The following is a 57671-nucleotide window of genomic DNA, read 5'->3' on the forward strand; positions in this document are numbered from 1 at the left end:
GTATGGGTGCGGTACTGAACACAGCTAAAGTTGAAAAAGGCGACACAGTTGCTGTATTCGGCCTAGGCGGTATCGGTCTTTCTGCAATCATCGGTGCTCGTATGGCTGGTGCAAGCAAAATCATCGGTGTTGATATCAACGAGAGCAAATTCGAGCTAGCAAAACAACTTGGCGCGACTGACTGCATCAACCCAATGAAATTCGACAAGCCAATCCAAGACGTTATCGTTGAGATGACAGACGGTGGTGTTGATTACTCATTCGAGTGTATCGGTAACGTAAACGTGATGCGTCAAGCTCTTGAATGTTGTCACAAAGGTTGGGGCGAATCTGTAATCATCGGTGTTGCAGGCGCAGGTCAAGAGATCTCAACTCGTCCATTCCAACTAGTAACAGGTCGTGTATGGCGTGGTTCTGCTTTCGGTGGTGTTAAAGGCCGCTCTGAGCTACCAGAAATCGTAAACCGTTACATGGCGGGTGAGTTTGGTCTTCAAGAGTTCATTACTCACACAATGAGCCTTGACGAAGTAAACGACGCATTCGACCTAATGCACAAAGGTGAATCTATCCGTACTGTTTTACACATGGACAGATAATTCTCCTTGGTCTCGGCACCTAGGTGTCGAGACCACAGTTCTGATTTAAACATCAGAGCGAAACTGTCTTCACCACCTCCTGCCCGGTGGGTGGTGAAACCTTTGGCTTAAGCTATAGAAAACAAATACATAAATTCCGAAACCATCAACCTACGGAGCACAATAAATGACAATCGAAAACATTAGCCAAGCAAAGGTTGCTGGTGGTTGGCACAAACAATACACCCACTTTTCTGCAACGCTTGACTGCGATATGCGTTTCGCGATTTTCTTGCCACCCAATGCAAGCAAAGAAAACCCAGTTCCTGTTTTATATTGGTTATCAGGCCTAACCTGTACCGATGAAAACTTCATGCAAAAAGCCGGCGCATTTAAAGCTGCGGCTGAGCAAGGCATCGCTATTGTTGCACCAGATACAAGCCCACGTGGTGAGAACGTTGCCGACAATGAAAGCTACGACTTGGGCCAAGGTGCAGGCTTCTACGTGAATGCTACTCAAGCGCCATGGGACAGCCATTACCACATGTACGATTACGTGGTAACAGAGCTTCCAGCACTGATTGAGTCTTTCTTCCCTGTAACATCAGTGAAATCAATTTCTGGTCACAGCATGGGTGGACACGGTGCCCTTACGATTGGTATCAAGAACGAAGATAGCTACCGTTCTATCTCTGCATTTAGCCCAATCAGTAACCCAATGCAATGTCCTTGGGGCCAAAAAGCATTTAACCAATATCTAGGTTTAGATATTGAAGAGTGGAAACAGTACGACGCCTCTGAGCTTCTAAAAACGAAAGGCACTAAGCTGCCAATGTTGGTTGACCAAGGCGAAGCGGACAACTTCCTAATTGAACAGCTGAAACCTGAACAGTTAATTGAAGCAGCGAAAGTAAACAATGCTGATTTAGAGCTACGTATGCAGCCTGGTTACGACCACAGCTACTACTTCATCTCTAGCTTTATTGATGAGCACATTGAGTTCCACGCAGCTTACCTAAACAAGTAGTCACACCTATTTAGCCCGCACCTTGCAAAAGCGTGAGGTGCGGGCTTTTTTGTGCCTGCAATATGAGCTAATCCGCGATTAGCACCAATTACCACTTTCAAACACTCTTGCTATACCAACACAAACAATACAAAGATAAAGGTACGAATATGAGCTGGTTTTTCTTGATGATGGGCGTAATGGCTGAAGCACTTTCTCACGTTGCACTTAAAGCCACTGACGGGTTTAGTTTGTCTAAGCCAGTGCCCGCATTGCTGGTGATCTCTGGGCACTTGGCAGCGTTTCTATTTTTGAGCCAAGCGATGAAGGGGATGCCTGTTGGTGTGGTGCACTCTCTATGGGCTGGATTAGCCATTTTGACAGTGAGCTTAATCTCGACCTTCGTTTACAGCCAACACCTGGACACAAAAGTTTGGATTGGCATGGGGCTTGTTGCCGCAGGCGTCATGTTGATCAACCTATCACAAGGCCACGCTCATTAATTGGACTATTAGTTGTCGTAAGGGGCTTACCCGTTCAGATTTACAAGCCACAAATTATGAACAGTGAGTCAATTTGTTCAAATTTCCTAACAGAGTGGTGCCGCCTTCACTTATTCATACTCTTACAATCGACAAATCAAACCTGTTACCATAGCGCCTTCAACATCACCTATTTTGAAGGTTGCTATGAAAGCAATTAAGACTCTTTTCTTCCTAATGGTTTTATTGAGCGGTCTATTTACCGCTTGGCTATTTATTCCGATTCCAGCGACCATGGACAAGCAAACGCTCGACGTTCCATTAACGGAACCATTCAAGCTTGTGGCATATCGCAGCAATCCGAATGATGCGAGCAAGCCATTTACTTATCACTACTATGTGATATCCGATGCCGTTGGTGTCGATGACATGGACCCGTTTTTGATTACGACCGATCAGTTTGTGAAGCTTGGCGACTTCGACGAGAACACATTCAAGTTAACGGTAAACGGCAAGATAGAGAGTTACACCAACGATTTGTGGATTGAAAAATCTGACGGTAAGCTTCAACACTGGTATGTCAGCGTTGATGCAAACTACGTTCGTTAGATACGAACTCAAATAACTCCAACTTTAAAACTGCGCTCTGGTTTCCAAGCGCAGTTTTTGTTTCTTACCTACCGCTTTCCCCAGCAATCTGCATGTCACCGGCTTTTCGGGTGTCATAACCTCTACATCTGTTATAAGCTCCCTCTATAAAGGCTCTCAATAAATCAAACAACAAAGGACCACCCGTGGAATTTACGCTCGACAAATTTAACGGCATCATCATCGACCCGCTGACAGCACCACACGATGCCGACTCATTCCACGCTGAGCTCAGCGAAATCACCGAGTTTTCAAAGCAAAATAACAAAGGCATTATCTGGATCAGTTTACCTATTTCACTGTCGCATCTAATCCCAGTAGCAACCGAACTTGGCTTTGTGTTTCACAACTGTTTGGAAGACGAAATTACGCTGATTCATAAATCCGAGATTGTGGAGTTTGTGCCTTTCATCCCAACCCACACCTTGGGCGCAGGCGCATTGATCACTAACGAACACAACCAAGTGCTGATGATTAAAGAACACGGCATGACGGGCTACAAATTACCGGGCGGTCATATTGAGTTGGGTGAAGGCATTGAAGAATCGGTGGTTAGAGAAACCTTAGAAGAGACAGGCATCGAAGCCACGTTCGTTTCAGTGGTTGGCATGGCAACGCGCCACCCATATCAATTTGGCAAATCGAACCTCTACTTTGTTTGTCACCTTATCGCTCAAACTCAAGAGATTGAGATTCAAGACACGGATGAAATTGCGGAAGCCAAATGGATTGATGTTGAAGAGTATATTAACAACCCCGACAGCTACCCGTTCAACCGCCAGTTAGTCGGCTCTTTGATAGGCAAACAAGGATTAGAGCTGACTCAACTAGAAGGCAACTATGGCCCGAACCATAAGCCAGAAGTCTTCTTTTCGAAAAGCTAGAATACTTCAAACATAAAAACGCCCAACTCTAATGAATTGGGCGTTTTGGTTTTACTTTCACTTTTTATTTTTCTTGATCAAGCCGACTGCGTTGTTAGTTATTCTTTGTATCCATGATTCATTCTCATACTTTTAGAACGAACCTGTATTAGAAGAAGCCTAACGGATTAGTATCGTAGCTGATCAGCAGGTTCTTCGTGTTTTGGTAGTGATCGAGCATCATCTTATGTGTCTCACGGCCGATGCCCGACTTCTTGTAACCACCAAACGCCGCGTGTGCTGGGTAAGCGTGGTAGCAGTTCACCCAAATACGCCCCGCTTCAATGTTGCGTCCCATGCGGTACGCGAGGTTTGCATCACGAGTCCAAACGCCAGCGCCCAAGCCATATTCGGTATCGTTGGCAATTTCCAACGCTTCGGCTTCGTCTTTAAAGGTGGTTACTGCGATAACAGGGCCGAAGATCTCCTCTTGGAAGACACGCATCTTGTTGTTGCCTTCGAGCATAGTTGGTTGGATATAGTAACCATTACCCAGATCATCCGGTTGCTGCGCGATTTCCCCACCAGTTAGCACTTTCGCGCCTTCTTGGCGGCCAATCTCTAGGTAGCTTAGAATCTTATCGAACTGCTCTTGAGAGGCTTGTGCGCCAACCTGAGTGTCAGTATCTAATGGGTTACCTTGCTTGATGGTTTGAGCGCGCTCGACAACTTTGGTGATGAACTTGTCGTAGACCGATTCGTGGATCAACACACGCGATGGACAGGTACACACCTCACCTTGGTTAAAGAACGCCAGCAGCATGCCTTCTACACACTTATCTAGGTACTCATCTTCATAATCAAAAATGTCTGGGAAGTAGATGTTTGGAGACTTACCGCCAAGCTCAACGGTTGATGGAATCAAGCTTTCAGCCGCACATTTCAAAATATGGTGGCCGACTTCTGTTGAGCCAGTAAACGCCAATTTAGCCAAGCGGTCACTAGTTGCTAACGCTTGACCTGCTTCGCTACCAAAACCATTCACGATGTTGACCACACCTGCAGGCAGGAGATCCGCTATCTTCTCCATCATCACCAAAATCGATGTTGGTGTTTGCTCAGCTGGCTTCATCACCACACAACAGCCTGCTGCCAGTGCGGGGGCCAATTTCCAAGCCGCCATTAAAATCGGGAAATTCCAAGGAATGATCTGCCCTACTACGCCAATTGGCTCTGGGAAGTGGTAGCTTGCAGTGTTTGAATCGAGCTCGGCTGCGCTGCCTTCTTGCGCTCGAATACAACCCGCAAAGTAACGGAAGTGATCGACAACCAACGGAATGTCTGCCGCCAGAGTTTCACGAACTGGTTTGCCGTTTTCCCACGTTTCAGCGACTGCGATCTCTTCTAGGTTCGCTTCAATGCGGTCAGCAATTTTAAGTAGGATGTTCGAACGCTCTGTCACACTGGTCGCAGCCCAACTCGCACGAGCTGCATGCGCCGCATCGAGTGCTAAGCTAATGTCCGCCTCGGTTGAGCGCGCCACTTGGCAATACACCTGACCATTCACGGGAGACGTATTATCAAAATACTCGCCGCTGACAGGCTTCACCCACTCGCCACCAATAAAATTATCGTATTGGGCTTTAAAGTTCACTACTGCGTTGTCACTACCCGGCTGTGCGTAAATCATAATTAGATCCTTCTTAGATGTGTTGTTCGTTATTGAGCGAGAGCTGTCTTATTTTTGTGGCTACTTCTCTTGAGAAAAGAACTCATGACAAGACGCCTATGTTTATGCTTTCTGTTTAAAACACTGATAATTCGTGTTTTCTTCACAACAAGAACAACGCAAATCACACGCCACAACCTTAAAACTTGTTGTTAATAAATTGTAAAACTATGATTACCAAACATTTACAATCCAAAGTGAGTTGGCATTGAACGGCCGTATGGAAACCAATCCAGTGTTCAACTGTTCCAATTTGGTACACTCTCACTGTTACGACATGGAACAGTCATGCACCTTCAACAAGCAAACACCTCAGATTGGCTTTCGTCCTCTTGGCACCGCAGCACCGAAGCGGGGCTGAAACAGAGACGTCTTCCCGAAGATATTCGCCTGCCACAATCAATTCTCAAGCAGCGACGTCATCAATCATCGAGCTTGATTCAAATCGTCGAGCGCAATGCACTGCCTCTGTTTAACCAGATGTTTGCACGTACCGACAGTCGTTTGATCTTGACCGACATTGAAGGGGTGATTCTGGCTAGTTGGGGACAAGAGAGATTCAAGGAAAAGCTGACTTCGATTGCACTCAGCTCTGGAGCGTGTTGGCAGGAACAACTCAAAGGGACCAACGCCATTGGCACGGCGATCGTGGAAGCTAAACCTGTAACCATCATTGGTGAGCAGCACTTCATCCACCAGCATCGATTTATCAGTTGTTCAGCAAGCCCAGTGTTTGATCATCAAGGGCAAATGGTTGGCGTATTGGACATTACCAGTGAGCAGCAGCAACACGATAGTTCGGTGCAACTGCTCGTTCAAAACATGGTTCAGCTTGTTGAGAATCAGTTATTGAGCCATATACCACAAGGCACGACTCGCATTGATCTCGCATGTGAGAAATCGCTACTTCATAGTGGTTGGCAAGGGATTGTGATAGCCAATGAAGCAGGTGAGGTAGTCGCGCATAATCAGGTCGCTTCACAACTTTTAGATCAAACCTCGATCGTCGGTGAGAGTATCGACACCCTCTTCAACCGAACTTCAATAGATGCGCCCTTTGTGTTTGAAAAACAGCACCTAAAACGCCCAACAGCCAAGCGCACACGCTCTATTTCAGCGTCGTGTGATTTACACCATGGTGAACAACAGATAGAGCACGCTTGGCAACAGGCCAATAAGGTTCTCGATAAAGGCATTAGCCTATTAATCCTTGGTGAAACAGGTGTCGGAAAGGGCGAGTTTGTTAAGGCGTTACACAAGCAAAGCCAGCGTAAATCGTCGCCCTTAGTCGCAGTGAATTGTGGTGCATTACCGAAAGATCTTATCGAATCTGAACTGTTTGGCTACGCACCGGGGGCTTTTACTGGCGCGAGCCACAAAGGATTCCAAGGCAAGATCCGCCAAGCAGATAAGGGAATTCTGTTTCTAGATGAGATCGCCGACATGCCATTAGAGGCTCAATGTCGATTGCTGCATGTTCTGCAAGACAAATCCGTGGTGCCTGTAGGTTCCAATCAGAGCTATCAAGTCGATTGTCAGATCATCGCCGCAACACATAAAAACCTTGAGCAGCTAGTCGCAACTGGAGAGTTTCGACAAGATTTGTACTATCGCCTAAATGGCTTGGCGTTTACCTTACCAAGCCTGCAACAGAGACAAGATAAACACGCTTTAATCGAAAACATTCACCGTAAATACGCTGAAGATGAGCAAACAATCTGCCCGCATTTGATGGGGTTGCTATGCGCCTATTCATGGCCGGGTAATATCCGCGAGTTAGACAACCTACTTAAAGTCGCCACTTTACTGGCAAACGACGAACCACAACTCACACTCGAGCATGTGCCCAGCCATCTAGCTCAACACCTCACGTCGTTAGCGCATGATAATCACCACCAATCGACAACCTCTAATGCCATAAAAGGTACAGCGAGTAACGATTTAAGAAGCACCGTTGAAGAAACCTTGTTGCAAACTTATCAAGCCAACCAAGGCAACATCAGTAAGACGTCACGCATACTTGGTATCAGCCGTAATACGATTTATCGAAAACTAAAAAGCTTAGGCATTCTCTAATAATGAAAACAGGAGATCATAACCTGCCCTTTCATTATCGAAAATAAAACTCACTTCCAGTGAGACGTTTTGCCCTCTGATTCGTAATGCTTGAAAACGAAAGAGGGCTCAGATGCAAACAATCAACATAGTGTGGCTAAAGCGTGATTTAAGACTCACCGACCACGCACCTTTACAACACGCTTTATCAGGTCAACACCCAACGATATTGCTCTACATTTTCGAACCAATGCTGCTAAACAATGCCCACTATTCTGAGCGACATTGGCGGTTTGTTTGGCAGTCGCTGCAATGCATGAACCAGTCGCTGAAAGAGTATGGACATCAGGTCTCAATACTTCATGGCAGTGCGGTGGACTGCTTCGAAGTGATCCAATCTCGTTACCACATTAAAAACGTCTTCTCTCATCAAGAGATAGGATTAAATTGCACTTTTGAGCGTGACAGAGAACTCTCTGCTTGGTTTACAGATCACAACATCCCATGGCAAGAGTTCGCACAAGGCGCTGTCGTAAGAGGGTCGAAAGACAGAATCGGTTGGGACAAGCACTGGAACAATGTCATGCGTGCTCCCATAGAAGAAAATCAGTTAACGACAGAATCACTGCATACCCTTGATCCTGAAGAGCTTGAACTCGCTATGGAACCTCCACAAGCATGGTTAACCAAAATTAACGGCATACAAACGGGCGGAAGTGCACTGGCATGGGCAACGTTACACGACTTCTTTGAGCGCCGTGGTCGCGATTACTATCGCAGCATCTCAAGCCCAGAAGCTTCACGACATGCCTGTACACGTCTATCCCCATATTTGGCTTGGGGCAATATATCGCTGCGTGAGGTTTATCAACACCTGTTGGGGCACTGGCAAGTCGCAGGGTTTCGTCGCAGCTTGATTGCGCTCTCATCAAGGCTTCACTGGCACTGTCATTTCATGCAGAAGTTTGAATCGGAATGCGCGATGGAATATCGCTGTATCAATCACGCCTACGAAGCACTCTTGCAAAAAGAGACGGTAAAAGATCCGACACATCTTCAGGCATGGAAGATGGGGATGACAGGTGTGCCATTGGTCGATGCCTGTATGCGCTGCCTGCATCATACGGGGTACATTAATTTCCGCATGCGCTCAATGCTGGTGAGCTTTCTCACTCACCATATGAACATGGACTGGCGTGATGGTGTCACACACTTAGCGCAGCTGTTCCTCGATTTTGAACCCGGCATTCATTACCCACAGTTTCAAATGCAAGCTGGGGTAACGGGCATCAACACCATCCGAATTTACAACCCAACAAAGCAAGCCCTAGAACACGATTCCGATGGGGACTTCATCCGAAAATGGGTACCCGAACTTTCAGACATACCCACTCCACTTCTGTTTGAGCCTTGGAAGATGACACCTATGGAAGTCATGATGCACGAGCTTGAACCAGACTCCCCTTACCTTAATCCAGTCGTCGACCTCGAAGTGAGCGCCAAGGAAGCACGAGTGCGTTTATGGTCATGGAGAAAGCTGACGGAAGTGAAACAAGAACGCAGTCGTATTTTGTCACGCCACGTTAGGCCACCGAAGAAACAAAGCAAAACAACACGGGCAAGCTAATACAACGTGTTCCCTCTTTAAATCACTTATAAAAAGAGTGGTAATTCATTGGGTTAAATAAATTTAATTGTGATCGTCGTCATATAATGAGTAATAGACTCGCGGTCACAAACTATAGAGGAAAAATTGCACCCTTACTAAAACATTAAACTCACCTAATCATCATTAAAACTAATAAATACATAAAGTTAGCGATTACTAAATGATGATTTTCATATTCATCTAAGCGTTGCGAGCAAAGCCAAAACTGCACATTATGCAATCTTGTTTATATTTTTGATCTCCCTATTCTTTTTGTGTTCATTTTTTTGCATTTTCCGTTCACTTATCTTGTTTAAAATCTCTGCAAAACTACCACTATTTAGCTAGAGAGATCATATGTTTAACAGTATACGAACGCGAATTGCGGTGAGTGCAGGCGGGGCGATGGCTTTCACCCTGTTGATCGCAATGGGCATGACCACTAGCGCTTTTACTGATGTGAACAAACAAGTCACAGAGAAAGTAAAACTACAGTTAACCGATGCTACGACAACCGATTTACAAAATACGGCACTTCAGCAAGGGTTAAACATTTCTAACCAACTTAACCCGGTACTAGCTAACTTAACACAAGCACGTTCAATCATTGAGTTGAGTTCAGAAACGGACGCTAGCGCAGACCTTATCGTTAAACAGTTTACTGCCGCGCTAGAAGCACAAAACAAAGCCGTATTTGCCGGCTACATGGTGTGGGAAAACAAGACTTGGCCACAACAAACCGATCTCAATGGAGAGATCAACTTGGACAGCGAATTAGGCTTTAATAGTCAGGGCTACCTTGCCCCTTTCTTCTCTCCCAATGACCAAAACAGCTTTGACGCGGTCGCAATGGAGAGCTTCAGCAATACCGAGCTAAACAGCAATGGTGAACGCAAAGACGACTGGCACTTAATGCCTTACCAAACCGGTAAAACATTCGTAATGGAGCCGTACTTCTATCCGGTTCGTGGGAAGCAAGAACTCATTACTACCATCAGCCAGCCGATCAAACAAAACGGTAAGATCATTGGCTCACTTGGCTTCGATTTGTCACTTCATGAACTGCAAAGCCAGAGTGAAGGTCTTGCTCGTTACCTGTTCGACGGACAAGGTAGAATCCTCATCACTTCATGGAAAGGCATTACTCTAGCCAACAGCAGTGCTCGAAACATGGTTGGTAAGAAAGTCTCACCAGAGCTAAAAAAAGAATGGTCGCGCGTTCAGTCTATCGCTAAACAGTCCGGGGCTGGGTTGGTTACATTTGGCGGAGAGGAATACGCCATAACTGCTATCGAAACTAGCGACGCACCGTGGGTAGTCATGGTGTCGGTTCCCAGTAGTCACCTTGCAAAAAGTGTCGACGAGTACACCCAGTGGAGTGATGAACAGAATTCGAAAGCGCTTGAAAAAGGTGTGTGGGCGGGGATCGTCGCCGTTCTTCTAGGCATCATATCGATGGCGTTGATCGCCAACTCACTGGGCAAAGTTCTCAATAACTTGGTCGAGCGATTCAAAGATGCCGCACAAGGCGAAGGCGATTTAACCTACCGCATCGAAGTAAAAGGAAAAGACGAGACCGCGCAACTGGCTCACTGGTTTAATACCTTCCTATCTCGTATACAAGAGATGCTACTTACTGTCATGGCGACTGCAGACCAAGTCGATAAAAACGCGACTGAAGGCCAAGCGCGTGCAGAGGTATCTCGTGACCAGTTGAACGCTCAAGTAAACGAAGTGAACTCACTCGCCACTGCAATCAATGAGATGAGTGCAACTGCGCAAGAAGTGGCGAACTCAGCCGTGCAAGCCGCTGCCGCAGCGAGCCAAGTACAAAGTAATAGCCTTAACGGCATGACACGCATGGACAATGCTGCCAGCGCGGTTGATAGCTTAGCGGTTCAAGTGAATGATGCGCAGCAACAAACGCAAAACTTGGTCGATTCAAGCACTGCGATTCAAGGCATTTTAAGCGAGATTGGGGGTATTGCAGAACAAACTAACTTGCTTGCACTGAATGCTGCCATTGAAGCTGCCCGCGCAGGCGAAGCAGGCCGAGGATTTGCTGTGGTTGCCGATGAAGTACGTAACCTAGCAAACCGTACTCAAGGTTCGACCGAAGAGATCCGTTCGATGCTAGCACGCCTAGAGCAAGAGACCCAATCTATCGTGGTCTTGATGGAGCAAAGTCAAAAGCAAGCGAATGATACCAAAGGCGAAACTCAAGCCGCTCATTTGGCGCTGTCTGAGATTAACCAAGCCATTGAAGTCATCAACGACATGAACAATCAAATCGCTTCCGCCGCTGAAGAGCAAAGTTCAGTATCTGAAGAGATTAACCGTAACGTAGTCATCATTAACGACACCGCTGTGGAAGTGATGGACACCATGACTTCCTCGGTAGAAATCAGTAATGAGCTGACAGTAAAAGCCGGAGATTTACACGGAGAGTTGAGCAAATTTAAGCTCTCGTAATTCACCCTCTCTTCTATAAAAACAAGGCCGAGAAACGCAATGTTCTCGGCCTTTCTATTTATTGATCACTCGCAGCATCAATGCCTCTCACCGAGCAAAATCTAATTGGAATCTAATTCAATCAGCTGATTGAGCACCTCTTTGTCCAATACTGGATGATGCTTACTCGCGAGCAACAGTACGATGTCTACCGCAGGTAACGGCGGCATATCATCGAGAATCTTCAAATCAGGCGTGACACTGAGTTTGCCCATCGCACCAATTGCCAACCCAGCTTTGACGATTGCACGCTGCGCTGAAGCCGTATTACTACACGCTAAAAGCTGATATGGCGTGTCTTGTTTGGTTAAACCATTAACTGCCGCAGCATGGTATTTACAATCCGTCTGGAACAATGCGAGTGGGACAGGTTTAGAATCATCAAACACAAAATCAGGGCTACTTATCCAAACGCCCACATCATTGGTTAACCAATATCCCTCTTCGCTATCGGGAGCACGGGTCACGATCGCAGCATCAAGCCTACCATCATCAAGCCACTCTCTAAGCGTAATGCTCGGCAAGCTAAATACTTGAATGGAACACGTAGGTTCTGCGTTTTGCAACAGCTTAATCACTTTCGGCAAGATGCTGTCGTTATAGTCTTCAGGGCAACCTAATCGTAGAGGCTGTTTGTCCTCATAACGTTTTACTTGTTTCAATGCCGTATTGTGGAGTGCGACGAGCTGCTCCGCATGAGAACGCAATGCCAAGCCCGCCTCAGTCAATACTAGGTTGCGTCCTTCCTTTTGAAACAGAGTAACGTTAAGTTCTTCCTCTAACTTACGCATCTGAGCGCTAAAGGCCGACTGGGTGCGATTAATCTGCTTTGCAGCACGTGTAAAACTGCTGGTCTCCACAAACGCAAGAAAGCCTCGCAACGCATCAATATCCATATTGAAATCACCACCCATCGTTTTTATTAATGTATTGCATCAAAATTATCCGTTAGTGCGCCGTAATACAATCCCTTAAGCTCAAATGCATACTCACCAAACGCAAGGAAGCATTTATGCAGCTTTATATCGCTAATCAGAACTACTCAACTTGGTCACTGCGCGCATGGCTAATATTCGATCACTACAACCTCAACGCAGACGTCATCAAACTTAAGCTATTCACTCCAGATTTTTATGACACGTTAGCGAAAGTTACGCCCACCGCAAAAGTGCCGACTCTAGTTGATGGTGACGTTGCAGTGTGGGATTCACTCGCAATTCTCGAATACGTTAATGATGCCTACCTAAACGGCGCTGCCTGGCCAACATCCGTTGCAGAGCGCGCCTTAGCCCGAGCTATCTCGGCAGAAATGCATTCTGGTTTTTTCAACATCAGAAATGAATTACCAATGAATTGCCGAGCCAAAAGAAAACTGGTTTTGAGTGAAGGTGCACTAAAAGACATCGCTCGCATCGATGCCATTTGGTCTGAGCAAATGGAACGATACCCAGAGGGCTGGCTATTTGGAGAATGGTCGATTGCCGATGCGATGTTTGCACCTGTAGCACTGCGAGTCGAAACCTACGGCATCCAGCTTTCGGAAAAAGCCCAACAGTATCAACAACGAGTGTTGAACAGTCCGTCGATAAAGAAATGGTTGGCAGAGGCGAGTTTAGAAAAAGATATCGTTGAAGAAGACGAGGCAGGAGAACCTGTTTAGTTTGTAACGAATGAGTCTCGAACAACTTCGAGACTCATTATTTTCGTAAGGGAATACGATTTACGAGCTCGCTATTCAGCAGTAGCGCTCTCTTGATGAACGTTCGCTTCAAATTCCAATATGTCACCCGGTTGGCAATCTAACACTTCACACAACTTGTCTAGTGTAGATAGCCTTACCGCTTTAGCCTTGCCATTCTTTAACACCGACAGGTTGGCTTCGGTAATCCCAACCTCTTTTGCCAATGTCTTTAATCGCATTTTTCGCTTGGCCATCATAATGTCTAAATTAATGCGGATAGTCATGACAAGTCCTTTAAATCGTTTGGCTGTGCTCATCAGCCAGAATATAACCTTCTTTCATCACCCATGAGATGATCAAAATTATTATACCTAATATAAGTGTCAAAAAGTCCATCCCCACAAAACTAATCTCAAAGATACGCTCACCTGGTGGATTATTGAACGACAAAATCACTGACATCAATGAACCATAGATAACCGACCCCAAAACCCAATAAAACAAGCTATACCCGAGCTTCTGGTAAGACAGTGCATTTTCTAGAGAGAAGATTTCGCCTCGCTCATAGTTGCGGAATAAACGTATCAGAACGAGTAGTGCGTATATCAGGATGCTAGACATCGCTAAGCTTGTGAACGCAGCAACCATTCTTGTTGTCATAGTAAGTGGCAACATCGTGTAACTCTCGATGTCATAAGTGAGGTAAAAAATACCAGTCGAACTTATAAAGTCATAAGGAGTCTCAACGGTTAACCAGAAGTAGCACACCATGATAGGAGTAAGCACAAGAAAAGACTGCAATAGCATGCGGACACGTCGGCTTTGTTTTTGGATGTTAGACATAGTTAATGTTCCTGTTAAGTTGACAGGAGGATACTAAGATCAAAACAAATGATGATCAACAATAAATTATCGTTTTGCGATAACTTATTGTTGACTAGGATTATCAAAAGAAGCTGTTTACTATTTGTATTCAGAGTGTGTTATTCAACAATTCACTAAATCTAGACGCTATCCACTGATGCGAAGCAGATGTAAATGTACGTTGATGTTGTAATAAATAGAGATCTACGTGATATTGTTTACTGTCTACAAAATCGTAAATGTCCACAAACCGACGGTCGAAATCCGGTAGTGAACTCAACGCATTCATACCAAAAATCACCGCATCTGAGCGAGATGCGATCTCCATTAACACATGAGTTTGAGTACTTCTAAGTTTTGGTCGCTTATCGCTTTCAAGCTCTAACAATATTTGCTGAAGAGGCGTGTTAAATGCTTGTTTGTGGTCTTCTTCTACATTCATAGCGAGCACCGGGTATCGCATGATTTCATCTAACGTAGTGTTACTTCCCACTAGAGGATGGTCTCTCCGAACAAAAAGCTTGGGGTAAATGGTTCCTAACTTTGTCGCTTGGTATTTTTGATCTAACGAGCTTGCATAATGAATAGCAAAGTCGAGTTTCCCTTTGTCTAATAAGTCATAAGGGTTACTTTTCGCAGCCATCTCTATCAAGTTCACATCCGGAGCTTCTTCAAATAAATCCAAGGCTAGATTGGGAAGAATGGTACTTCCTAGAAAAGTAGGCAATGAAATCGAAAACGTATCACTGCATTTTCGAGCATCAAATTGATTACGGTGAAACAACGCGCTTAACTGAGGAAGAATGTGTTGCAGTTCTTGACCTAATTCTAGTGACTTTGATGTAGGTGTCAGGCCGGTAGATGTTCGAATAAACAAGGGATCATCGAAGGTCTCTCTCAAACGTTTTAAACTGCGGCTCATCGCTGACTGTGAAACAAATAACGCTTTTGCAGCATTGGTTACGTTACGTTCTCTCAATAAGCAATCAAAAGCCACCAGCAGATTTAAGTCGACTCGATTCAATTGATATGAAATATCCTTTTGCATAAATCTCCTAGTAATATGGGCAATAACGTCGTTTAGATCGAGATAACCATAACACGAAAAGATACACCCTCTAAAAGGGTGTATCCTATCTTGATTATCTTCTATTTCACTTTGATAAAATCACTTGTTTACTTTAACAAAATCACTCGGTTTCCATGAATTATCAAACCATTTTTCTGTCGGTGAATACATACGGAAGATGATATTAAAACCTTTACCTTCGGTCGTTTGAACCCAGTTATTTTCCATTCCTTTTGGTGCATTTGGAGAAAAGTGTATAGTGATTGAACCATCACTGTTTTTCTTAATTCCTTCGCTCAAACCATCGATACCCGCAGATTTTTGGTCGGTTTCTAACATCGAACGCGTCTGATTATCGTAGATCATAAACGACCAGAACTTCTCTACAGGCGCATTCGGCGGCAGTGTCACCGTATAGTGCTGACTACCATCTAACACTTCTTTATTGGCATCACGCGTCGCCAATAAATAATCTGACCCTTTACCTACGGTTTTCGTCACCATATCCGGGGTAATACCCGTAGCCATAAAGTGGAAAGTTGCTCGCATGTCAGAGTCAATCACGCCATTGGTGTCTTTAAACTCATGGCCTGAGACCAACGGAGTAAACCATTGCCTATCATCGTAGCGGAACATTTCCTCTTTAGGATGGAAGTAGGTTGAACGCGCTTCAGCCGTTGCTATTTTTGCCGCTTCCGACAGTATTCGTTGCATGCGTTTATTAGGAGAAAAATCCTGACCCTTTTCGATTCCGATATCTTTGGCTAGCGACAACCATTCAGCATCAAAAATAGCCGTAGGCTCATATTGAATGAGTGCATTCACCTCATCGTAAAATGTCGCATCCATGGCATGAATGGTGTTGTAGTCGACACCTGAAATATTCATGAACTCTGTTTTGTCTTTCTCTCCATACGGGTAAAGCTTAGTGGTCTCTTTCAGTGTCGCAATGCTCGCTTGCATTTCATCTGGCGAGCTTACAAGGCGCAGCAATAGCCAGTGCTGGTAACCTTCACTGACAACCTCAATGTATCCTTCAGGCACCTCTCCTTTCCACGAAGAATGACGGATAAAGTACTTACCTGATTTTTCGACGTTGTCAGGGTGGGTAACACCAATTCGGTCTACATATTTAAACGCCGCATTGTCGAGTAAGCCAAGTACAGGAGTAGGTATTTCCAGAACAACCGGGCCATTTTTCACATCAATTTCAGAAGTGATATACGGCGTTGTTGTATTGGCGGTTAACCACAGGCTATTGGCATCTAAGTTGCCTTCAGAAACCGCAATGGTTTGGTTCGGCTTCATGCCAATACTTTCGTGCCCAAGCAATAACCCTTGTATCGAAGCAACAGGAATACCGGATAGAAAGACACGAACCGCATTGGAGACTTGCACAAAGTCTTGCACCTTAGCGTGCGTTTCTTCAGTAGGTGCGCCATCGGTATAGTTCAACTCACCTAGATAGGCTGACTCAACCTTATTTGGTGTAATGATGCTCTCTGGCACTTGCGCACTATATTGAGGCTCAGCAAAGGCGAAAGATGAACAGCCTAAAGTAATCAGTAACGTAGCAATAATCGATTTTTTCATGATAGTTTCTCTTGTCTAAAGTGACTCACATAACCTAGGCAGCACCAATGTTTTCTATATTGAGTGGGACGCACTAGGTTATTTATTTCCAGAGACGGTCGAGTCTCTATCGCTGGCTAGTCACTGATTTTCTCCATGTCTTCTAGCATCCAGTTCTTAAAGAATGTTTTCGAGGTTGGTCGGTAAAGTCGGAACAATAAGAAGTAATCTTCACCACCTGTAGGAACCCAGTTTTCCTCTTGCCCTTTTGGTGCTTCTGGGCCGAAGTACAGGTCGTAAGAGCCGTCTGGATTCTTTTTCATCGTGTCAGCGTTTCGAGAAGATAGTCCTACTCGGTCGAAACCTTTAACGAAGTTCTTGGTTTCCATGTTGTAAACAATCGCAGACCAGAAATCTTCGACTGGAGTATCGGCGGGTACATTGAGCTTGTACGTCGCTTTGCCATCTAACATCTCACCTTCTGAGTCTCGTAGGCCCGTAAGGTAAAAAGTTGAACCACCCAACTGTTTCGGCAAGTAAGTTACGTAGAAGTAAGATGCAGCACGCTTATCCACCAATACCTCATCTTCATCAACGAAAGGGAAACCAAGCTGAGCTTGAGGGCCAAAATTCCAGAAAGACCATTGTGAAAGTGGTTTGCCATTTTCATCTTTCCATAGTGCGCTAACCGTTTGATCAGGCTCTACGAATTTCGACTGCATGTGTGCATATGCCATTAGAACCCCTTCACGCATGGCTTTTTTCTGCTCTTCTGACGGGTCGAACTTTTTGCCTTTCTCGATACCAAGATCTTTTAATAACGAAACCATCGCTTTGTCTTGCGTTCTTACCGGGTTCTCCTGAATGACATCATCGATGTCTTGGAAGAACGTCTCGTTGTAATACGGAAGGCTGTCATAAGCGACATCCGTTGCATCTAAATAGTCTGTTTTTGGTGGATTGTTAGATTCAGCAAGGTTGTAGATCTTGATTTTCTTCGCGTAGTTCCCTGCATCCAAATCTGTTGCGCCATTGGTTAGCGATGGTCTGAAAGAGAATCCATATAGGTAAGTGTCGGTTTCAAATACCAAGTAGCCTTGGCTTTCAAGTTCTTGCTTGGTACCGAACTCATTGTCGTAACCTGGTGGTAAGAATAAATATTTTCCACCTTTGCCTTCGTCGGCACCTTTGTAACCCACATCTGTAATTGGAACTTCCCATTGGTTCACAACCGAGCCAAAGTAATTCACTTTGTCGGTCGCGGCAGGCACTTCAATAACGACAGGACCATTTTTAGAGGTTGTGGTCGCCCATGCATAAGCCGTGGTGTCGTTAGCAGTAAGGAAACCTTTCTCTGAGCCAAAAGGTTCATTAACGTAAACCACATCATTGAAATCACCATTCAGGTCACGGCGAGTCGCTTTTAAGAAATCAATTTGAGTTACCGCAGGCATATAGTGAATCGCCGTTTGAGTAGCGCGCTGCACCATCATTTTGTATTCAAGATTTTCAATCTGTGATGCGCGGTTAAGGATGTCATCGGTATCATCAAATGATTGTGAATAGACAGGCACTGTGCTGATAGCGAGTAGCGAGTAGCGAAGCTAATAGAAGTTTTTTCATGTTGAGCATATCTCTTCGTAAAGGTGAAACATTCAATTGTTTAAAAAACATCCTTTGTTTGAATCCAGTATACGAATGAGACCAAAATTCATCCAATGACTTATAGTCATTACTAATTATTCTAATTTTGGATAATGCTAGATGAAATTCGATTGACTCATGACCTTGAATCTTTCTCTCTAAACCGCTCTAATTTGATCGATTGTGATCGCCTAATCACAATGTGCAGACCTGATTGTTTATATTCAAGCAAATTCAATTCATTAAGATAAACATCATGTTACGAACCTCTATCGTATTACTCAGTGTCACAAGCTTGGCTGTATCTGCCAATATATCCCTACCCTCAGGTGAGGACTGGATAGCTCATGCCAGCGAAGGATTAGCGCCTTATTGGATGATGCCGAGTGCTCAAGGAGAACCGATAGGCAACTTCCCGACGTTTCGTTGTGATGATGGGACATTGCTTGATGTGACCAACGTTTGTCCTGAGTTAGATCGAGGCTGGATCACGCCACACTTCGGCAAAGAGTTCACTCGGATGAAGTCACGCCAAACCTATGCTTATGGCGTGCTCTACCACCTAACCGGAGACAGACAAGCATTAGCGCTCGCTAAGCAAGGGGCTTACTACCTCATTGAACACTTAGAAGATAAACAAAATGGTGGTTTCATCAGCTTCACCAAAGACGGCAAAGCAGGGCTTGAGTGGCAACAGCGAACGGCTCAAGATCAAGCATATGCGCTAGTTGGCTTAGCCATGTACTACTACCTAACTCAAGATAAGAAGGTAGAAGAAGCACTCATCGCTCAACAAGCTTTTATCTTTAATAAATATCGACTTAACGACAGCAGCGGCCTAGCGTGGGTGCTTGCCGACGGTGAAGATGGCAAAGCCACTCAGCGGGAATTGGTTGCACAACTTGACCAGATTAACGGCTACATGCTGTTAATAGCTCCCCTACTGAAAGAGCCTACCAAGACAAAATGGCTTGATGATCTGAATTGGCTGACACAAACCATGATCGAGCACTACCACTCCGAAGATGAACAACGCTTTTACGGTGCCATTCACAGCAAAGCAGCCATGATGCCGAACGCCAATCACAATGATTTTGGTCACACCATCAAAGCGTATTGGATGACTTACCTTACCGGACAAACTCTGGATAACTCCGAATGGAAAGAGTTCGGTATACAAGGGATGAAGCACACTTTAGCCCAAGCGCAGTACCAAAAAGATTTCACCGATGTATTCCAGTACTTTGGCGGCAAGCTTCAGAAGGCATGGCAAGGACGAGAGATTACTGGCTGGCAAAGCAGACCAAACACTCATTGGGCTTCGTCATGGGAATGGACTGAGCTCGACCAAGCGGCAATGACGGTATCGCTTGTAGATGGTTCGATGAAAGAAACCCTACAATACACGTTGCCGACTTTTCACGATGTGTGGGTCGACCACAAATATGGTGGTGTAGGGCTTGAACCTAAGCGCACTAAGGCTTTTCATTGGGGCAACGGCTACCATCAATTTGAGCATGCGTTGATTGGTTACTTATATGCCAGACAAGTGGAAGGCAAACCTGCAGTGCTTCACTACGCGAGACCAGCTAACAGCGAGATACCAATGGAACCGTATTACTATCAAGGCGATGTGGTTGAGTTAGAAAACCTAGACGACGGAACCCAGAAGGTCAGTTTCAATAACATCCGGCCTTAGCAGGTTTTCTTAAGCGCACAACGAAAATGAGCCCGTTCAAAGGGCTCATTTTGCTATCTTTTTTTTACTATCTTCTTTTGTTCTGCTCTACCAGCTTTTCATTCCATGCGGTATTGCCATCACGCTTAGAGACATCGTACTCCGCACAGAACTGAGATATGGTCATATTGTTATCGCCAGTGGCAAGCTTGAGAGCCAACTGAACTTGTTGAAGCTTGCTTTGTAGTCGCAAGATTTGACCAGCATTTGGGCTTTTCTCTTTGGCGTATTTTAAAGCCGCATGCTTACGTTCTGCCGCGCCAGCTCTACGATCCGCTTCTGATAACAGATACTTTAACTGCGCAACACTCTTGCCCTTCTTAAAAGCAGGATCAAGCAGCTCAACGCACTCATCAAACGATGGGTTGATAACGTATGGGTCTACTTTATGTGCCTGTTGGCGCATCCACTCTAGTGCGAGTTTTTCATCTGACATAATCGAATCTTTTCCAAAGAAATAGCCCTATATGGTATCGCTCAATAGCGAATGGCTGCAATAGCAAATTAACTTATCTCACGCCTTTAAATACAACGTTACAGAAAGTATTGGTGCCACGCATCAAGAAGCACCCTCTCTTCAAATATTGGCGTTAGAAAGGAAATAAAGAGCTAACCACACCGTTAAAACTCGCCAAACCAAACACAAGCAAAACGAAATTAAAAACATTTAAATCAATAGCTTATTGATATTAACCCGTGTAATTCACCCGTCAAATTACACGACTTCTTTGCACTCTTTCATAGTTTTGTACATTACTCATTCTAGCCAATAAAACTCACCTACTTTGTTTATATGCATGGACAAACATATAAATCAGAGCAATGAAAAGACGTACATTTTTGAAAAGCGTAGCTGGAGCTGCCTTTGTACCAACCCAACTTTTGGCTTCGCAAGGCAACAATCATTCCTTATTTCCGGTCTCAATTATGCAGGGTGGGCGCAGCGCAACCTCGGGAGATTTACACCTTCTTAGTGGAGAGTTGCCAGCTGATATCAATGGTCATGTGTTTTTTTCTGAAGGGATACCATTGGAGCCAAACCACCTGAGTCCGAACGGCCGCGGCGCTCTAACCCGTCTCGACTTTTCGCCAAGCAAAGTTTCTTTCTTGCGTAAGATGATTGATACCCCGTCAGCCATCATGCAACAGCATATCTCCTATGGTTATGACAGCTTTAAATTACTTGGTGGTATGGCTTATTACAGCCCGACGATGGGATTCGTCAATTATTGTAATACCGCGCCCAACTACCTGGGTGACAACCGATTCGCGCTCAGCTACGAAGGTGGGGTTCCCTACGAATTTGATGCGCTGAGCTTAGACCTGGTCACACCGATTGGTCACTATGATGAGTGGCAGAGCAGTCTTCCACCTTGGATGAGCCCTTTTATTCCTGACAAATGGCTGTTTCCACAAGTTCGTACCACAGGCCATCCGTATTTTGATCTCGAGTCGGATGAATGTTTCACCATTAACTACGGTGGAAACATTTCCAATACGAGTACTAGAAATGGATTTATACGGCTTCTGAAATGGGATAAGCACAGCCCTCTACAAGGCTGGAACATTATTGGCCGTAACGGTAAGCCTGCCTTTATCGCAGCAACCGCTCACTCTCTTGGTGTAACACGCCACCACATCCTCGTATTTGAAACTGCAGCGCAAGTCGAGCCGCTACGTATGATCGGTATATCGTCGGTTTATGCTCAGCAACATCGGACTCCAACTTGGATTATTCGTAAGAAAGATCTCTACCCCGGGCGCGATTATGTGGTTGCCGACTACCTAGAACTGGATTTCGATACCTCAGACATCATGTGTAATTACGATGACCATGACAACGAAATCACTCTATACGGCCAATACCTAGGAGCGATGGACAAATCGGAGCCCCAATACACGCGCGATAAGCGATGGTTTGGTGGAAGAACTCCGAGTCAATTGGCAGGTTACCCTGCAGCACCCATTGATGTCGGCGGCTTAGTACGCGCAAGGATCCAAATTCAACCGCAATCCGTCCGACACATAAATGAAGACTTCAGACTGATACGAGACGACCGACTTTTCTGGGATATGAATGATCCCGCGTACCGTGGACACTTTCAGTTCCCAGAGCAATTTGAACACATTTATTGGGCTGCCGTTGGCTACCGTAAAGACCATGTCATCAAGCGTGTCGCCGACGCCTATGAGCACTACCCCAATAGAAGATTCACCAACGATTCATTACCTCAAACCGACCAACCCTCGGCTTTAGTGCACATGGACTGCCTTTCGATGAATCTCGCCGATGCGTATCAATTTCCCTCAGATTGTGTGATGCGAACGCCTCAGTTTATGGCTCGCCCTAACAGCACCTCTCAAGACGACGGCTATATATTCACAGCCGTGGTTCGTAGCCACCCTACTCATGGCATTGGAAATGGCAAAGAGATCTGGATCTTTGACGCACAAAACTTAGCACAAGGCCCATTAGCGATCTTAGGACATCCACAGCTAAACTTTGCTACTACGAATCATGCGCTATGGGTGGCAGAGATAGGCCCGAGACCTGCCGATGCCTATAAAGCCAACGTCGGAGACTTTTTCCGTTCACGTTTATCAAGTCATCGCAGCGCTGTTCAAGAAGTCATTCAACAACACATTCTGCCTCGATTTGGCTAATCCATTCGATAAAGAAAACCACCGTTAAAAATCAATCTCGACTAAACCACAAGGAAGTCTTAATGAAAATAAAAACCATGGTACTTGGTAACGCTTTGCTTGCTGCGGTAATGGGGACAGCTTTCTCTCTTCATTCCTATGAACCGGAAAGAGAGATTTCTAACTACCAAGGAACATACACCTGCCACCCTGAAGCGATTTACGACCCACGTTCTATTGATGAAGTGCAGAACATCGTCCAAGACGCTCTGATACGCGGTAAGAAAGTGATGACGGGAAATCGCAAGTTCGCCAGCCAAATCGATGCCGCCTGCGCCGGTGACGACCAAGTTCAAATCACTCTGAAGAATATGAATAAGATCGTTCACTTCGATGCAACAAATAAGACCGTCACTGTTGAAGCCGGTATGCGGTTCAACGATCTCAATGACTTCTTACGCGGGCAAGGTTACGCGATCAACATGGTGACTGAGTTAGCTATCTTTACCGTTGGTGGCATGCTGGGCAGTGGCACACACGGCTCTACGTTAGATAGACCAAGCAACATGCTCGCTGACTACGTTACCCAGCTAAAAATTGTTGATGGGCAAGGCGAGGTCAGAGTACTTGAGGGCGATTTACTGGACGCCGCAAGAGTGAACCTTGGTGTACTTGGCGTAGTGGTTGAAGCGACCTTAAAACTTGAAGATGCCTTTAAAGTGAAAGCAGAAATCACCGGTTATCGAGATGATTCCGACCTTGAAGACGTGGTACTGGATATTGCACACAACAACTACTCTGCGAACATCGCATGGTTCCCTGGTCTAGGGCGTTACACCACCACACTTTACAACCCAGTACCAATCGAGACAGAAGGCCAAGCCTACAATGCACAAGCCGATGTCACAGATGCGGAAGAGTTTTTCTTCGGGCTACTGTTTAATGCCGCACACGAATTCCCGGGGGCTGGTTTGCAATGTCTTGCTGCCGTCGCTCGTTACAATGGCCGAGCAAAGTCCTACTTCAGGGACAGTATCACAGGTAAGACAGTTGATGAGCCTATCGGCTATTCAGACCAAATGCAGTACTTCGAATGCAAGGACCCGAACAAATGTATATGGGATCGTCTGCCTATCGCGCTTCAAGAAGTTGCTATCGACATTGAGCGCCTACCAAACTGGATCAATGATGTCCGCCAGATCGTCGACGCACACCCACGTACTTGCTTCCCACTCAATGGTATTTACTTCCGATTTGGTAAAGCTTCCGACAGTTACTTAGGAATGAGCGCAGGACGAGATACCGCTTTCGTCGGCATTGAATACACACTGCGTAAAGAGGGTAAGAAAGAACCTAAAAACTACTTCGTGAACCTAGAAATAGAGCAAATGTCGCTGCGAAAATATGATGCGCGACCTCACTGGGGTAAAAACTCAGTCGCTATTTTTGAGGACATGCCCTCTCGCTTCCCGATGTGGCCTGAGTTCTTGCAAGCCAAAGCGGAGCTGGACCCTTTCGATACCTTCACCAACCCATTCTGGGAGCGTGTGAGTGGTGAAACGCCATTAGAAGATTATCTAAAACCAGGATGTAACGTGCGTGGCGAATGTTACTGTCAAGAAGATGCCCACTGTCAATCAGGGACGACTTGTCAATCAGGGCTCTACTTCACTGACGCTCGTATCTGCCGAAAATAAACGGCTCGTCAGGCATATAGCACTGCGCTCTATGCCTGATACTCGCTTTTCCAAAGGATCCCAAAAAGGACATCACTTCAATGAACCTCTGCCAACTACTGCGTTTAGGGCTAGCATGTTGCTGCCTGTTCGTAGCACAAGGATTTGCTACCACACTCGAGGATATACGCCCTCATACTCCATCATCTCAACAAACTTGGGCTGAACAATGGTTCTACAATATCGCCGTACCAGAGGTCGGCTACTTTAAAGTCAGCCTACAAACCTACATCGCTCCTGACTTTACTGACCCAACGCCTAAGTCATACGTGCACCTCGCGTTTACACCGGTAAACGGCAAGACAGTGAAATACGACATCTTTCGTGATGAGTTAATACTCCGTGGTTTTAACGACTCGGAACAGTTCCACTACGAAATACCGGGGATTGTCGTCGCCAATAAAGACACACTGAATGTAACTTTCGAAGACTTTCAATTCTCGATGCGTTGGGATGGCGAACATGCTCATTATTGGCGTGGCAGAAATCCGGGACAAACGCCTTTCGGTATTATTCCTGAACTACCGGGAGTCGGAGGTAAATGGTTTCTTTATACCGTCGGCACGCCGATTCAGTACAGTTTCTACGATGGTGAGCAATCTCTATTTGGAAGCGGATACGCTCAGCTTGATAAAGGGTGGTACGACAAAGAGTCTAGCGCAGGAATGATCTACACCATGGGACTTTCTGATGAACTCTACTACATGTTTACAGGTGCAAAAGTTGGAAATTCTAATATTGAACTGTGGGCTGGCCGCTATATCTCTCCTAATTATGACCTGATCTTCTACCCGGCGATTGGCAATATTTCACTGAAAAGAGAGGTAGATTCCTGCGCAGGGTACTTAAAACTCGAAATGAACAAAATTAAGTACAAGATGGTCATGGAAGTAAAATCCGAACTGGAAAGCTTTTACCCGTTGGCCTTCCCTTCTGTGATTATCTTTGGCGGAGAGCAGAAGTACATGAAATCGATGAAGGCTGCGGTTAATGTCTCTTTATATGAGCACAACGTTTTGGCGGAAACCATAGAGATGCCGCAAGCCTTATTGGAGTTTAGTGGCCCTTTCTATTGCGATGCCTTGGATGATATTCAAAATGCAGCACTTTAGATCGGTTTAAACATATCGTTACTGCTCCTAGAAACATAACAGCGGAGTAGCACTGTTATAGTGCTACTCCGCGCAATTATCACGAATCTATTTCAAGCTTTAGCGCATCACAAACAACTCTTCGTGATAGTGCTTTTCGATATCAAATTGATAAGCGTCTAACTCTTTCTTCAATGATGTTGAGAACAACTCAGGTCCACAAAAATAGAGTTCATAATCATTCAGGTCACCACATTGGTTTGCGATTAGTCCGGCGTTTAACCTTGGAGAATGCAAAGTATCAATAACGTTCAGCTTTACTCCCACCTCATGAGCTAAGCCTAGTAGCTCATCAACCAAATGCTCGTCGATACCACGAGTACAGTAAAACAACTCGATTCGAGGGTGATCTGGTTCACTCTTGAGCGCTTCAAGTGTGGCAAAGAACGAAGCAATCCCGACACCACCAGCAACCCAAATTTGTGGCTTGCTCAAATCAAATTCAAGACGGCCATAAGGCCCTTCAACTCTTACGGTATCACCCGCTTTGACTCGCTCGTACAAGCCATTAGTAAAATCACCCAACTCTTTGATCAAGAAACGTAACTCTGAATCTTCACTGCCAGAAACAATGGTAAACGGATGCGGGTCTTCATTACCGAAACGCAAGTAAGCAAACTGCCCTGCTTTTTGACCTTGCCAAGATGCATCCGGCTTTAACACAAGATCCATCACTTCAGCCTGTGGAAAATAGCGAGTCGAAGCGATAGTTGCTGAGTGACGATTACGACGCCCAACCAAACCCAACAAGCTGTAAATCGCGGCGATAGATCCAACCAAAGCAAATGCCACCGTTAGGTAATAAATAGGCTCTCCCCAATACGCTCGTTTAAGCAGTATTACCGAGTGAAAAGCGATAAACAGATACGCGACCGACATCAGACGGTGCGACAATTTGAACGGTTTATACTTCACTGCCGCCCATAGTGATGCCACAAATAGAACAAGTAATAAGTAAAAACCCCATTCACCGATACTTTGAGCAATATCGCGCAGTTCGTTGACCCACATTTCCCAACCAGTCAAGACCGCTTGTGGCCCTGAACCATCATGTCGAACAGGCTTAGCCAAGATGCCAAAAGTCACCAGTGACTTAGGAATTTGGTACCACAACCAGTGTGTGACACCCAATGCCACACCACCGATACCAAGCCATTTATGGACTCGATACGCTTTATCCATACCTTTGAGCCAATTCTCGACTATAGGCAAACGCATTGCCAAAACCATGGTGATGGACATTAACATCAGAGACAAAATACCTGAGTACTGAATCATGGCTGAGCGCCATTCAAAGACATTGCTTGAAGCGAATAATTGCGGTTCCATCGCAAACCAAAAGGCTGACATTGTGGCAATCATTGCCCAAATGATATTGCGGACTGTTTTCATTTTTTAACACTCTTAAAGACGACACCCTTACTTTAGCTTGCGTCATGTAAAGCGACGTCAACATGCGTAAATCTATGCAAAGACGACTAACTACCATGTGCTAGCTGAACCACAGTTCCCGATTCGCGATTGAACTACATAACCGATCGCACCAAGTGGGCTCTCTGGGTTCGTGATTTCTTTGATCGATAAAAAGCCCATGTTCGTACATATAGGCTCATAAAAACGCAGGTTCATTTAATCAAGTAGGAAGAGAAAGGTATGAAGGACATCACCCTGTCAAAGAACGATCTTCAAGCCATGGAGCAGCGAGGGCGCACTCGTCTAGTCAACTCATTATCAGGATTCAAGAGTGCAAATTTGATTGGTAGCTGTGACAGTCAAGGGGCAGCAAACTTGGCTGTGATAAGCTCGGTAGTACATTTAGGCTCTCACCCCCCGCTATTCGGATTCATTGTTCGCCCGTGTAAAAGACGCCGCCACACCTTGGACAACATTCTCGAAACCAAACAGTTCACGATTAACAGTATTGGCGCTGACTTTTTCAAGCAGGCTCACCAAACCTCTGCGCGATATCCTAAAGAAGTATCCGAATTCGAGTCGGTCGGCCTGACACCTTATTATGACGATGACTTCTCAGCGCCGTTTGTATTAGAAAGTGCTTTGAAAATTGGGTTGGAGTTGAAAGAACATATTCAGATAGAGAGTAATCACACCCAAATGCTGATTGGCGAAGTCGTCACGCTTCACGCCCCAAAAAGTGCCTTCATGCCCGATGGGTACTTGGATCTGGAGGCTTTAGACACAGTCACCATATCAGGCCTAGACAGCTATCACGTGACACAAAGGCTGCACCGACTAAGCTACGCCAAACCCGATGAACCTCTGTTTCCGTTAACTCGCGAAGGCGATCCCACCTCATGGTAGGTCCTTCAACCTAACTCAAAGTCATTTTATTCAGAAATTGGCTACGAAAAGTGGTAACTTCCTCGGCTTAGGTTTGTAAGGCACTGGGCCGTACCTGATAGCATTTACGTCATACACTCATTTCTAAGGAATCCTTTGAAGTTAACCCACTTTAAATACAAGACGCGCAAAGGCCCAGACTATCGACATGGCGATCAGGTGTCTTTTATGGACATTAAACAGACCTTCGGTATGGGCAGTATTCGTGTGGGCGCTTGGGTAACCAAAGAAGAGAAAGACTTGGCTGCGAACTTGATATTCGACTCTTTAGCGGACCTCGCTTATATCTTGGCTCTACCACCTGAAGCGATTGGTCTGCGCGGTACATTAGGTTTAGCGTTCGGCAGTGGAGGCAGAAAAGGTGTGCAAGCACACTATGCCCCAAACCAACGTGAACTAGCGCTCGCTAAAAACGCAGGTGCCGGTGCGCTCGCTCACGAGTTTTGGCATGCATTTGATCACTACATTGCTGAAAAAGCATTTGAGATTGGTGATACCTCAGGGCCGCGTAAACACATCTTGTTTGCTAGCGATTGTTGGTTACACGATAGAAAGGTGCGACCTCATCCATTAAACGAGAGTCTGATGTCGCTGTTCGATGCCACGCTACTTAGCGAGAATAACTTGGATAAACACGATTACGTTGCTCGAAGTGTCATCGCCGACAAAGCGACGTCTGCTCGTTACTTCTCGTTACCAACAGAGATGATGGCGCGCGCTTTTGAATCTGCGATTGAATCCTGCTCAGATATCGAAAACTCGTACCTAGTCGATGGTACAACCAAGCCGGATATGTTCCCCCTCTATCCAGATCTCACGCATAGAGAGGAAATCTACAACGCGATACAAGGGTACTTTGCACCGCTAGGCCGCTCTTTAAGTAAGTAGCGTTTTGAACAGCTAGATCAATAGGTGATCCAAGCTTCAAAACTGTTTATAGTCGATACACTTCAACATACATGATTTAGAGGCTGTAATGATCCGTTGGCCATCTTTGGTAAAACTCGACGGCGATGATGAACTGATTTACGTCGCATCCGAGAACGATTTTCAGGCAGAATGCTCAGACATGATCTTGGGCGAAGATGATTACCTCATTGATTCTGAAGGTAAAAGCTACTCGCTACAATCCAGCTCAGACCAACTATTTATCACCAAACGACCTGAGCAATATTCGGTTGAAAACGTGACTAAACTGATTCGAAATCACGAGTTCCAAAAAGCTGAAGTATGCTTGATGAAAATTCACTTCCCAACGATTGAAGAAGCAATTCAGTCTTTGGCTTTTGAAGCTCGTTAGTATCGACTCGGAAAACCAATGCTTCAAATATCCCAAACAAAAACAGCGCCAATTTAGGCGCTGTTTTTCGTTGTTGTCTTGGTTATATCAAAGAAAGCTAAGTTAAATTAAGCGATAAAAATCTGTGCCAGTGCGTAGCCTAAGCAACATGCGCCTACTACACCGATTAAACCGACCGACATGAATGAGTGGTTGAAGTACCACTTACCAATCTTGGTGGTGCCAGACACATCGAAGTTCACCGTTGCGATATCTGATGGGTAGTTCGGGATGAAGAAGTAACCGTAAACCGCTGGCATCAGACCGATAAGCAGTGCTGGGTCTAGTCCTAAACCAAGACCAACAGGTAGCATCATACGTGCAGTAGCAGCTTGCGAGTTCACCACAACCGATACGATGAATAGCGCTAGTGCGAACGTCCATGGGTAGTTGGTTACCATTTCCACGATACCCGATTTGAACTGAGGCATTGCGTATTGGAAGTAAGTATCCGACATCCAAGCGATACCGAAGATAGCAATCGCCGCCACCATACCGGATTTGAATACCACGCCGTTTGGCACATCTCGCGGGTCAGTTTTGGTTGCCAGCAAGATGATACCGCCGAAACAGAGCATCATCATTTGGATGATCACCGACATCTTGATTGGCTTGTCGCCGTCTACGATGGTTCTGATCTCAGGCACCATCGCCACGATAACAATCACCACAATCGACAATAGGAAAATCAATACTGCGTTGCGAGCCGAAGTAGGCAGCACTTCATCTAAGGATGTTGCTGTAGTGCTCTCAATACGCTTTTTCCACTCAGGATCTTTTAGACGCGCTTGGTATTCAGGATCGTCGTTCAGTTCTTTACCACGTTTCAAGCTGTACAAAGAAAGTAAGAACGTACCAAACAAGGTTGCAGGCACCGTCACCATCAAAATGGAAAGCAGAGTAATAGAGTGTTGGATATCAGAAAGCTGTGCAAGATAGTACACCACAGCCGCTGAAATTGGCGATGCAGTGATAGCAAGTTGAGACGCAACAGACGCCGCCGCCATTGGACGCTCAGGACGAATACCATTCTTCAGTGCCACATCGCCGATGATCGGCATGATGGAGTAAACCGCGTGGCCAGTACCCAATAGGAAAGTCATCGAGTAAGTCACGAACGGAGCTATCAAGGTGACGCGTTTCGGGTTCTTTCTTAGCACCCTTTCCGCCACTTGCAGCATGTATTTCAAGCCACCAGCCGCTTCGAGGATCGAGGCACAGGTAACAACGGCGAGGATGATCAACATGACGGTGACAGGTGGAGACGTTGGTGGCATCTTGAAGACAAACACCTCGATAACCAAACCAATACCAGAAACAACACCTAAGCCAATACCGCCATACCGAGAACCGATATAGAGAACGACAAGTAAAAATAGAAACTCAAAATACAACATAAGCAACCCTGCTAAAAATGTGGACTAGGGTTATTTTGTCTTTATGTTCAATGCGTTACTTATTGGTAGATCACACAATCATTGAGCGTTTTAATGGATTGTTTTTTATAAGATTAGGGTCACGATAACAGGCGATTAAGTATCTAAAATGTAATTTTTCACTCAAGTGAAACTCTAGGATTGTTATGCATTCTGATGTTCATTGTTTCTTTTAGAACGCCTCAATCTATAAAATTTAAATATCATAACTAAACGTTATCACCCATTCAGAAACCCATAACGGACTCCCCCTATTCTCCTCAATTTTTGTAATACAATTATTGCCATTTTGACTTAACTCTAACTCGCCTATCCCCATACACTGTGTCAAAATACCCGCCCTTACGATGACAATACAGAAAGAACCACGAATATGAATTTTCAAGCTGCTATTTTTGATATGGATGGACTGCTGCTCGACACCGAGCGACTTTGTATGCAGGTTTTTGAAGAAGCATGTCACGCGCAAGGTGTTCCGTTTTTACAAGATGTTTACCTAGGCATCATTGGTTGTAACGCAAAAACCATCGAACAGATTTTTCGAAATGGCTACGGTGAAAACCTAGACTACCCAGCACTGAATAATGAATGGCGCACCCGCTATAGTGCGATAGTTAAAAACCAAGCCATCCCAGTAAAAGATGGCGTGATTGAGCTGCTTGAATGGCTAAAGTCGAATGACATTCCAATCGCGGTGGCAACCTCAACTCAGCTAGATATCGCAAAGAAGAAGCTCGAGCTAGCAGGCCTAGATTCTTACTTCACTTCACTAAGCACAGGCTGCGAAGTGACTCACGGTAAGCCTCACCCAGAGATCTACTTATTGGCGGCAGAACGCCTAGGTGTTGCGCCTGAAACTTGCTTGGCGTTTGAAGATTCAAACAACGGCATTCGCGCTTCTATGGCAGCCAACATGATCAGTTTCCAGATCCCTGATTTAGTAGAGCCATGTGACGAAGTAAAAGCGCTTGGACACACCATCAGCCCTTCTCTACATGATGTACTAGCACAGCTTCAACAAGCTGCAGCTTAGGCTCTCACTGCCGTTGATAATGCTTTTATCAATGTAGACAAGCCTCTCTATTAAGCCGACTCACAGAGTCGGTTTTTTTGTTGGTATAGTTTTTATAAAAGATAAAAACTCGCGCTTGAAACTGTTAAAGTCGATTTGGGATAAATGCTAAGTAATCAGCAAGATTGCTAACGTCTAAATATGGAGACAGAGACGCGTGAAGGAAAAGTTTGAAGACCAACTGCTTGAGTTTGCACAGCAAGAAATGACACAAGATGCAGCACACGACATCAGCCATATTAAGCGTGTCGTCAAAACCGCAAAAGCTTTGTGCGATCAAGAACAAGCTAAGCTTGAAGTCGTGTTACCCGCAGCTTATCTTCATGATTGCTTCACTTTTCCTAAGAACCACCTAGACAGAGCCCAAAGCTCAACAATGGCAGCAGATAAGGCGATCTCTTTCCTCAAATCTATCGACTATCCCACGTCCTATCTTGATGAGATCCATCATGCCATTGTCACGCACAGCTACAGCGCCAACATCACACCTGAAACCTTAGAAGCTCAGATCGTCCAAGATGCCGATCGCCTTGATTCTCTCGGTGCAATTGGTATCGCTCGCTGTTTGTATGTGGGTCAGAGCTTTAACGCTGAACTCTATAATCACGAAGACCCGTTCGCGGAACATCGTGACTTAGATGACAAGCATTACAGCGTCGACCACTTCTACGTGAAGCTGTCTAAGCTCGCTGAAACCATGAATACAGAGTCCGCCAAGTTAGAAGCCAACAAGCGCACCGACTACATGCGTGGCTTTCTTGAGCAGTTGGGTGCGGAAGTTTAGCCGCTTAGAATTAGCAGCTTAGAAAAAGGACACACGACAAGGAGAAAAAGGATATGGAAATAAACCGCTTTAAAGCATCCGACGCCGACGAGATCGTCACTTGGTTTACATCCCTCGAAGACTACGTACTGTGGGGAGGGCGAACCTTTGGTTGGCCGTTAGAGGCCTCTTCCATCATCGAACGTTCTCAAGAGTCCCATGTCGAGCTCTATACCTTCTCTGAATCTAGTGCTCTCTCTGAACTGAGTTCGAACGGCAATAACTCAGAACTGATCGGGTTTATGGAGTTTCAACGTATGTCAGACAGTGAACTTCGATTCTGCCGAGTGGCCATTCACCCAAGTCAGCGTGGTAAAGGGTTTGGGCAGTCCATGATAGAAAGTGCATTAGAAGCCGCAAAACAAATCCCTGATGTCACCACCATCAGCTTAGCGGTATTCCAACAGAATCACGGTGCGAAACGTTGCTACGACAAAGCGGGCTTTCAAGTGGTAGACAAAGAACCAAAATTCAAAGAATTCAATGGCAATACCTGGCCCTTGTATCAGATGGAATTAAAGCTCAGCTAGCGTGTTTTACTCGGCTTGATCGTTTTAATTAACAGACTTACTTTCGTTAACAGAATCGTTTTAATTGCCAGATTCGACCCCATATCATTAAGCATTGGCTACACAGATGTAATTTGGAACCTTCAATGACCCAAGAAAAATTCGACACCATTTACCAACGTGCCGCTCACCGTAAAGGTGGCGCAGCAGAGCTCGAAAAGATTGTTCGTGCGCCTCTTTCACAGACCGAGTTATCACAAATTACCGACGACCGTTGGCTAGCCGCTTTTACCGAGAAGGTATTCCAGTGTGGTATTTCGTGGAATGTGGTGAGAAAGAAATGGCCGCAATTTGAAGAAGTGTTCTTTGAATTCAATATCGAAAAAATGCTGATGCTGCCAAATGAGATGTGGGAACAAAAAGCGCAAGATCCACGCATTATTCGCCACCTCACCAAGGTGATGACCATCCCTGCCAACGCAATGATGATCCACAATGCCAAGCGTGAAGCGGATTCCTTCTCACAAATGGTTGCCGACTGGCCATCAGAACGCATCACAGAACTTTGGGATTATCTGAAGAAACACGGCAAGCGATTAGGTGGTAACACAGGTGCTTACACCTTGCGCCAAATGGGAAAAGACACGTTTATCTTATCTTCTGACGTTGAAGCGCACCTGCGCAGCACAGATGTGATTGATAGCGGTCGTAACACCAAACGAGCACAAGTCGCGGCAAGTAAGGCTTTCAACGAGTGGCAGCAGCAATCAGGTCGTACCCTGAGCGAAATAAGCCAGATCGTCGCCTACAGCTGTGGCGATAATCGCGTCTAGTTAAATAAGAATGGATTAAAGCTTTAGATTGCACACAGTTCCCTGCAAACTAAATGTTATAAGTCATTAACAAATAAGCGTGCATCGCACTTTCATCCGGTGGCATTGTATAGATAAATGTATACAATATAGAGTAACACTCATGAATTATTCTCGACCAACCCAACTCGACTAAACAAGGGCCCTTATCTCTATGACAGCTCTCAAAAATTCTGTCTCCAAAGGTGTAAAAACAAAAGTAACAGGCCAGACTCAAGACGATGTTGTTTACTGCCATATCTTCGACGCGATACTAGAACAAAGACTGCCACCAGCCACCAAATTAAGCGAAGAAGCGTTAGCAGAAATCTTTGGCGTTAGCCGCACTATCATTCGCCGTGCCTTGTTACGTCTCTCTTTAGAACAGGTTGTGGTGATCCGTCCAAACCGAGGGGCCATGATTGCAGCACCAACGGTAGACGAAGCCAAACAGATATTTAAAGCACGTGAAGTGATGGAGCTTGCAATCACAGAGCTTGCCGTAAAAAACGCAACCAAAGCTCAAATCGAAGAGTGCAGAAAATTGGTCGCAAAAGAGAACTGTGCCTTTGACCAAGGTGATTACGGCTCTGGATTACGTTTGTCTGGTGAGTTCCACATCAAACTGGCAGAAATGGCAGAAAATGCACCACTGCTCGCTTTCCAACGCAGCCTAGTATCACAAACCTCACTGCTTATCGCTCAATACGAGACAGGTAATCACTCGAACTGTTCTTTGGATGAGCATGAAGGATTGCTTGATGCCATTGAGTCTGGCGATGAAGAACAAGCCGTCGAATTGATGAAAGAGCATTTGAGCCACATTCGTTCCAAGCTCAACCTAGACAGCAGCACCGCATCGAGCGACCTGCATGTTGTGTTCTCAGATTTACTTAAGAACAAATCATAACGAGCTAACTATTTCAATCCAGCTCTAACAACTTTCTGTTAATAACTTTTTATTAACAAGACGGGAGAGAAGTAAGCCTCTGTGTTTACTTCTCTTTTTTTATGCCTTTCCCATAATGACAGACGCGAAGATCGACTCATTTCACCTCAAACACTCTCTATTCTGCCCTAAATAGTGCTCTTAGCCTCTATAGCATTTGCTCCCTAATGCCAAAAATCTTGTCTTTATTTTGTATACATAGCCATTAATTCATTCACACCATAAAAGTCAACACTTCCAATTTAAATCCCAATAAAACAAACAACTACAGCCAAAATCAAATTGTATACAATCAATAAAACCTTAACATTGTTGCATTTTTGTAAATAAATAGTTGACCGCAGGGTCAGGATGGATAATTATTGACCTAGAAGTCAAAAAGAATACACATGGAAATATGTCGATTTACAAGGAGGTCTCTTGATTACTTTTTTGCTCAATCAGGAAATAAGACGTGAAGACAATCTGTCGCCGAATATGACAGTGCTCAATTACCTTCGTACCAAGGTTAATAAAACCGGTACCAAAGAAGGTTGTGGGTCGGGTGACTGTGGCGCATGTACGGTAGTTCTGGGTGAAGTGGTGGATGGACAGCTGCAATACCGCTCGGTGAACTCTTGCCTTACGTTCGTTTCAGCGCTGCACGGCAAACAGCTAATCACAGTAGAAGATCTACAAAACCGAGACAAGTCACTGCACCCTGTACAGAAAGCTGTGGTTGATTTTCACGGTTCACAATGTGGTTACTGTACGCCGGGCTTCATCATGTCAATGTTTGCGCTAGGCAAGAACAAACCCGATGCGAGCAAAGAAGATGTCATGGAATCACTGGCGGGTAACCTATGTCGCTGTACAGGCTACCGACCTATTGTTGATGCCGCGATGTCGCTCTCAACAGACCAACCTTTGATCGACCAATTTGCTGAACTTGAACGCAACACCATCAAGAAGCTAGAAGATATTCAAGACACCGAAGCCAACCTACGCCTTGGTCACCTCACCGCTTTTTCCCCGAAAAGCACTGATGAGTTGGCCAAGCTTTTCCAAGCCCACCCGAACGCTAAGCTGGTTGCTGGCGGCACGGATTTAGCACTGGAAGTGACGCAATTCCACCGCGAGATAGAAACACTGATCAGCGTAAACCTTGTTGAAGACATGAAGGTATGTGAAGAGACCGACACCGACTTAATCATTGGTGCCAACCTTCCAATCAGTGACTCTTACTCACTACTGAAAAAACACTACCCAGATTTTGGTGAACTGTTACACCGCTTTGCTTCGCTGCAAGTGCGTAACCAAGGCACCATCGGCGGCAATGTTGCCAATGCTTCGCCTATCGGTGATACGCCTCCCCTGCTGATTGCGCTTAACGCGAAAATCAAACTGCGCTGTGGTGATGAGTCACGCATCATGCCGATCGAAGATTACTTCATCAGCTACAAGGTGACAGCTCAAAAAGAGAGTGAATTCATTGAGCAAATCATCATTCCTAAGCCAACCAACGACAGCTTCCGAGCTTACAAGCTGTCTAAACGTTTAGACGATGACATCTCTGCAGTATGTGGTGCGTTCGATATTCAAGTCGAAGAAGGCAAGGTAACACACGCTCGTATCGCCTTTGGTGGTATGGCTGCAACGCCTAAGCGCGCAACCCGTTGTGAAAATACGTTATTAGGCAAACCATGGACAGACGCTAATATTAAGTTCGCGATGCAAGAACTGTATAACGACTTTGAACCGCTATCTGATTTCCGTGCAAGCCAAGAATACCGTTCATTGTCGGCGGCCAACATGCTGCGTCGCTACTTCATTGAACAACAGAATAAAAACAACCAAATCGAAACAAGGGTAACGTCTTATGTCTAATTCAAACAAGCATGCGATGACCCACGAAGAGATGGTTGCCATTGCAAAACAAGACCTAAAAACTGGCGTGGGTAAGAGCGTTAAACACGACAGTGCAGCCAAACAAGTAACGGGCGAAGCGGTATACATTGATGACCGCCTAGAGTTTCCCAATCAACTGCACGTGTACGCACGCCTGAGTACTCAAGCACATGCGAAGATCACTAAGATCGACGTTTCACCGTGTTACGAATTTGATGGTGTAGCCATTGCTATCCAAGCCAAAGACGTTCCGGGTGAGCTGGATATCGGTGCAATCCTACCGGGTGACCCACTGCTTGCCGACGGCAAAGTAGAATATTACGGCCAACCCGTGATTGCTGTAGCAGCGAACGATCTAGAAACGGCACGCAAAGCCGCGCACGCAGCGATTATTGAATACGAAGAGCTACCTGCCATTCTTGATGTCAAAGAAGCGCTAGAGAAAGAGCACTTCGTAACAGAAAGCCACACTCAACAGCGTGGTGACTCAAAAGCAGCACTGAAAAAAGCGAAACACGTGATCTCTGGTGACCTAGAGATCGGCGGCCAAGAGCACTTCTACCTAGAAACTCAAATCAGTAGCGTAATGCCAACCGAAGATGGCGGCATGATCGTCTACACCTCAACACAAAACCCGACCGAAGTACAAAAACTGGTCGCGGAAGTGATTGGCGTACCGATGCACAAAGTCGTGATCGATATGCGTCGTATGGGTGGTGGTTTCGGTGGCAAAGAGACTCAAGCAGCCTCTCCTGCCTGTATGGCAGCGGTGATTGCCCACCTTACAGGCCGACCGACCAAAATGCGCCTACTGCGTAACGAAGACATGCAACAAACCGGTAAACGACACCCGTTTTACAACCAATACACCGTCGGTTTTGACGACAATGGTGTGATTCAAGGTGCTGATATTACGGTTGCAGGTAACTGTGGTTACTCACCAGACTTATCAAGCTCTATCGTCGACCGTGCAATGTTCCACTCAGACAACGCTTACTACCTAGGCGATGCAACTGTGGTTGGTCATCGATGCAAAACCAACACAGCGTCGAACACCGCTTACCGTGGCTTTGGTGGCCCGCAAGGCATGATGACCATTGAACACATCATGGACGAGATTGCGCGTTACCTGAAAAAAGATCCTTTGGAAGTACGCAAGGCGAACTACTACGGCGAAGAAGGCCGTAACGTAACCCATTACTACCAAACCGTTGAAGACAACTTTTTACCTGAGATAACCGAACAGCTTGAACGCAGCAGTGACTATCACGCACGTCGTAAAGAAATCGCTGAGTTCAACAAGCAGAGCCCTATCTTGAAGAAAGGTCTTGCTATCACACCGGTGAAATTCGGCATCTCGTTTACTGCGACTTTCTTGAACCAAGCAGGTGCGCTTATCCATATCTACACCGATGGCAGTATTCATTTGAATCACGGTGGTACGGAAATGGGGCAAGGCTTGAACATCAAAGTGGCACAAATCGTTGCACAGGAGTTCCAAGTCGATGTCGAACGTATACAGATCACCGCTACAAACACAGACAAAGTTCCGAACACATCACCAACCGCAGCCTCATCGGGCGCCGACCTCAACGGTAAAGCCGCGCAAAACGCAGCAATAACCATTAAGCAGCGCCTGATCGACTTCGCTTCTGCACACTTCAAAGTGTCTCCAGAAGAGGTAGTATTTAAGAACGGCATGGTGCAGATCCGCGATGAGCTCATGACCTTCAACTCATTTGTTGAACTGGCTTGGTTCAACCAAATCTCGCTATCAAGCACTGGCTTCTATCGCACTCCGAAGATCTATTACGATCACGAGAAGGCGCGTGGTCGTCCGTTCTACTACTACGCCTATGGTGCTTCTTGTTCAGAAGTCATCATCGATACCCTAACCGGTGAAAACAAAATTCTGCGTGTTGATATTCTGCATGACGTGGGCGCTTCATTGAACCCGGCGATTGATATCGGCCAAGTCGAAGGTGGCTTTGTGCAAGGTGTCGGTTGGTTAACAACGGAAGAGTTGGTGTGGAACCAGCAAGGCCGCTTAATGACCAACGGCCCTGCAAGCTACAAAATCCCTGCGATTGCTGATATGCCAATTGATTTCAGAACGCACCTTTTGGAAAACCGCAGCAACCCAGAAGACACAGTATTCAACTCGAAAGCCGTGGGTGAGCCACCTTTCATGTTAGGTATGTCGGTATGGAGCGCACTAAAAGATGCGATTAGCTATGTCGCTGTCGATGGCGCGATTCCTAAGCTCAACACACCGGCAACGCCAGAGCGTATTCTGATGGCGATTCAGGAAGTCTCTGAAACAGCCCCGACCTCGGTCGATGCTCAATCAGAAACGGCTTAGAGCTGATAGGTACGGCTTAGGACGTAATAAACAGCTTAGGAAGCATAGAAGGGATTTAGGAGGACATATGTTTAAGGATAATTGGATTCACGAACTGGCAAAACTGGAAGAGAACTACGAACCATGTGTCATGGTGACAGTGCTTGAAGACAGAGGCTCAGTGCCACGTGATGCGGGTACCAAGATGCTTGTCACTCGTGACCGAATCATCGCTACGATTGGTGGTGGTCACCTTGAACATGTGGCCACTAAAATGGCGCGCGAAATGCTGATTGCCAGTGAAAAATCGCTCAAAGTAGAACGCTTCAATCTAGGTGCTCGTTTAGGCCAATGTTGTGGCGGAATGGCAACATTAAGCTTTGAACCGATTGGTACTCAACAGAACCATCTCGTGCTGTTTGGCGCTGGCCATGTGGCAAAGGCATTGCTGCACATTGTCGCGACCCTGCCCTTCCGTGTGACCTGGATTGATGAACGCGAAGAAGTCTTCCCTGAAGCGCTACCACACGGTGTCAAAAAGCTAGTCACCGACGATCCGGTTGGCGAAGTGAAACACATGCCACCGAACAGCTACTACCTAGTAATGACCCACAACCACCAGCTTGATTTCGATTTAACGAAAGCCATTATCGACCGTGAAGACAGCCGTTACTTCGGCATGATCGGCTCGCTGACCAAGCGTAAGAAGTTTGACTTCCGCCTAGAGCAGCGTGGCTATAGCCAAGAGCAAATTGAAACTATGATTTGCCCGATTGGCATCAGCGCTGTGAATGGCAAACATCCCGCTGAAATCGCGGTATCGGTTGCGGGTGAACTGATCGCACACTATCAAGGCCAAGCGCTTGAACAAAAGCGCCCGACCAAACAATATCGAAATCAGGATTTGACCGAGCAACACAGTCAACCAAGCGATGTAGGCGAACCACCTTTGGAAGAGAAGATCGCCTAGTACAAGTCGCAAAGCTTCGGTAGCCATAACGTTACTGAAGTCATTAAAAGGAAGTAAACATGACAACGCAACGCAAAGCTTATCGCGCCAGTATTTTACACAGCGTAGCCGACCCAAAAGACGTCGGTATCGATGAGTCTTACGACTATTTTGAAGACGGTGTTTTAGTAGTTGAGAATGGCCACATCGTCGATTTGGGTCATGCCGATGAGGTATTGGCGCGTCAACCTAAAACACTCGAAGTAAAAGAATACAAAGACAAACTGATCACCTCTGGTTTTATTGATACGCACATCCACTACCCTCAAACGGGGATGATCGCGTCTTACGGTGAGCAGCTTCTTGATTGGTTAGAGAATTACACCTTCCCAGAAGAAAAACGTTTCAAAAACCCAGTCTACGCACACAAAGTGGCAAAGCTATTTCTAGACGAACTGGCGAGCAACGGTACCACAACAGCTCTTGTATTCGGCACCGTACACAAAGAGTCAGTGAACGTGTTCTTTGAAGAAGCAGAGAAACGTAACCTACGTATGATCGCAGGTAAGGTTTTAATGGATCGCAATGCACCCGATTACCTCACCGACACTCCAGAATCTGGCTATGAAGATTCAAAAGAACTCATCGAGAAATGGCATAACCGAGGTCGCCTACACTACGCAGTAACACCACGTTTTGCACCAACCAGTACGCCAGAACAGTTGGCGACGGTTGGGAAATTACTCGAAGAGTATCCAGACGTATACATGCACACCCACCTTTCTGAAAACAAGAAAGAGATCGACTGGGTTCTAGAATTGTTCCCAGAACGCGACAGCTATTTAGATGTGTATGACCACTATGGTTTGCTGCATAAACGATCTGTATTCGCACACGGTATTCACCTATCAGACTGCGAATGCAAACGCCTAGCGGATACCGATTCTGCAATCGCCTTCTGCCCTACTTCCAACCTGTTTTTAGGCTCTGGCTTATTCAAGCTACCAAAAATGGAAGAGCACGGTATTCGTGTTGGAATGGGGACAGACGTTGGCGCTGGTACCAGCTTCTCGATTCTGCAAACCATGAGCGAAGCGTACAAAATCATGCAACTTCAACAAGAGAAACTTCACCCTGCTAAATCGCTGTTCTTGGCAACGTTAGGTGGCGCACGTTCTCTGCATTTAGAAGATAAAATCGGTAACTTAGAAGTAGGCAAAGAAGCGGATTTCGTGGTACTGGATCTGCATGCGACACAACTGATGCGCTTTAGAATGGAACAAGCGACCAAGCTTGAAGAAAAACTGTTTGTACTGATGAGCTTGGGTGACGACAGAACCGTCAGCGAGACTTACATCTACGGCGAAAAAGCCTACGACGTCAACTTCAAAGATTACAAGAAACTTGTTAGCTAGCGCGCTAACAATGAACACATGCTAGATAACCTTTGTTGTTAAAGAACCCGTCCAGATTCGCCTAGCTTAAAAGACCAGTTGCTAATGCCACTGGTCTTTTTTTGTCCCTAATTCAAAGAAATACAAATTATTACTCGTGGTGTGCTCAACACCCATGACGCAGCCAAGTTATGTTGGTACGTTAGACGGTGGTAGGCCAAATATTGTCCGTTTAAAACTATTGTCCGCTTAAAACAACACACGCTTAGAAAGGAATTCTATGTTCGAACAGGTCGTTAGCATTCTGTTTCCCGTTTTTGCACTCGCCAGTGCTGGCTTTGCAGTTGGTCGTTGGCTTAAGCCCGATTTCAAGCCAATCAATCGCATTAACATGGATGTCTGTATTCCTGCTTTGGTGTTTGCATCGCTGACCACCATGCCACTCGACACCGAACAACTGCCGCTGATTTCTGCCTCTTTGGTTGCGGTGTTAGTACCCGCACTGCTGATGATTCCGATCTGTAAGATCTTTAAGCTCAACTTCAAAGCTTGGGCTCCACCACACATGTTTCGTAATAGCGGCAACCTTGCAATCCCCCTATTCACGTATACCTTTGGCGAAAGTGCATTAGCCCCAGCGGTACTGCTGTTTGTGGTATCGGCATGTGTTCATATCAGTGTAGGCTTAGCGTTATTAAGCGAAGGTAACCCGATCAAACAGATCTTCAAGATGCCAATATTCTTGGCTGCTTTATTAGCAATGACACTGAATTTATCCGGCATTGCAGTGTGGAATCCTATCTACGAAGCCACATCGCTACTTGGGCAAGCTGCTGTCCCGATCATGCTGTTGTCACTAGGCTCACAAATGGTCAACTTGAGGCTGAGTGGTCTGAAAGTCGGCTTGTTATGTACAGCACAATCTCTGTTCACTGGAGCGATCGCTTTTACGATCATCTACTTCTTCATTCCTCTACCCACTCTACACTTGCAGATGATGGTGCTGTTCACCATGCTGCCACCCGCAGTCATGAATTACCTGTTTGCAGAAAGGTTCAACGTAGAGCCACCCAAGGTCGCCTCTATGGTGTTGTTCGGCAACTTCTTAAGCGTGGTAACGCTGCCGATACTGCTATCTTTTGCCTTGTCGATATCAAGTTGAAATCCAGGATTTATCTTACGATCAAAGCAAAAAAGTGGGAGCACGCCTCTCTAAAAGTGGATGACAAAAATCGAACTCTACCGTTCAGTTTTCCATTCAAGGCCTTACTCCCCTGAACAAAGCAGCGAAAGTGTGCAACGAAAAAATATTCTTACTTTGACTTTATTCCCATCGAACTTCATCTTCCTGAGATAACAATATATCTACGCATCACTCCACTGCTCTTAGTCTTTATAAGTCATATGAAAATTAAAAATTTAATACCTCTACTGCTATGTACCTTCTCTCACCAAGCATTGTCTGCTGCAAATTTCACTACCGATTTTGTAGAGCTTGGGATTCAAACAAAGCCAAATGGTATTAGTTTGGAAGGGGGGAGAGATATCAATGACAGCCTTGCGCTTCTGGGTGGGGTAAGCTCAAATGCCGATCTCGATGAAGACAACTATGACGTTTATATCGGGCCTCAAGTTTACGGGCCTATCAACCAAGCCATCGATCTCAATACTCAACTATTGCTTCACTACAACAAAGGATCTTACGCTCCAGGGAAAAGCAAAACCTTTATTGAATTCAACGCTGGGCTTCGAGCCTGGATTACCCAACGAGTAGAGGCAAATGTCATGGTAGGTGCAAATGGAGAGCATTCGATCTTTACGTTTGGCGCGAGATTCCATGCAACGGATAAAGCCGCATTCTCGATATCTTCTAAGAATAACGGGATTTATGGGCCTCAATTACAACTTGGTGTTAGATACAATTTTAGTTAACTGACTGTAAGTAAATGTTCTTAAAAGCAAAGTAGCCATTTGATGAGACATCTTGTATTCAACATACTTAGCGCAGCAAAAATTAACATCAGAAGGGCTAGGCGCCGATGAATTAATGAAGCTGCGTTCGAAATACATCGCGAATCAACAGCGAGCATCAGAGACATTGACTCAAGACTTTGACGGTAAGAAGGTGCGTATACCTGGATTCCTGGTTCCAATTGCTTTCTCAGCGCCCCTCGTTGCTACCGAATTCTTGTTAGTTCCTACTGCTGGAGCGTGTATACACATGCCACCACCACCAGCGAACCAAATTGTCAGAGTCTCTTACCCTGAAGGCTACAAAGTAGAAACCGTTCAGTATCCAGTTTGGGTCGAAGGTGTGATTTCATCAAAACTGACCACAGACAATGTGTATCTTGTCGATGGCGATACCGATGTGACCATGGGGTACGATATGAATGCTTCGTTGGTTGTGAATTACCACTAACTAAAACGGCGTAAACCACGAAGTGCCAATGCGAGCTTTGGTTTGACCGACAACTCATAACCTATAACAAAAAGAGCCTCATCGAGGCTCTTTTTAACATCCAATCAATTCCAAACCACACTGTGGTTCTCCGCCAAATTAGACACAATCCAAACTAGCTTGATGGTTCGAAGACCAACGTATTGTCATGTCCGATGATCGTCAACTGTTCACCCGCATCGTCATAAGCCACAGTAACGCTCTCTTCGAACGTATCAAAAATCAGATTCTCTTGAATCGCTTGAGTTCCACTACAGCCCATTCTTGTGCTGGCAATTGGTGTGAACGCCAAATAGCCTTGTTCAAATGTCGTCACTTGGGTAACGAAGTGGTTACAGCCCGTACGACCATAAATATTATCTCGTGCTATTTGTATTGATGCTTGGTGCGTCGGTTGCTCACCATTAACACGAATAAGATTCCAAGGCCCCATAACAGCCTGATGCATGGACGATAACTCACGAGATGTTTCTATTTCTTGCGCTTGAACGACTGTTCCTAACACTCCAGAAAATAACAACACACTAAGCGATAAAATTACTTTTTTCATTATTCTTTCCATTACTTATAATTACCAACGCGTGAATTTAATTGAGACTGCTTCACCCATTCCTAGCCCTAGTCCGCCAGCTTTAAGGTCAAAAATCTCGCCAGCTTCTCGGTCCCAAATTTTCACCTCATGGTAAAACAAGCCGCTGAAGTAGTGCCCCTTATTATCGAGTAATTCGATCTGTTCTCCCTTCTCAAGCTTATCGAAGAATCGCTCATCAATATAAGATGAACCAGAGAAAACAGGGATTGTTGTAATACCAGCAAAGCGCATTACTAGCTCACCATAATCACCAACAGCACAGGCAATCACAATACCGGCGCCACCACAGGTCGTGACACGATATTGCCAGCCAGAATCGGTAGTAAAGGCACGCTTGATCGTTCCTCGCCCTAATACACCATCTATTTGAATATGCACTTCTTCCGGTAATGTCGTACCTTTAATTTCAAACATATGAGGTTGAGAGTTACGGAAGTAAGGTATCGACATACCTTGACTAACGAATCGCTTAGTCGGTGTGATAACTTTGATTCTTAACCTATCACCATCAGTGTAACCAATGAGATTAGACAGGGAGCTCGGGTCATTCATATCGAGCTGTTCAATATCAACCCAAGCACCTTTGTTAATTGAATAAAAAGCTTTCATCTCCTCGCTGCCACTTTCTCCAGACATGTCCAAGCTATTTTTGATAAAGAGCGTCGAACTTAGCACCGAGTTAGAAAACAGCAAGGTTAATAATAGAAATGTAAATTTAATTTTCTCCAGCATATACTGACCTTAATTTTTAATAAGTATTTTAGCTGGCAGAATGCTATGTATAAAAAACAAGCAAAACAACACATAATAAAATAATATATTAGAATCAAGTTGGGGCACATACTTTTTTACGGTTTATAATAATATAACTATCATACTTTAGAACTAGAAATATAAAATTTGACAAGATCAGTAAGAAAAATAAAAACAAATGAATAAAAAAGTCTATAAATTAGGGTACGGTAATATTAGCCACCAAATAATAAAATGACTAACACGGAAAAGAAAACGAAAGGCTTCTTCGCCAAAGAAAGCCATACCCACTGAAACTAAACTGTAGTTTACCCAAGCTTGTCTAGTTTAAGCTCCGCCGTCACCTTAGTAAGTCGCAGGGCTATCGCAAAGCAAACTAAATAAGGGCTTACATACCAAAAGAGACTTTCTAGTGGCTGCTTCACCTGTGCCTCTCTGGTCTTAATATACTGGTTTTTCTGTTTTTCATACTGGTTCAGCATACCACTCACCCACACGGCATCACTTTCTACTAATGAAACACCAGGCGCAGGAACCGTAAAATCAGCCGCATTTGGCAATAGAGTGAAATCCACATCTTTAAACGTCATCGCGGTGTTCAAATACCACAAACACGCTTCATGGTGCTGCCCATAATTGTCTAATGATGGTTGTCCATTGCAGACATCACTTCTTAACTTATCCAAAGAAAACTGCTGTACCGACTCCAAAATCGCCACCGCTCTGGTTTGTTCTGTCTCGACCCAATCACCTGCGACTTTGGCACGAATTTCAGACACAGCACCGAGCATTCCAATACCCGCCAGTAGCGGCCACAAATAGTCCATCCGTTTCCATTTTCGTCGGCTCAAGTTGAACCCACACCAAAGAGGAAGGTGTAAAAGGAGCGTTAGCCCCAGTGATAGCAAAACGAAATTCAAAGAGCTAGAGAGCATGAGTTCGCTATCAAAGAAGTTCTTCATAATGAGTTACTTGCTGTTAAACAAGGAGTGATTTGATACTAAGAGTGATATTAGAAAAGAGTGTAAGAGGAAAGTAAAAACAGCACAGAGAATTGGAGTTAGTGCTGTTTATTTGAACATATCAGGCATTAGCAGCATATCTGAGGAATCAAGCTTTAGCTTTTAATTAAATGCTTTTCCATCGGGATACAGTCGAGGCTGATACCTCTAGGAGAATGATAAGTGGAAAGCTCATCACCAATAAAGCCACACGAACGATAAAACGCTGCTGCATTCAGAGTCGATTCTAGTTTCATTAGAGGCAAGTTGTGTTGATTCGCTAGCCCCTCTAAGAATTGCAACATCATTTTAGCTGCACCTTTACCGTAAAAATCAGGGTCTACGAAAATCGCATCAACCATACCCGTTTGGGTATTGATCTTACCGCTACCAATCACTTGGCCATCCACTTCGGAAACGTAAAAGGTTGCTCCCACGTCAGCAATAAATGCCTCTGACATCTCGCCCGGCGTCCATAGTGAAAGCTGTTCTTCCGAGTAATAAGCGGAACACTGGTCAAGGATGGCACGACTGCGAATATCAAAAATATCCTTGGCATCAGATATAGCTGCTTTCCTTATATTAATCATAATTAACCTCCAAAAATTAATAGATAGTGTTTGCTAACTGATAAAAAACTAGTCGATAGCTAATGTAGGAGAACGTTGCGCTTTAGCTGACATAAAATAGAAGCCAACCGCACTAGCAAGGGAAATTAAAACCACACTTAGCCAAGTAAAGGTGTAACCATAATCATCAATAAAATAGCCAATGACAACAAAGCTCGGCATAACAAAAAGCATTCTTAATGTAATCAACACACCTTGAATACGCCCGCGATGGCTCGACGGTGAGTTGTTTGCTAGGTATACCCCTTCTTTTGTTAAAAGGAGAACCTCGCCTGCAGAAAGAAATAACCAAGCAAAGAAATGAACAGGAATGGTTGGATATAACATCACCAGCATGTAACCAAATGCAAACATCAAACCAGCATAAGCAAGGCTAACTGTCTCTAGTTTCTTTGAGGTTAACCTCATTAAAATGGGTGTGATCAGCACCACTAAAACACAAGCGTAAGTCATTAGTTGCCCAAAAATGACAGGACCTTGCTCTCCGAACACGTGGCTCAAGTACAGTGGGCTAGCCATTGTCATTTGATTCAATGAGTACCACAGTAATCCGCATAGAAAAGTGAATAGTAAAAGCCTTGGCCTTGATCGTAGAACGGACCAAACAGAGCCTGAGACCGGCTGTTCGAGCTCGCTATCGTTGTCCGATTCTAATCCAGGTTGCACTTTCACAAACGTAGCAACAATAACAACACAGCAAAGAGCAGCCAATCCGTTACCAAAGAATATCCACTCGGTATGATTCCAAAACAGGTAACCAGCCATGATAGGACCGAGAGCTGAACCAAAATTGTACGCTAAATAACTGAGCGAAATAACTGCATCACGATTTTTAGGTGTGGAAAGATCAGCAACTAAAGCATTGCTCGCGGGCAGAGCTAAACCACCAAAGAAATAGGCCGACAACAACAGCGTAGGTACGATGACAGGATCATCAGCGAAAAAACCACAAACAATCAACAAGACTGCAGACGTAAACTCACCAAAAACCATGATTCCTTTATGTCCCAACCTATCCGATAGCCTCCCACCTAAAAAGCTCCCGAAGAGGTATCCGCCCGTTCCCGCCATTGCTAAGGTGCCAGCTACCGTTGCAGAGTATCCCAACTTGTCAGTAAAAAGTAAGACAAGGAATGGCAGAATGAAGTTACCCATCCCTAAAATCATTCTAGCCACAGCTAAATAATAAATATTGTTTGGTAAGTTCCTGTACATTGCAGTGGCAGAGAATAGCTGATTGATCATAATATCCTTAAAGTAACATCAAGTTTTTGGCAACTGTGTTTTATTCGATGGTGCTGAAATCGAGGTTTCTAGGCACGGCAACACTCACCACCTGAGTGCCTGCAATTAAGTCATGCAAACAGCGTCTGTCTTTACGTAAAGCAAACAGGTAATCAAGAGTCGATATATACTGACCAACAACAGGAATATAGACAAAGATACTCATCGGTAAGATTCGTTTGATCACTATGTTGAATAAACCTAGTTGTTTGCCATCCATATCAACAATTGCAATTTCCATTACATTTTTACCGATCGTTTGTCCCTTATTTTGCAGTAAGTAGCCGTGACACAAGAGAAACATCACCCAGCCATAAACAAACACCATGATTTGTTCGTGTAGATCTATCGTTCCGTTAGAAGCAGCTCGATCGAACAAGTCGGTATACAAAACAACTGGAATCATAGCAGCCGCGTAAATGAGGCCATCAATAAAAAGCGCCCAAAAGCGAGACCATCGAGATGCGAGAACTACTGTGGGTGTATTTTCTATGACTTCAGACATGCCCTTTCCTAAGGTAGTGTTGATTATTGATGTAGAGAGTGCGATTTCAGATAACTAAAGCTTCATTTATTGATAAAAAACGTAGAAATAGGTATGAAAAACACTTTGTTTTCAATAAATAAAGCCGCTTTATAAAATCAAATGAAACATATCATGCACAAATGTCACAATAGGTATTCAATGCAGTTTATGTGAGTTTCATTGCATAAAATAAAGATAGAGATGTAATGATAAATTGGAAGGACGCTTACGAAGGTAAAACTTGGAAGTAAGAGGTGGAGACTTAACACGCTGTATAAATGCATTTTTCACTAAGTAGTGATACCAAAAATGAAGACTATCGCGTCTACTCTCGCCCCAACACAGACTCAATAAAAGCTGACTTCTTTTTACGATATTTGTCTTGTGGCCAACCTTCACAAGACATTTTGAGTGTATTGTATTTTTCGACTAAATCGGCGCTTGCCCTCAGCCTGTCGCGAAACGTTAGAAAGCACTCAAACTCAGAACCATTGGCGACCAGTTGCAATGCCACATCATCAGAGGATATGGATTCCAGCATGCACAGTTCTGTTGTTCTTAGCGTATCGAGCTTCTCTTTGAAGCCGAGTGCTGTGAGTCGCTCTGCGGCATCCTCAAGCTCGTTGAGCTCAACACCCACGAAGATATCTAAATCGCCCTTAGATAAAGCTAACGGAATGGATGATGCACCTACATGCTCTACTCTCGCGGTAGGGAGTAGCTTCTTGATATCACGCTCGTATCGTTCAAACATCTCACGGCAAGCAGCTTGGTATTGTTCTGCTGGGTAAAATTGCATGCATCCTCACTATTCAATTAGCACTAGTACATTAAAGGCTGTTAAACACACCAATTGCCAAAAGAAACAACAATAGAATGATAGCCCCGATATTGGACACTCGATCCCGCTCTTTTTCGTCAGGCGTAAACGAAGGAAAACGCCCTAAAGTGAACACCTTAGATACAACCCATCCCACGCCGAAGCATATGATGTCCATAATGAAGAACTGGAAAAGCATGCGAAAGAACGCACCAACGAACCTAAAGAATGTGAGTACTATGTCTTCCATTTTGTTTCCTAGCTAACGTTAATTTGGAATAGAAAGTGCCACGGGTAGAGGTTCAGTTCAAGTAGCTTATACGGAACTATCTACGAAATAGCGATTGAAAGAAGGCTTCATTCGACCTTCGATTGAGAAAGAGCGGTAAAAAGTTCAATCGGATATGAAGCCTAAAGTATTGTACCCACTTAAATTGACTCGCAATTTGAAAGTAAGAAATTGATTTAAAATATAAGTTCAATATAACAACAAGATAAGCTCAATAATAAATGGCACTCCCTTTGCAAACCATATTGTGATGACCGAAACGCTCTGAGAAAGACAACGAGCAAAAAGGGGAAAAGTCACATGGAGAATAGAATTCCATCTCTCGATGGGTTGCGTGCTGCATCTATATTGCTAGTCTGTTTAGGGCACTTGTGCGGTACAGTTAACTTTCCCCAAATATTTATGCCACTCAATAGCTTGGGTAACTTCGGCGTAAAAGTATTTTTTGTTATATCAGGGTTCCTAATTACAACGCTATTGCTTAGTGAACTTAAGCTAACCAATAAGATAAATCTTCCCCAATTCTTCATCCGGCGCATGTTCCGTTTATTCCCTGCTTTTTATTTCTACATTCTTTGTATCGCAATCGCAGAATACGTTGGCATCATCTCTTTGCTACCGGGCGACCTATTCCACGCTGTCACCTACACAATGAATTATCACCACGAGCGCGAATGGTGGCTCAATCACACCTGGTCACTTGCGGTCGAAGAGCAATTCTACCTACTGTGGCCACTTTTACTCACGACATTGGGACGACAACACGCTAAGTCATTGCTCCTATTAGCGGTTTTATTTATCCCCTGTATTCGCTATTGGATGTGGTTTGAAGCCGGTAGTTCCCCCTCAGCGATGACCCGAGAGTTTCAGGCAATTGCAGATGCACTAGCCATGGGCTGTATTATTGCCTACATGAAAGAGGCTGGGTTCACACTCCCCAGTTGTTTTAGTTCTAGGTGGTTCATAGTCGTGCCTGTGGCGATGATTTTAGTTCCCAGCGCACTCTATAAATTGAGCCCAGCTTGGTTCTACGTACTTGGCCAAACATTAATCAACGTTTGTGCTGCACTTATGATTCTTCGCTATAGCCAGTTTAATCACGGCCTGAGCTTCACTATCCTAAATAGTAAACTTGCTGTGTGGCTAGGTGTATTAAGTTACTCGCTGTATCTGTGGCAAGAACCTTTCTTAAATTCTTGGACTCGTGAGTGGTATGCCACTTGGCCTATCAACATTGTTCTCGTATTCATATGCGCGCTCATTTCATACTTCTTGATTGAACGACCTGGACTTAAATTAAGGAAGAAACTCGCAGCAAGACGTAAGAAGGTGGAGACGGTAAACGGATGTAAATCCAAGGTGTAAGATCTAATCCCCTTCGCAACAACTATAGCTTCTCGAAGCGCCTGTCAGATATCCAAAATCAAAAAGCCCCGGTTATAGGAACCGGGGAAACAGGGTGGGATGAGTTTGGCGCGTGCCCGTAAGACCAAACTCTCCCCAAGCCTCACCTAAGACTCATGCTCTTAGGTAAAGGATTCTGAGTACTGTTATTGAAAAGTACGGTTATTGAATCGTAGCACCTTGTTCTACCCAAGTGCCGATGAGTGCTCGCTCTTCGTCGGTCATTTGAGTCATGTTACCAAGAGGCATCACCTGAGTTGTTACGGTTTGAGCAACGATCCTAGGTACATTAGCTTTGATCTCTTCTGGCGTATCAAGCATGACACCTGCTGGCGCGGCAGCAAAAGCGGCATGGCTAGGCGTTGCAGAGTGACACACTGAACAGCGCTCTTGAATGACCTTGTTGATGGTTTCAAATCTGACACCTGCACTCGCAGGTTGCGTTGCGTGTGCTGGAGCTTGTTGATCATCAGTCGTTGCAGAAGGCGTACTATTCACAGCAAGTTCTTCTGGAGACGATTCGGTCGTGCTAACTTGCACTTCTTGTACCACTGGTGCTTGCACTACCGGGGTCATCTGTTTTTTCGCGTAAGGTGAGGTAACAAACGCGAGAGTAATCATACCCAATGCCGCTACTGGCACTGTCCATGCGAACTTCTGACTGCCATGACGGGTATTGAAGTAGTGACGTACCAATATACTGAAGATTGCCAGGCCAGCAAGGATCAACCAGTTGTATTCCGAGCCGTAAGTGCTTGGGAAGTGGTTACTGATCATGATGAACAGCACTGGCAGTGTCATGTAGTTATTGTGACGAGAGCGCAGTAGACCTTTCGCAGGTAGTGCCGGATCCGGTTCGCGTTTCTCTTCAATCGCTTTCACCAAGTTACGCTGCGCAGGCATGATAACGCGGAATACGTTACCCACCATGATGGTACCGATAATGGCACCCACGTGGATATAAGCACCACGGCCACTGAACACTTGGGTTAGGCCATAGGTCGCAGCAACGAGCAGCACAAACAGCACAACGCCAAGCAACACCGGGGTTTTTCCTAATGGCGAGTCACACAGTAAGTCGTAGATAAACCAACCAGCAACGAATGAACCAATACCAATCGCGATTGCCGTTGTTGAATCAAGGCCAGAGCCCGGTGCAATCAGGTAGATTTCTGCGTTGAGGTAATAAACGACACCCAGTAGACACACGCCTGTGATCCATGTGAAGTAAGCTTCCCACTTGAACCAGTGTAGGTGCTCTGGCATTTCTGGTGGCGCAAGTTTGTACTTCTCTAGGTGATAAATACCACCGCCGTGAATCGCCCATAAGTCGCCTGAAAGGCCAGTTTTAGGGTTAACTCGGTTAAGGTTGTTCTCTAACCAAACAAAGTAAAATGATGCGCCTATCCACGCAACACCAACAATCATGTGAATCCAGCGAATCGCTAAATTCAACCACTCTGTAATATGCGGATCCATAATAAACTCCTGTATCACAACGCTTTAGCTAAGCGTTGCTCTTCCTTGTTGTCTTCCGTTGGCATATCTTCCAAATGCAATGCCACCAGGTCGTTCTCAAAATAAACTTCATCACAGTTATGTCCTTCTCCACCTCTATCGACGATCAAGAACTGGTCTTGATCCGTGAGTGCAAGAACCGGGTGATGCCACACCCCTTTGTGATAGTTCACTCCTTGACGGCCGTTGCTTAAGAAAGCTCGGCAATTGGCTAACGATGGGTTACCACCTTTTGGGGCAACAACAATTAAATAGGGTTGACCAAGTAATGGAATGAATGCCTGAGAGCCAAGTGGATGACGCTCTAGCATTTTGATGGTCAGTGGGTAGCTCAACGGCGTAGCTTGGAAGATGCTGATGATCGCTTCTCCGCCTTGGTCTTGCACGTCCGTTGTCGCTAGCTTGTGGTAGCGACGTGTTGAGCCACTGTTGATCATGAAGAAATCACTATTATCAGACTCGATAACATCACCAAACTCAGTAAAAGCTTGCTTAGTTAACGGTTCGATAGTTAAACGACGTATTCCATTACTCATACTGATTTCCTTACCTATTTCGCTTTCGTACCAAATAGACGCAAACGGCTAATACCACCATCTGGGAATATGTTTGCACGTACGTGGGTAATCGCACCAAGGTCGTTTACCTCAGAAATGAATTCGTGAATCTCGTGCGCTTGCAGCTTTTGAGCAGGCAGTAGTTCACGCCAGAATAGGCTTTGTGTTTCCACTTGATCGTCGGTACCACCTTTCACGTAAGCCGCTTGAATTGAGCAGCTGTCTGGGTAGTTACCTTTAAAGTGCGCCGTATCCACAACGATACGTTCGATATTACCTGGGTGACCTAATGCCACGATTACCCAATCATTACCCGGCGTACGACGACGCGCTGTTTCCCAGCCATCACCCATGTTTTCACCGCGGCCTGGGCCTAAGATGTTGGCTTTATTACCGTAGTGCTCATCACTACATGCCAGTGCACGGCCACCGTGCTCAACGGCTGCTAGATCCACCTGTTGATGAGAGTCTATTGCGTCCCAGTCAACGCTTGGTCGGCCGTAAACACGAAGGCGTGCAACACCACCGTCTGGATAGATGTTCAAACGTAGGTGCGTAAATACTTGGTCGCTTTCGATGTCTTCAAAATGATGATGATCACCCTGTAGTGCCATTGAAGGCAGAATTTCTTGCCACTCTGTTGAGTCTGTTGGCTCACCCTGTGGTGAATAGCATGCGTCGATTGATGCCGAAGGTGGGAAGTTACCTGTGAAGAATGAGGTATCAATATCAACGCCAGCAATGGTGCCAGCTAGACCAAGGCGAACGACACAGTAGTCGTAACCTTCGCCGCGTTTACGTCTGCTTTCCCAGCCGTCCATCCACTTGCCGTTATCGTCGTATAAGTCGTCTTTCCACTCTGGTGCTGCGTGGCTGAGGAGACGGCTTTTATCGGCGAAAAAATCGTCTGTTGCGAAGATAGCTTCTGCGCCGAGTTTTTCGTCTGCAAGGTTTATGTACTGTTCAAATTTATGGGTCATGTCCGTGTAATCCTATGAAATTAATCAAGTAATAATAAAATGAGAACTTAGTGGCTTATCTTTTTACAAATCAAATCTTTAGCACACTAAGACTGGGCTGAGATAGCTGTTAACTCCGTTAACTTACATATCCCAGAGACGAAACATCGCGATCTTATTGATCTCTTGAATCGCCGTAGCAAACTCAGTTTCACTATCATTTCCTAATCGCATCTCGAACGACTCAAGAATTTGGTAACGATTGGCTCCCTTCACCGCCATGATAAAAGGGAAATTGAAGCGACTTTTGTAGCTGTTGTTATAAGAAGTGAATTTTTCAAATTCTTCGGCGCTGCATTGGTCAATGCCCGCCCCCGCTTGTTCTTTGGTCGACGACTCGGTGAGTTCGCCGTTTACTGCTGCTCTGCCCGCTAAATCTGGGTGAGCGTTGATCAAAGCCAACTGTTTGCCTTGGTCGGCATTCAACAAGGTCGATGCCATTTTTAGATGAAGATTCTCAATGTGGTCGTCTTCGGCATTCAAACCTTGGTCATATACCGCCTCAGCAACCCATGGGCTGTGCTCGTAAACATCAGCAAAGTGCGCGACAAAAGTGTCACGGTCCATGGTTGTTGGTTGGCAAGATCGAAATTCAGTCACGTTAAGCCTCCTTGCTGTTCGTTCTAATTTTGTTGTCCGTTGTATGGATGATGTTTGTGCCAGTGGTTGGCAATATCGATTCGACGACATAGCCACACGCTGTCATGCTGTTTTACGTAATCTAAGAAGCGTCTCAATGCAGCAATACGACCGGGACGACCAATAAGACGACAATGCAGTCCTACCGACATCATTTTCGGTGCGGTTTCGCCTTCCATATAAAGGGTGTCAAAAGTGTCTTTTAAATATTGGAAGAACTGCTCACCCGAGTTGAATCCTTGCGCCGTTGAAAAACGCATATCGTTCACATCAAGTGTGTAAGGGATCACCAGTTGTGGATGACCGGTTTCGGTGTGCCAATAAGGCAGGTCATCGTCGTAGGCATCTGAGTCGTAAAGGAAGCCACCTTCTTCTGCAACTAAACGACGAGTATTCGGCCCTGTGCGACCGGTATACCAACCTTGCGGGCGTTGACCCGTTACCTGTTGGATGATCTCAATCGCTTTGGTCATGTGGTCGCGCTCTTCTGACTCATCAATGTATTGATAGTCTATCCAGCGATAACCGTGGCTACAGATTTCGTGACCTGCTTCTACCATGGCTTCAGCTACGTCTGGGTGACGCTCAATTGCCATAGCGACCGCAAATACAGTCAGTGGAATTTCATATTCATCGAACAAGCGAAGAACACGCCACACACCCGCTCGGCTACCATACTCATAGATGGACTCCATGCTGATGTGACGCTCGCCTTTGATCGGCTGTGCTGACGGGATCTCTGAAAGAAAGGCTTCAGACTCGTCGTCTCCATGTAACAAACAACGCTCACCGCCCTCTTCATAGTTCAATACAAAAGAAACCGCGACGCGCGCATTACCTGGCCATTGAGGGTTGGGAGGATTAGCTCCGTAACCGATCAAATTTCTTGAATAATCCTTATTCATCCAAGTACTCCTAACATAAGTGGTTGGTTTAGCCGCTCTTCAACTGACCCATCGAAATGATTCAGCTATTGGTTATTTCAAAACCGAGCAACCTTACCCCTGTACATTTATTGTATACAATTATTTATCTCAATGTAAAGATTTTGTTATTCAAGTTAAATTTGAACTATTTACCGACTTTAAAACAACAACTTAACAAAACTCAACCTCACAAAAAAACGATAATAAAGATCTATAAAGTCAGAAAAAAAGATACAATGGTTAACATTTTTCCAACAATTCGCTTTACTAATTGTGTACAGTTCGTACATAGTTAGTGATAACAAAGTGACCAGCTGAACTCTTTTGCAAGGTCGAAATGGATACATAAACCACGGAACAGAGGAGCGCCAAAAGCGCTATTAAAGGACTATGGGAAGATTAACAACACACGTATTAGACACCACACACGGCTTGCCTGGCGCAGAGATCAAGGTAGAGCTTTATAAGGTAAACGAAGACTCAACAGAAAAGCTGGCGACCGTGCTCACCAACTCCGATGGCCGTACCGATGCGCCGATTCTGGCAGGAAATGATTTCCGCCCGGGGAAATATCAATTGGTGTTCTATGTAGCCGATTACTACAAAAGCAAAGGTGTCGAATTAGATGGCGTGCCTTTCCTAGACGATGTGGTTATTCGTTTCGGCTTGGATGATCCCGATGCGCACTACCACGTTCCGCTTTTAGTCTCGCCATACAGTTTCTCGACTTATCGGGGCAGTTAGTCCCGATGCTTAGAATCCCGATCTAGGCTCAATCAACCAGTAATAAACAGATTCATGCGTGCATCTAAAAAGATGCATGCTCAGTAGGGTCTGTTGACCTTTCGAGCTGATTTTTGCAGCGCTTTGTGGAAAATTTCTACAAAGCAGAGGCTTTGATGTGTAGCTAGCCTACATGAGAAGCCGATAACGCAGTAGAAATGAACCACAAAGGCTGCCCGAAGGGTTCGGTTAGAATCGTTTTATGCTTTGTTAAGAAGTATTTACTTAGAGTGACTAGGCTACATACTCCTTGCCGCGCCTAAAACGATTCTATCTCGAACAAAATTTAACCGCGAAAGGTCAACAGACCCTCAACACGCTCACATAAAAATACTAACAACGTTAACAGTTAGAAAATGAGTCGCGAGAAACTCGTCAATAGAGACTTAGAGCTAGGAAAAACCTTAAAACTTAATATTGAAATCTCGCTGTATTCAATAAATGGATCACAACATAAAAGGACTTGCAGACATGAGTGAGAGTAAAACAGAAATACTCAACCAAGATGCGAACAACGGAATTTTAGAGAAGCTCTTTAAGATTAAGGCACACGGAAGCAGTGTAAAAAATGAGTTAGTCGGCGGTGTCACCACCTTCGCGACCATGGCTTATATCATCTTCGTTAACCCACAAATCATGGCCGCTTCAGGCATGGATGCAGGGGCAGTATTCGTGGCAACCTGTATTGGTGCTGCGATCGGCTGTTTGTTAATGGGGCTATTTGCGAACTGGCCTGTCGGCCTAGCACCGGGCATGGGTCTGAATGCGTTCTTCTCCTTTACGGTTGTGAGTGAGATGGGCTATAGCTGGGAAGTCGCACTGGGTGCGGTGTTTATCTCTGGTATCTTGTTTGTCGGGATGAGTTTCTACAAAGTCCGTCAATGGATCATCGAGAGTATTCCTGAGAGCTTGCGCTATTCCATGACTGCGGGTGTTGGTTTGTTCTT

Annotated in this window: 54 protein-coding genes (1 of these 54 running past the window's edge); 31 read left to right on the top strand and 23 right to left on the bottom strand. The window is 45.2% G+C overall.

The window, feature by feature from the left end; all coding sequences use genetic code 11:
• The 5 genes from F0228_RS01980 to F0228_RS02000 form a co-directional block, all read left to right on the top strand.
• The coding region (locus F0228_RS01980) for a zinc-binding dehydrogenase (protein WP_171761806.1) at positions 1–596 on the top strand (596 nt) is incomplete at its 5' end.
• 166 nt (positions 597–762) lie between these two features.
• Positions 763–1602 (top strand): S-formylglutathione hydrolase, encoded by an 840-nt coding sequence (gene fghA / locus F0228_RS01985; RefSeq protein WP_171761807.1) that lies wholly within the window; start codon positions 763–765, stop codon positions 1600–1602.
• 149 nt (positions 1603–1751) lie between these two features.
• A complete protein-coding gene (locus tag F0228_RS01990; RefSeq protein WP_008218062.1) occupies positions 1752–2084 on the top strand; it encodes a multidrug efflux SMR transporter in 333 nt (110 codons plus the stop codon).
• Positions 2085–2270: 186 nt separating this feature from the next.
• Positions 2271–2672: a hypothetical protein gene (locus F0228_RS01995; protein ID WP_171761808.1), complete on the top strand. Its 402-nt coding sequence runs from the start codon at positions 2271–2273 to the stop codon at positions 2670–2672.
• A gap of 185 nt (positions 2673–2857) precedes the next feature.
• Positions 2858–3595 carry an NUDIX domain-containing protein gene (locus F0228_RS02000; protein WP_171761809.1) on the top strand — a complete coding sequence of 246 codons (738 nt, stop codon included), beginning with the start codon at positions 2858–2860 and terminating at the stop codon, positions 3593–3595.
• A 148-nt stretch (positions 3596–3743) separates the two neighbouring features.
• On the opposite strand, the gene F0228_RS02005 is transcribed toward F0228_RS02000, so the two are convergent.
• Positions 3744–5264, bottom strand: a complete 1521-nt coding sequence (locus tag F0228_RS02005; protein WP_171730946.1) for an aldehyde dehydrogenase family protein — start codon at positions 5262–5264, stop codon at positions 3744–3746.
• Positions 5265–5591: 327 nt separating this feature from the next.
• Here F0228_RS02005 and F0228_RS02010 point away from each other — a divergent pair, with 327 nt between their 5' ends.
• The 3 genes from F0228_RS02010 (at position 5592) to F0228_RS02020 (ending at position 11478) form a co-directional block, all read left to right on the top strand.
• Positions 5592–7379, top strand: a complete 1788-nt coding sequence (locus F0228_RS02010) for a sigma-54-dependent Fis family transcriptional regulator (protein ID WP_105058796.1) — start codon at positions 5592–5594, stop codon at positions 7377–7379.
• 112 nt (positions 7380–7491) lie between these two features.
• Positions 7492–8985: a deoxyribodipyrimidine photo-lyase gene (locus F0228_RS02015; RefSeq protein WP_171761810.1), complete on the top strand. Its 1494-nt coding sequence runs from the start codon at positions 7492–7494 to the stop codon at positions 8983–8985.
• Between the two features lie 378 nt (positions 8986–9363).
• Positions 9364–11478 carry a methyl-accepting chemotaxis protein gene (locus F0228_RS02020; protein ID WP_171761811.1) on the top strand — a complete coding sequence of 705 codons (2115 nt, stop codon included), beginning with the start codon at positions 9364–9366 and terminating at the stop codon, positions 11476–11478.
• Positions 11479–11579: 101 nt separating this feature from the next.
• On the opposite strand, the gene F0228_RS02025 is transcribed toward F0228_RS02020, so the two are convergent.
• Positions 11580–12431, bottom strand: a complete 852-nt coding sequence (locus tag F0228_RS02025; protein ID WP_061033051.1) for a LysR family transcriptional regulator — start codon at positions 12429–12431, stop codon at positions 11580–11582.
• Between the two features lie 98 nt (positions 12432–12529).
• On the opposite strand from F0228_RS02025, the gene F0228_RS02030 reads away from it, so the two are divergent.
• The gene (locus F0228_RS02030; protein ID WP_061033050.1) at positions 12530–13177 is read left to right on the top strand and encodes a glutathione S-transferase family protein; all 648 of its coding nucleotides are present in this window, start codon (positions 12530–12532) and stop codon (positions 13175–13177) included.
• A gap of 71 nt (positions 13178–13248) precedes the next feature.
• Here the strand turns inward: F0228_RS02030 and F0228_RS02035 are convergent, their stop codons facing one another.
• The 5 genes from F0228_RS02035 to F0228_RS02055 all read right to left on the bottom strand — a co-directional run bounded on the left by F0228_RS02035 (position 13249) and on the right by F0228_RS02055 (position 18277).
• A complete protein-coding gene (locus tag F0228_RS02035) occupies positions 13249–13482 on the bottom strand; it encodes a helix-turn-helix transcriptional regulator (RefSeq protein WP_061033049.1) in 234 nt (77 codons plus the stop codon).
• Positions 13483–13492: 10 nt separating this feature from the next.
• Complete coding sequence (locus F0228_RS02040; RefSeq protein ID WP_061033048.1) at positions 13493–14041, bottom strand: DUF2975 domain-containing protein; 549 nt, start codon at positions 14039–14041, stop codon at positions 13493–13495.
• Positions 14042–14171: 130 nt separating this feature from the next.
• Positions 14172–15110: a LysR family transcriptional regulator gene (locus tag F0228_RS02045; protein WP_105058791.1), complete on the bottom strand. Its 939-nt coding sequence runs from the start codon at positions 15108–15110 to the stop codon at positions 14172–14174.
• Between the two features lie 120 nt (positions 15111–15230).
• Positions 15231–16724 carry a DUF1254 domain-containing protein gene (locus F0228_RS02050; protein ID WP_116870998.1) on the bottom strand — a complete coding sequence of 498 codons (1494 nt, stop codon included), beginning with the start codon at positions 16722–16724 and terminating at the stop codon, positions 15231–15233.
• Between the two features lie 116 nt (positions 16725–16840).
• Positions 16841–18277 carry a DUF1214 domain-containing protein gene (locus F0228_RS02055; protein WP_216619254.1) on the bottom strand — a complete coding sequence of 479 codons (1437 nt, stop codon included), beginning with the start codon at positions 18275–18277 and terminating at the stop codon, positions 16841–16843.
• Positions 18278–18603: 326 nt separating this feature from the next.
• On the opposite strand from F0228_RS02055, the gene F0228_RS02060 reads away from it, so the two are divergent.
• Positions 18604–20046 carry an N-acylglucosamine 2-epimerase gene (locus tag F0228_RS02060; RefSeq protein WP_171761812.1) on the top strand — a complete coding sequence of 481 codons (1443 nt, stop codon included), beginning with the start codon at positions 18604–18606 and terminating at the stop codon, positions 20044–20046.
• 67 nt (positions 20047–20113) lie between these two features.
• Here F0228_RS02060 and F0228_RS02065 read toward each other — a convergent pair whose 3' ends face one another.
• On the bottom strand, positions 20114–20521 hold the full coding sequence (locus F0228_RS02065; RefSeq protein ID WP_102425500.1) for a hypothetical protein: 408 nt from the start codon (positions 20519–20521) through the stop codon (positions 20114–20116).
• A gap of 386 nt (positions 20522–20907) precedes the next feature.
• Between F0228_RS02065 and F0228_RS02070 the strand changes: the two genes are divergently transcribed.
• The 3 genes from F0228_RS02070 to F0228_RS02080 all read left to right on the top strand — a co-directional run bounded on the left by F0228_RS02070 (position 20908) and on the right by F0228_RS02080 (position 25576).
• Positions 20908–22749 carry a carotenoid oxygenase family protein gene (locus F0228_RS02070; RefSeq protein WP_171761813.1) on the top strand — a complete coding sequence of 614 codons (1842 nt, stop codon included), beginning with the start codon at positions 20908–20910 and terminating at the stop codon, positions 22747–22749.
• A 62-nt stretch (positions 22750–22811) separates the two neighbouring features.
• Positions 22812–24425 (top strand): FAD-binding protein, encoded by a 1614-nt coding sequence (locus F0228_RS02075; protein ID WP_061033034.1) that lies wholly within the window; start codon positions 22812–22814, stop codon positions 24423–24425.
• Positions 24426–24505: 80 nt separating this feature from the next.
• Positions 24506–25576: a hypothetical protein gene (locus F0228_RS02080; protein WP_171761814.1), complete on the top strand. Its 1071-nt coding sequence runs from the start codon at positions 24506–24508 to the stop codon at positions 25574–25576.
• Positions 25577–25675: 99 nt separating this feature from the next.
• Here the strand turns inward: F0228_RS02080 and F0228_RS02085 are convergent, their stop codons facing one another.
• Positions 25676–27007 (bottom strand): ferric reductase-like transmembrane domain-containing protein, encoded by a 1332-nt coding sequence (locus F0228_RS02085; RefSeq protein ID WP_171761815.1) that lies wholly within the window; start codon positions 27005–27007, stop codon positions 25676–25678.
• A 261-nt stretch (positions 27008–27268) separates the two neighbouring features.
• Here F0228_RS02085 and F0228_RS02090 point away from each other — a divergent pair, with 261 nt between their 5' ends.
• The 3 genes from F0228_RS02090 to F0228_RS02100 all read left to right on the top strand — a co-directional run bounded on the left by F0228_RS02090 (position 27269) and on the right by F0228_RS02100 (position 29273).
• The gene (locus tag F0228_RS02090; RefSeq protein ID WP_105058781.1) at positions 27269–27934 is read left to right on the top strand and encodes a flavin reductase family protein; all 666 of its coding nucleotides are present in this window, start codon (positions 27269–27271) and stop codon (positions 27932–27934) included.
• A 135-nt stretch (positions 27935–28069) separates the two neighbouring features.
• Positions 28070–28861, top strand: coding sequence for a CLCA_X family protein (locus tag F0228_RS02095; RefSeq protein WP_105058780.1), 792 nt, complete (start codon positions 28070–28072; stop codon positions 28859–28861).
• An 88-nt stretch (positions 28862–28949) separates the two neighbouring features.
• Positions 28950–29273 carry a DUF4144 domain-containing protein gene (locus F0228_RS02100; RefSeq protein WP_105058779.1) on the top strand — a complete coding sequence of 108 codons (324 nt, stop codon included), beginning with the start codon at positions 28950–28952 and terminating at the stop codon, positions 29271–29273.
• Between the two features lie 107 nt (positions 29274–29380).
• Here F0228_RS02100 and F0228_RS02105 read toward each other — a convergent pair whose 3' ends face one another.
• Positions 29381–30709: an anaerobic C4-dicarboxylate transporter gene (locus F0228_RS02105; RefSeq protein WP_010432780.1), complete on the bottom strand. Its 1329-nt coding sequence runs from the start codon at positions 30707–30709 to the stop codon at positions 29381–29383.
• A gap of 412 nt (positions 30710–31121) precedes the next feature.
• On the opposite strand from F0228_RS02105, the gene F0228_RS02110 reads away from it, so the two are divergent.
• The 12 genes from F0228_RS02110 (at position 31122) to F0228_RS02165 (ending at position 43945) form a co-directional block, all read left to right on the top strand.
• On the top strand, positions 31122–31781 hold the full coding sequence (locus F0228_RS02110; RefSeq protein WP_008221043.1) for an HAD family phosphatase: 660 nt from the start codon (positions 31122–31124) through the stop codon (positions 31779–31781).
• Between the two features lie 196 nt (positions 31782–31977).
• Positions 31978–32604 carry an HD domain-containing protein gene (locus F0228_RS02115; protein WP_171761816.1) on the top strand — a complete coding sequence of 209 codons (627 nt, stop codon included), beginning with the start codon at positions 31978–31980 and terminating at the stop codon, positions 32602–32604.
• 53 nt (positions 32605–32657) lie between these two features.
• Entirely contained in the window at positions 32658–33173 is a 516-nt protein-coding gene (locus F0228_RS02120) for an N-acetyltransferase (RefSeq protein WP_171730959.1), read from the top strand.
• Between the two features lie 125 nt (positions 33174–33298).
• Complete coding sequence (locus F0228_RS02125; protein WP_061033026.1) at positions 33299–33985, top strand: DNA-3-methyladenine glycosylase I; 687 nt, start codon at positions 33299–33301, stop codon at positions 33983–33985.
• A 193-nt stretch (positions 33986–34178) separates the two neighbouring features.
• The gene (locus F0228_RS02130) at positions 34179–34913 is read left to right on the top strand and encodes a GntR family transcriptional regulator (RefSeq protein ID WP_017630710.1); all 735 of its coding nucleotides are present in this window, start codon (positions 34179–34181) and stop codon (positions 34911–34913) included.
• 459 nt (positions 34914–35372) lie between these two features.
• Complete coding sequence (gene xdhA / locus F0228_RS02135) at positions 35373–36818, top strand: xanthine dehydrogenase small subunit (protein WP_171761817.1); 1446 nt, start codon at positions 35373–35375, stop codon at positions 36816–36818.
• Complete coding sequence (gene xdhB, locus F0228_RS02140) at positions 36811–39201, top strand: xanthine dehydrogenase molybdopterin binding subunit (RefSeq protein WP_171761818.1); 2391 nt, start codon at positions 36811–36813, stop codon at positions 39199–39201. Before xdhA ends, xdhB begins: the two co-directional genes overlap by 8 nt.
• A 67-nt stretch (positions 39202–39268) precedes the next feature.
• Positions 39269–40150, top strand: coding sequence for a xanthine dehydrogenase accessory protein XdhC (xdhC, locus tag F0228_RS02145; protein ID WP_171761819.1), 882 nt, complete (start codon positions 39269–39271; stop codon positions 40148–40150).
• Between the two features lie 59 nt (positions 40151–40209).
• Positions 40210–41544 carry a guanine deaminase gene (guaD, locus tag F0228_RS02150; RefSeq protein ID WP_171761820.1) on the top strand — a complete coding sequence of 445 codons (1335 nt, stop codon included), beginning with the start codon at positions 40210–40212 and terminating at the stop codon, positions 41542–41544.
• A 259-nt stretch (positions 41545–41803) separates the two neighbouring features.
• Complete coding sequence (locus tag F0228_RS02155; RefSeq protein WP_171761821.1) at positions 41804–42685, top strand: AEC family transporter; 882 nt, start codon at positions 41804–41806, stop codon at positions 42683–42685.
• Between the two features lie 242 nt (positions 42686–42927).
• Entirely contained in the window at positions 42928–43455 is a 528-nt protein-coding gene (locus F0228_RS02160) for a hypothetical protein (RefSeq protein WP_061033020.1), read from the top strand.
• A gap of 52 nt (positions 43456–43507) precedes the next feature.
• Complete coding sequence (locus F0228_RS02165) at positions 43508–43945, top strand: DUF3299 domain-containing protein (protein WP_244268257.1); 438 nt, start codon at positions 43508–43510, stop codon at positions 43943–43945.
• A gap of 154 nt (positions 43946–44099) precedes the next feature.
• On the opposite strand, the gene F0228_RS02170 is transcribed toward F0228_RS02165, so the two are convergent.
• The 8 genes from F0228_RS02170 to F0228_RS02205 all read right to left on the bottom strand — a co-directional run bounded on the left by F0228_RS02170 (position 44100) and on the right by F0228_RS02205 (position 49839).
• Positions 44100–44534: an META domain-containing protein gene (locus tag F0228_RS02170; RefSeq protein ID WP_061033019.1), complete on the bottom strand. Its 435-nt coding sequence runs from the start codon at positions 44532–44534 to the stop codon at positions 44100–44102.
• Positions 44535–44555: 21 nt separating this feature from the next.
• A complete protein-coding gene (locus tag F0228_RS02175; RefSeq protein ID WP_253820270.1) occupies positions 44556–45212 on the bottom strand; it encodes a hypothetical protein in 657 nt (218 codons plus the stop codon).
• Between the two features lie 425 nt (positions 45213–45637).
• Positions 45638–46291, bottom strand: coding sequence for a hypothetical protein (locus F0228_RS02180; RefSeq protein WP_171761823.1), 654 nt, complete (start codon positions 46289–46291; stop codon positions 45638–45640).
• Between the two features lie 155 nt (positions 46292–46446).
• Positions 46447–46920, bottom strand: coding sequence for a GNAT family N-acetyltransferase (locus F0228_RS02185; RefSeq protein ID WP_061033017.1), 474 nt, complete (start codon positions 46918–46920; stop codon positions 46447–46449).
• A 48-nt stretch (positions 46921–46968) separates the two neighbouring features.
• On the bottom strand, positions 46969–48204 hold the full coding sequence (locus F0228_RS02190; protein WP_171761824.1) for an MFS transporter: 1236 nt from the start codon (positions 48202–48204) through the stop codon (positions 46969–46971).
• Positions 48205–48244: 40 nt separating this feature from the next.
• A complete protein-coding gene (locus F0228_RS02195) occupies positions 48245–48748 on the bottom strand; it encodes an RDD family protein (RefSeq protein ID WP_105058773.1) in 504 nt (167 codons plus the stop codon).
• Between the two features lie 346 nt (positions 48749–49094).
• Complete coding sequence (locus F0228_RS02200) at positions 49095–49568, bottom strand: GrpB family protein (RefSeq protein ID WP_105058772.1); 474 nt, start codon at positions 49566–49568, stop codon at positions 49095–49097.
• A gap of 31 nt (positions 49569–49599) precedes the next feature.
• Complete coding sequence (locus F0228_RS02205; protein ID WP_105058771.1) at positions 49600–49839, bottom strand: hypothetical protein; 240 nt, start codon at positions 49837–49839, stop codon at positions 49600–49602.
• Between the two features lie 339 nt (positions 49840–50178).
• Between F0228_RS02205 and F0228_RS02210 the strand changes: the two genes are divergently transcribed.
• Entirely contained in the window at positions 50179–51243 is a 1065-nt protein-coding gene (locus F0228_RS02210) for an acyltransferase (RefSeq protein ID WP_171761825.1), read from the top strand.
• Positions 51244–51444: 201 nt separating this feature from the next.
• Here F0228_RS02210 and F0228_RS02215 read toward each other — a convergent pair whose 3' ends face one another.
• From F0228_RS02215 to puuE, 5 genes are all read right to left on the bottom strand, one after another.
• Positions 51445–52761: a urate hydroxylase PuuD gene (locus F0228_RS02215; protein WP_171761826.1), complete on the bottom strand. Its 1317-nt coding sequence runs from the start codon at positions 52759–52761 to the stop codon at positions 51445–51447.
• A 14-nt stretch (positions 52762–52775) separates the two neighbouring features.
• Complete coding sequence (locus tag F0228_RS02220) at positions 52776–53336, bottom strand: ureidoglycolate lyase (protein ID WP_061033011.1); 561 nt, start codon at positions 53334–53336, stop codon at positions 52776–52778.
• Positions 53337–53350: 14 nt separating this feature from the next.
• The gene (alc, locus tag F0228_RS02225; protein ID WP_061033010.1) at positions 53351–54337 is read right to left on the bottom strand and encodes an allantoicase; all 987 of its coding nucleotides are present in this window, start codon (positions 54335–54337) and stop codon (positions 53351–53353) included.
• A gap of 123 nt (positions 54338–54460) precedes the next feature.
• Complete coding sequence (gene uraD, locus F0228_RS02230) at positions 54461–54976, bottom strand: 2-oxo-4-hydroxy-4-carboxy-5-ureidoimidazoline decarboxylase (protein ID WP_061033009.1); 516 nt, start codon at positions 54974–54976, stop codon at positions 54461–54463.
• Positions 54977–54999: 23 nt separating this feature from the next.
• Complete coding sequence (gene puuE, locus F0228_RS02235) at positions 55000–55920, bottom strand: allantoinase PuuE (protein ID WP_004737477.1); 921 nt, start codon at positions 55918–55920, stop codon at positions 55000–55002.
• Between the two features lie 411 nt (positions 55921–56331).
• Between puuE and uraH the strand changes: the two genes are divergently transcribed.
• Entirely contained in the window at positions 56332–56685 is a 354-nt protein-coding gene (gene uraH / locus F0228_RS02240; RefSeq protein WP_061033007.1) for a hydroxyisourate hydrolase, read from the top strand.
• A gap of 510 nt (positions 56686–57195) precedes the next feature.
• Positions 57196–57671, top strand: partial view of an NCS2 family permease gene (locus F0228_RS02245; protein ID WP_171761827.1) — the beginning only. It continues 868 nt past the right edge of the window; 476 of the gene's 1344 nt are visible here — the first part of the coding sequence; its start codon is at positions 57196–57198; the stop codon falls past the right edge of the window.

The organism is Vibrio sp. 99K-1 (assembly GCF_013114585.1).
Classification (GTDB): domain Bacteria; phylum Pseudomonadota; class Gammaproteobacteria; order Enterobacterales; family Vibrionaceae; genus Vibrio; species Vibrio chagasii_B.

Bases quoted from the DNA above. Each gene is read 5' to 3' on its own strand.
- fghA (WP_171761807.1), top strand. From the start codon at position 763: ATGACAATCGAAAACATTAGCCAAGCAAAGGTTGCTGGTGGTTGGCAC.
- F0228_RS01990 (WP_008218062.1), top strand. From the start codon at position 1,752: ATGAGCTGGTTTTTCTTGATGATGGGCGTAATGGCTGAAGCACTTTCT.
- F0228_RS01995 (WP_171761808.1), top strand. From the start codon at position 2,271: ATGAAAGCAATTAAGACTCTTTTCTTCCTAATGGTTTTATTGAGCGGT.
- F0228_RS02005 (WP_171730946.1), bottom strand. From the start codon at position 5,264: ATGATTTACGCACAGCCGGGTAGTGACAACGCAGTAGTGAACTTTAAA.
- F0228_RS02010 (WP_105058796.1), top strand. From the start codon at position 5,592: ATGCACCTTCAACAAGCAAACACCTCAGATTGGCTTTCGTCCTCTTGG.
- F0228_RS02015 (WP_171761810.1), top strand. From the start codon at position 7,492: ATGCAAACAATCAACATAGTGTGGCTAAAGCGTGATTTAAGACTCACC.
- F0228_RS02020 (WP_171761811.1), top strand. From the start codon at position 9,364: ATGTTTAACAGTATACGAACGCGAATTGCGGTGAGTGCAGGCGGGGCG.
- F0228_RS02025 (WP_061033051.1), bottom strand. From the start codon at position 12,431: ATGGGTGGTGATTTCAATATGGATATTGATGCGTTGCGAGGCTTTCTT.
- F0228_RS02030 (WP_061033050.1), top strand. From the start codon at position 12,530: ATGCAGCTTTATATCGCTAATCAGAACTACTCAACTTGGTCACTGCGC.
- F0228_RS02035 (WP_061033049.1), bottom strand. From the start codon at position 13,482: ATGACTATCCGCATTAATTTAGACATTATGATGGCCAAGCGAAAAATG.
- F0228_RS02040 (WP_061033048.1), bottom strand. From the start codon at position 14,041: ATGTCTAACATCCAAAAACAAAGCCGACGTGTCCGCATGCTATTGCAG.
- F0228_RS02045 (WP_105058791.1), bottom strand. From the start codon at position 15,110: ATGCAAAAGGATATTTCATATCAATTGAATCGAGTCGACTTAAATCTG.
- F0228_RS02050 (WP_116870998.1), bottom strand. From the start codon at position 16,724: ATGAAAAAATCGATTATTGCTACGTTACTGATTACTTTAGGCTGTTCA.
- F0228_RS02060 (WP_171761812.1), top strand. From the start codon at position 18,604: ATGTTACGAACCTCTATCGTATTACTCAGTGTCACAAGCTTGGCTGTA.
- F0228_RS02065 (WP_102425500.1), bottom strand. From the start codon at position 20,521: ATGTCAGATGAAAAACTCGCACTAGAGTGGATGCGCCAACAGGCACAT.
- F0228_RS02070 (WP_171761813.1), top strand. From the start codon at position 20,908: ATGAAAAGACGTACATTTTTGAAAAGCGTAGCTGGAGCTGCCTTTGTA.
- F0228_RS02075 (WP_061033034.1), top strand. From the start codon at position 22,812: ATGAAAATAAAAACCATGGTACTTGGTAACGCTTTGCTTGCTGCGGTA.
- F0228_RS02080 (WP_171761814.1), top strand. From the start codon at position 24,506: ATGAACCTCTGCCAACTACTGCGTTTAGGGCTAGCATGTTGCTGCCTG.
- F0228_RS02085 (WP_171761815.1), bottom strand. From the start codon at position 27,007: ATGAAAACAGTCCGCAATATCATTTGGGCAATGATTGCCACAATGTCA.
- F0228_RS02090 (WP_105058781.1), top strand. From the start codon at position 27,269: ATGAAGGACATCACCCTGTCAAAGAACGATCTTCAAGCCATGGAGCAG.
- F0228_RS02100 (WP_105058779.1), top strand. From the start codon at position 28,950: ATGATCCGTTGGCCATCTTTGGTAAAACTCGACGGCGATGATGAACTG.
- F0228_RS02105 (WP_010432780.1), bottom strand. From the start codon at position 30,709: ATGTTGTATTTTGAGTTTCTATTTTTACTTGTCGTTCTCTATATCGGT.
- F0228_RS02110 (WP_008221043.1), top strand. From the start codon at position 31,122: ATGAATTTTCAAGCTGCTATTTTTGATATGGATGGACTGCTGCTCGAC.
- F0228_RS02120 (WP_171730959.1), top strand. From the start codon at position 32,658: ATGGAAATAAACCGCTTTAAAGCATCCGACGCCGACGAGATCGTCACT.
- F0228_RS02125 (WP_061033026.1), top strand. From the start codon at position 33,299: ATGACCCAAGAAAAATTCGACACCATTTACCAACGTGCCGCTCACCGT.
- F0228_RS02130 (WP_017630710.1), top strand. From the start codon at position 34,179: ATGACAGCTCTCAAAAATTCTGTCTCCAAAGGTGTAAAAACAAAAGTA.
- xdhB (WP_171761818.1), top strand. From the start codon at position 36,811: ATGTCTAATTCAAACAAGCATGCGATGACCCACGAAGAGATGGTTGCC.
- xdhC (WP_171761819.1), top strand. From the start codon at position 39,269: ATGTTTAAGGATAATTGGATTCACGAACTGGCAAAACTGGAAGAGAAC.
- guaD (WP_171761820.1), top strand. From the start codon at position 40,210: ATGACAACGCAACGCAAAGCTTATCGCGCCAGTATTTTACACAGCGTA.
- F0228_RS02155 (WP_171761821.1), top strand. From the start codon at position 41,804: ATGTTCGAACAGGTCGTTAGCATTCTGTTTCCCGTTTTTGCACTCGCC.
- F0228_RS02160 (WP_061033020.1), top strand. From the start codon at position 42,928: ATGAAAATTAAAAATTTAATACCTCTACTGCTATGTACCTTCTCTCAC.
- F0228_RS02170 (WP_061033019.1), bottom strand. From the start codon at position 44,534: ATGAAAAAAGTAATTTTATCGCTTAGTGTGTTGTTATTTTCTGGAGTG.
- F0228_RS02175 (WP_253820270.1), bottom strand. From the start codon at position 45,212: ATGTCTGGAGAAAGTGGCAGCGAGGAGATGAAAGCTTTTTATTCAATT.
- F0228_RS02180 (WP_171761823.1), bottom strand. From the start codon at position 46,291: ATGAAGAACTTCTTTGATAGCGAACTCATGCTCTCTAGCTCTTTGAAT.
- F0228_RS02185 (WP_061033017.1), bottom strand. From the start codon at position 46,920: ATGATTAATATAAGGAAAGCAGCTATATCTGATGCCAAGGATATTTTT.
- F0228_RS02190 (WP_171761824.1), bottom strand. From the start codon at position 48,204: ATGATCAATCAGCTATTCTCTGCCACTGCAATGTACAGGAACTTACCA.
- F0228_RS02195 (WP_105058773.1), bottom strand. From the start codon at position 48,748: ATGTCTGAAGTCATAGAAAATACACCCACAGTAGTTCTCGCATCTCGA.
- F0228_RS02200 (WP_105058772.1), bottom strand. From the start codon at position 49,568: ATGCAATTTTACCCAGCAGAACAATACCAAGCTGCTTGCCGTGAGATG.
- F0228_RS02205 (WP_105058771.1), bottom strand. From the start codon at position 49,839: ATGGAAGACATAGTACTCACATTCTTTAGGTTCGTTGGTGCGTTCTTT.
- F0228_RS02210 (WP_171761825.1), top strand. From the start codon at position 50,179: ATGGAGAATAGAATTCCATCTCTCGATGGGTTGCGTGCTGCATCTATA.
- F0228_RS02215 (WP_171761826.1), bottom strand. From the start codon at position 52,761: ATGGATCCGCATATTACAGAGTGGTTGAATTTAGCGATTCGCTGGATT.
- F0228_RS02220 (WP_061033011.1), bottom strand. From the start codon at position 53,336: ATGAGTAATGGAATACGTCGTTTAACTATCGAACCGTTAACTAAGCAA.
- alc (WP_061033010.1), bottom strand. From the start codon at position 54,337: ATGACCCATAAATTTGAACAGTACATAAACCTTGCAGACGAAAAACTC.
- puuE (WP_004737477.1), bottom strand. From the start codon at position 55,920: ATGAATAAGGATTATTCAAGAAATTTGATCGGTTACGGAGCTAATCCT.
- uraH (WP_061033007.1), top strand. From the start codon at position 56,332: ATGGGAAGATTAACAACACACGTATTAGACACCACACACGGCTTGCCT.